The following is a 45785-nucleotide window of genomic DNA, read 5'->3' on the forward strand; positions in this document are numbered from 1 at the left end:
CGGGTGCATCGTCTCATTCCGGAAGCACTGAGGACCTCTAGCGGTTTACACTATATCAAGGGCCGATCATATCGGCGTGTCGAACTGGCGAGGGCAATGGTGTCGCGCCTAGCGCGTGCCCTGATGGGCGCTCGGTCCGGCCGCCGCTTGCTGGGGCCCCAAAACTGCACGACATCGGCTTTGAGCTCGAAGCTGACGTAGGGTCAGAAAGTCAATGACTCGAGTGCACTGCTCCAATAGTCTGGTCATTGATGGTCAGCGGGGAGCTAGCCACGCAACCCTTAGGGTCCACCCAGCGCGGTGCGAAGCCAGAATGATACTCAGGGAGGGCATCAGTGAGCTCATACGATTCCGAAAAAGTTGCCAAATTTCATCGGGAATTGCACAGCCATCTTCCGCCTGAACCGGCTCTTCGCCTGAAAGCACTGGAGACGGTTCTGGTCGAGAAAGGCTTTCTTGCGGCCGACGCCGTGGACAAGTGGCTCGACGACTACTCGGAAAACGTAGGTCCGATGAATGGAGCCAAGGTTATCGCGCGGGCGTGGACTGATCCCGAGTTCGCCGAACGGCTCGCGAAACATGCGGCCGAGGCGTTTTCGGAAATTGTCCCAAGCGTCGACAAGGATTACCCCCTTGTCGCAGTGTTCAACACGCCTGATATCCACAACGTTGTCGTTTGTACCTTGTGTTCGTGCTATCCACTTGGAATCTTGGGAATGTCTCCATCTTGGTACAAGTCGACCGAGTACCGGGCGCGAGCGGTCCGCGATCCGCGTGGCGTCCTCGCCGAATTCGGAACCGACCTGCCGGAAAAGGTTGAGGTCAAGGTGTGGGACTCGACTTCAGACCGGCGGTACATGGTGGTTCCGCAGCGTCCAGAGGGGACTGACGGCTGGACCGAAGAGGACCTCGCCAGCCTCGTGACGCGCAATGCAATGATCGGGACGACGAGGGACCTGTCGCCAAAACAGGAGGCGGGGTGATGGATACGGTACACGACCTCGGCGGCAGGCAAGGGTTCAGACCGATCCCGAACGTCGCAGAAGATGACTCGGCTCTGTTTTCCGATGAATGGAAGGCGCGCACATGGGCGATCGCCATGATGTCGATGAAAAAGCTGTCGACGGATCGCACGGGCTGGACGCTCGATTGGTATCGCCACGTCCTGGAAAGGCTTCCCCCGGACGCCTACCTCGGCCTCGACTATTTCGAGAAATGGATTCTGGCCATGATGGTCACGTCTGTGGATGAAGGCGTCGCGGGCGTTCAGGAGTTCTTCGATGGCAGGGCCTCAAGTCGAACCTTCGAATACGAGTCGCCCAGGCCTACGGTGGAGGGCCCGGCCACAGAGGCAAGGTTCAAAGCTGGCGACAAGGTTGTGGCACGGCGCGACATCGCCACAATGCACACGCGGCTGACGGGGTATGTCCGCGGCCGGCCCGGGGTTGTCGACAGCGTGATCAGACCACAGCCTTTGCCCGACGAGAAAGCTGTCGGCACGATACGGCGCGAGCAGACATACGTTGTGCGGTTTCGCATGTCGGATCTTTGGCCTGAAGCCGGCGACAGCGCAGACAGCCTGCAGATTGACATGTGGGACAGCTATCTTGAGCCGGCCTGAGATTGCCCGTCGCGCGCGGCGCCATCGCGATGGCGAACCGGTTTTCTCCGTGCAATGGCACGCTCAGGTTATTGCGTTGGTCGATCTGCTCATCGCCGACGGAAAGATCGAAGCCGAGGATTGGTCGCAGACCCTGGGCGCCGAGCTTGATCGACGGGTGACCGATACTGCCATGGACCCCGACGCGATCTATTACGGCGCCTTTCTCAGCGCTTTGGAACAGATACTGGACAGGAGCCAGTTCGCCCCACGGGCCGAGGTGGACAGGCGCGAACAGGATTGGCGAGCCGCCTTCCTGAATACACCGCATGGCAAGCCAGTGGCCCTTGCAGATTAGTCAGCGGACCTACAGCCGGCGTCACGCTGGATAGTCGCTTTGTCCGCATTGCCGTCAGACGTGCCGCGCCCGGGCGAGGGCCACAGGTACGGGTTCGAGCGCCGGTGACAGACCACTAGGAGCGACAGCCAGACGCCCAACCCGATTTCTTTTCTTGGTGGGCAGACGCGGCATACAGTTGTTCGGGTCTAAAGGCGTAGTTGAACGCTTCCTCCCTTTACCAAGCAATTTTTCAAAAAAGGTTCCTGTATCCGTGGATGTCTTGGAGGCGATTGGCGATCATCTTGCCGACCGCTTCCGGACTGTGCATTGCAATCATGTACGCGCGAGCACGCTCGCCGATCGTTGCGATGAGGTCGCGTCGGCAAGAAAGTCGACGGCACGCCGAAACTATGCCGAGATTGATAGCGGACTTGAGCTGATTGCGCTCGCAAAGAAGCTACACTGTTATCCCGTCAAAGGCCGGCAGCGGACATTGGCTGATGTTGCGCAGGCACTGGGCGAGTCAGGACATCTGTCGAGTGCTGGAACGCTCTACACGCCCACTGCCGTTTCGCGAATGCTTGCATCAAGGGAAGTGAGCGCACGAGGCCACAAAGGTCGAGGCCAAATCGTCATCGTCGACGCTCGAACCAATCGCCGCTGAGGTGAAGGATGATATGACCGAGGTTGCGAATTCCGTGCGGCGGACACCACTCGGGTCGCGCTGGTAGCCCCGGCACCTACCCTCGGGTTTGTCCGCGGCAGGGGTGGGGGGTGGCTTGTGGGGTCCCATCACGCCGCACGTTGGAAGTGACCCAATCCCAAGAGATTGAGGGTTGAGCGCGCTACAAATTTGTCAGCAGACAATGTGGTCGTGATCCAGAGCCCCTCTCCGAACCGTTGCGCTGGTGTTATGATGTGCGTGATCAGACAGATGGGATATAAAGCATGCCCGGAGTCACCCGCCGTGCACTTCTTGCGTTTACCGCCGTGGCGTCTGTCGTTGAACCGACGTTTGCTGAAGGTGAAGGTACCTCACGCGAATTGCAGATGCTGATAGCCACCCATGAGACCGCCTATGCGGCGCTCCATAGGGTTGTTCATCGAGCGGGAAGCAGCTGGCATGACCGCAAGATTGCAGACCGTATTGAAGAGGAAGCATTGCTGGCCATCTGTTCCTATCCTGCGATCAGCCGCGGCGACCGCCGATTCAAGGCCGAGTACCTGTTGACTGTTGAGGCGCGGGGCGAGCTCGACCTGGAAGAGCACGTGCAGGCCATCTTGCACTCCATGATGCGGGGCTGATTGGTGCTGGTTGACGTGCGCCTGGCTTCTTGACGTTCGTTGACCAAAAATGGCGCAGAAGGTGGGTTTCTGGTGTCAGAAATTGGCGGAGAGAGCGTCTTTCGATTTCTCGGCCATGCCATTGAAACCATTGAGCTTTTCCGCTACTTTGTTACGCAGTTTGTTACGCACCATGTAATGGTAGCCTGCCAGGCAAATCGATCCCACATTTTAGGAATATCGCCGACGTGCTCCAGTCTGACATCGGACGGTCGGCCCGCAGGCATAATCCGGCCCTCGACCTCTTATGCACCCGAACGGTATCAGACGGCGTTAGAATGTTCTCGCTAAGAGTGCCTGAACCCGTTCGGGATCAATATGAGCTATGATACCGTTCGGGAGCGAATCTTCTTGAAAATCCGAAGAAGCAAGACTATGTTCCCGATCGGGAGCAAAACATGGCCAAAAGAATGCAATCCACGGGCGCTAGCAGAGCGACAGACATCGCAAAGTTGCTTGCGCAGGCAGGTCCTGCCCAGGATCTGACGAAGCTTCTCACGGATCTCAAAGCGTCTGACGATACCTTTAGAAACGCCACTCGGGCCCTGTCGCGCCACAATGCCCCGATCAAGAACTCTTTGCAGGCGGGAGAGATCGCTAAGGCGCTTTCCCAGATTACCTCTTCTCAAGACCTGGCGAAACACATTGCACACATCAATGCTTCCAGCGAAGCGCTCAAAGCGGCCAGCAAGGACTTGTTGCATCGTAATGAGGCGATCAGGAAATCAGTGAATGCGGCGGGGACCGCCGAGGCACTTTCCCGCGTCAACGCTCTGGGGGACCTGACCAAACAACTGACCGGCGCAATACCGCAGGTCAACCTGAAGCTTCCTGGTGTTTCACAACTCATCACGGCTGCCCTGCCCAGAACGCTTCCCGACGCTTATCTGCTGCGCGGCAGCGAGACTAACGATGAGGACGAGGGCGCCGGCGCGGCCTCACCGCGCCATAGCGGGACGGATACCTTAAGACTGGAGATCGTCTCTGCCTCAGATATTGGGCGGCTAATCCGGCGCGCCCGCGAGGCCCGACATCTCTCGCAGCAAAGTTTCGCTGACCTTGCTGGAGTGGGGCGCAGGTTTCTATCCGAACTGGAAAACGGCAAACCCACACTTGAACTGGGTAAGGTCCTGAAGGTCGCGCACGCAGCCGGCATATCGCTGCTTGCTCAGGTGCGCTGATACAATGGAGGTGCTTGCCCTTGATGTGCGGTTGGACGGTTTCGTCGATCCGATCGGCGCCATCGTGCGTGACGAAAACGGCTCAGTCGCCTTCGTCTACAAGGCAGACTACCTTCGAAGATCAGATGCGACCGCCTTATCGCTATCCCTTCCGCTTGCCGAAGAACCTTACAGTGACGTTATAGCGCGAGCATTCTTCGACAACCTTCTGCAGGAGCGCGACGGGGTGCTCACCGACGTGCTGGCACGAGAAGGCCTGGCCCGCGATGACATAGCTGGCCTGCTATATCACCTTGGAAAAGACTGTGCCGGAGCACTTTCCGTTCTTCCGTCAGGATCGCCGCCGACAAAGGTCCCGGGCGACTACGAAAGCGACTATGTACCCATTCCGCAGGATCGCATGATCGCGATCGTCGAAGCACTCCATCAACGCAAACGCCTGCCGGACGGAACTGAAGATCCGTCCCCTTTGGCAGGCGTGCAAAGCAAGATAGCCCTGACTGTTCTGCCGGACGGTAGGTTTGCCGAGCCGAAGCGGGGATCGGGGGCCCCGACGACACACATCCTGAAAGTGCCCGATCGCGATCATCAGCAGGATGCCCGGTATGAGGCCGAGGCGATGAGGCTTTCCGGGGCGCTGGGGTTCGACACGGCCGAAGTCTCTGTAGTGCCGATTGGCGGGATCGAGACCCTACTCGTGACCCGCTTCGACCGAGGCAGAGACCGACAGAACAGGATCGTGCGTCTTCATCAGGAGGATTTCGCGCAGGCCCTCGGTTTGCCGGCCTCGATGAAGTACGAAAGGCGTGGCAAGGCAGGCCGGCGCTTCGACGTTTCGGGCATCCGCAGGATACTTGAGGCGACGGTCGATCCCGCCCAGGCGAAGGAAACCTTCATCAGGGCCACGATATTTGATCTCCTGATAGGCAATAACGATGGACATGCAAAAAACTTCGCCCTGCTCTATGAACCTGAAGGCAGAATCCACTTTGCGCCGCGTTACGATATCTTGCCGACCAGGCTCGACGACACTCTGACCGACGAGCTCGCTTACAGGATCGGTGAGGCGGAAACGCTCGATGAAGTTACCCCAGAACAGCTTAATGCGTTTCTCCTGGCGCTGGGAATAGAAAGTGCTGCGGCACGCAAACGCATGCACCAGCGTTATCCGTCCGAGATTGCATTAGGCCTCGCGGACTGTCTCGGTGCTCTTGAAAAGCGTCAGGTGAAGCGTTTGGCGGACTTGATCGCTACCAACATGCGCATGCTTCTCGGTGCGATGCGGTTGGAAATACCCCAAGCGGCCAGGGACCGAGACGCGTTCATTGGCCGAGCTGGCGGATGGCTGATGAGTTGAATCTATCGATGGAGACATGCCTCCATGTCTGGCGGAACGCGAGGATTGTACCAACAACGACGGGTTGCGTCTTGGGCGCATGGAGCTGACGACGTACGGACCGCAGTTGGATTCGTCGCGGCCAGGTTGCCTTACGGCTGGCTCAGTGAGAATCTGCCCACAGCTTACCCAATCTTACTCAATTGGCTCTCCGAAACCTGCTCAATCCATCGACGCGAGCGGTAGCTTTGTCCTGCTGCGGGCCTGGGTTTGAGGTCACGGGGTAAAGCTGGGCCATTGAGCCCTTTGGGAGGAGATCATGCTTGCAAAGCTCGCCGCTCTTCGCGGCCATTCACTCAATATTGCCAGGAGCACGCTCATGTGTTCCCTGCTTATGGCAGCTACGATCGCGGCGGAACAGCCCGCGCATGCGGAAGGCATAAACTGGTCGCCGCTTCAGCGATCGGACCTTCAGTCTTCGCTTCCGCGATATCGTTCGCGATGGCGGCGAGGTCGATGCCGGCCCAGATCGACTCTGGCCGCTTCACAAGCCCGCGCTTCTGTTTGAGATCGACGACAAAGGGCGCTGCTGCTGCCTCATAATGCTCTCGGCGGACTTGGGGGAATTGCGAACGTCGTCTAAGCTAAGTGTCTGCTCCAAAAAGAAGTGAGTGATTTCAGCGGGTTGTGATTCAGTCGGATTGCTGAGGTTCGACGGAGATCACGATGCCCTGGACCGAAACCACTCGCCCTCAGTATGAACGGCGCTGCCCGCGCTACGCAAGCGACCTGACGGACGCGGAGTGGGCGCTGATCGAGCCGCTGATGCCGGCGCCGAACCGGATCGGCCGGCCCCGCAAGACGGACCTACGCGAGGTCGTGAACGCGCTGCTTTACATGGCTTCATCGGGCGGAGCATGGCGGCTTCTGCCGAAGGACTTCCCACCGTTCTCGACGGTGCAGAAATACTTCTGGCACTGGCGCGACGAAGGATTGCTGAGCGCCATCAACAACGAACCAGTCATGGCGGCGCGCGAACGGGAAGGCCGGGAGGCGAGCCCGTCCGCCTGCGTCATCGACAGACAGCGAGCGACGGTCTGTGCGGCGCTTTCCGGCCCGGTCATTTTGACGGCGTTGCGACGGTGGTGACTAAGCTCTTTCTCCAGACCGGCGCCGACCTGGCCTTTTTCGGCGAGAAAGACTTCCAACAGCTCCACGTGGTGCGCCAACTTGTCCGCGATCTCGATATCCAAATCGAAATTATCGGCAACCCGACGGTGCGCGAGAGCGGCGGCCTGGCCATGTCTTCACGCAAAATCCGACTGTCTTCGGCCGAGCGCCGGACGGCACCGAAGCTGCCCGAAATCCTGTTTCAGGCTGCCCGACGACTGACTTCAGGAGAACTCGTCGAGCGGACGTTGCGCCTTTCGATTTCACGGTCATCACATTGAAAACACTTAGTTTTTCGCTCCAATTGTTACACAGTTTGTTACGCAACGATGATGCAGAGTTGCGTGATGCGGAACTCGTCTTCTCGGAGGCGCCGAACAACTTAACGCTGGCAATCGTCGGCTCAGACGTTCCAGAGCACCCTTAAGAATAGAGCGGCTGCAAAACTCCCACGGCCGCCCATCGGTGTGATGGGTTTCGCCGAGCCGAGGCGCACCAGCAGAGTAAACTCAGGCAATAAAGATGGCCCCGTCACCAGATCGGACTTCGTGGTGCTCGTTTCAACGCTCCGTTTCGCGTTTCGCCTTTTTTGCGGGAGCGTTGCGCGACTTCTTGGCCGGCGACCTTGCGATCGGCGTCCCAGCGGCCGCCAACGACGCACGTGGCGCCCGTTTCGGTTTCGACTCCACGCCTGGCTCCGGTGGCTTCCGTCCCAACCCAGCTGCTTTCGCCAAAGCAGAGCGTGTAGCAGCGTAGTTTGGTGCTACCATTGGGTAATCGGCAGGCAGCTTCCACTTCTGTCGATACTCATCCGGGCTGAGGTTGTAGTGGACATTGAGATGCCGCTTCAAGGATTTGAATTTCTTCCCGTCCTCCAGGCAGATGATGTATTCCGGTGTCACCGACTTTCTTATCGAAACCGCCGGCTCTTGTTTGGTCACAGGTTCGGTCTCGGGCCTGCCGGTCCGTTGGAGGGCAGCGTGAATATCGCCGATCAGCTTTGGCAATTCCGGGACTGGTACCGGATTGTTCGACACGTATGCTATGTCGGCGGCGAGTGATACCAGGTCAGCGTTGTTGCTTTCCTTTCCATTATCGGCCCGTCTGTGCAGTTTGTGCGGCTATACTGTCGAGAGGGTTTTTGCAATGACCGTGGTTTCGACGGACCCATTGTCCGCTGAGCGCCGCATGTCGGCCATTCGCACAGTTGCTTGTCCTATTGCCTCGCGGAATGCGTTTCTCGTGGAGATGCTGACTCATGAACGCGACCACAAATGTTTCATCGAGGCGGCGCAGGTCGAAACGCCCATAAATTCGTCTACGCGTCGCCATTCAAGCTCCGAAGCGGCCGCATCAATTGGCATGCTGAATAATTATGATTCGTTCTTGACTTGTTCTATCGCCGCCCATCACATGGGCGTTCAAAATTTGTGGGAGCGATTGATGAGCAATCTGGAACTACGCGAGTTTCACTCTTTCCTTGAACGGTTGATCGAGAATTCGTCTCGGGAACAACGCTTTTCCGTCGATAAGATCGTTAACGCGATCCTCACCGAACATCCTCAGCGGCTCGAAAAGATTCAAAACCAAGTCATAGGTTTGGGGCTGCGAGCACTTATCAGAAACAACTGTCGCGCCAAGACCAGCGCCACCGACAACGGCTCGGATATATTCGGTCATTATCATATCGGAAAACGGGTCTCGGTGCCCTACAGGGATAGCAACGGCAAGCTACGCTGGGACAAGAAGCGACGCAGCGAACTGTCTTTCGGCGATTTCGATGAGATTGTCGCACGTTGGGATGATCGCCCCGCCCGGCAGTCTCAGGATAGGAGAGATTTCGAGGACATCGCCAAAAGGATTCGACCGTATCGTGACCAGGGACGAACTGTTGGCGAAGCCCTCGAGATGGCTGCGCGCGACGGTCCATAGGCGCAAGCGAGGCTCCTGACGGGTACCCAAGTTTAGTCGCAGTTGCTACCTAATTACGAACTTCCCTGGACACTTCATTCGGAGATCCTTCTGGGTTGTCAGTTCCGATTAGGCCAGTCGGACGGTATGAGCTTCACGCCCGAGGCTTTTGTCCATCGACCCTTGACCGCCGCGACATATTCCGGATCCTCTTCGATGTAGGCGTGCTCGATCAGGATAACCTGAAGTCCGGCCCTGCGCGCGGTTTCTTCGAACAGGAACCGGACTATTTTCTGCATCGCAACCTGGTCGTCGTCCTTTTCCATTTCCTTCAGCCGCTTCTCGTCCCCGCCCTTGGGGTAGTAGGGGCGGCTGATCTGGTCAATCACGAGAAGGCCGGGAACGGGCGCGCGCATAGTTTCGAAGAGCTTCTGGAGAGAGAACGACAGCGCGAGGTGCATCGCGAGATAGTTCTGATCCGAACCGACCTCCGCCATCGCCAGTACAGCTCGTTGCGTCGGCTCGATCAGCGAAAGGCTGGGCGCGGACGAGAAAACGACGCGCGCGCCAGTGGCCGGCACTTCTGTGGGAAGGTCTGCCAGCATGTCCGTCGCAAAGTTGCTCACCATGTTTTCGGCGTCGCGCAGACGCTCTCGCCGCGCCTGGGGATCCACTTGGTCCCTGAGATTTTCGATCTCGGATTCAAGCGAGGCCGTATTCGTCGAAGACGTCTCGTAGTCTCTTGCCGTGGTCTCTAGAAATTGATCGATGCGTCCCACCACCCTCGCACGTTCCTGCAGGAGCGATCCGGCGCCCGCGGATTCCTCCTCGACCCGGAGGAGCCCGCTGAGCTGGGCCTCGACTTCCCTGAGGCGGCCGGATCTTGAACCGATCTGGTTTTCGACCTGGCCGAAATGGTCGTCAAGGCGAGGGCGCATGACGTCGACCGCAAGGACTTCGTCCGCCACGATTGTCAAGGAGTTTCGGATCTGCTCCGCCATCGCCAGACCCGCGGCATTTTCCGCATCGCACACGGGGCAGCGCCCGTCGCCTAGCTTGAGGTGCTCGACCAGCTTGAGTTTGTGAGACTGTCCCGACACTGCCGTACCGTAGCCAGCCGCTTCACGAATGGTTCGCTTCAGCATCTGCCGCTTTTCGCGCAATGTCTGCAGTTCGGACACGAGCTGCCGTCGCTCGTCCTCCAATGCGGCGCGGGTTTCGCTGTCCCTGGAAGCGGGCGTCGACACGCCGTTCTCGGCGACGCTCCTAAGCTGATTGAGCAGAATCTGGTCGGATGCGTCGGCCGAGGGCAGCTCGGCGATGAGACCGATACCTTCGGCCTGGGTGAGAAGGGCTATGGAACGCTGCGTCAGAAGGCCTTGGCTTCGCTCCTGGGCTTTGGCTTCCCGTTCGATCCTGCCGAGGGCAGCCTCCAGTTGGCGGAGCCTCCTTGCGGCAAGAACGCTCGCCTGATTCACCGCGCCCAAAAAGTACGGCATTGTCGCTTTGATGTCCCGCGCCTTCTCGGGGCGGTGCAAATCGTGCAATAAGGTCTCTCGGTTGATGATGATGCCGCCCGACAGGAACAGGTAGGGTGTCACGTCACGAATGCTCGCGCGTCCTTTCTCGGACTTGGCTGCGACGGCCGGATCGTCCGTATCCTGGATCCCGAACGACTTCTCGATCGTCGCGCGCGCCGTATCGCGGTTCGTCGGACCTTCGAGTCCTTCGGACGTATTCGGAAGCCTTAGATGCTTCCCGGTCCTCACGAACATCTGGTTGGTGCCGCTCCCGGACTCCGGAATCTTTCTGCCGACGATGAGATCGCTGTCCCCCTGCACCCAGTGGACGGCGACGGCCACGGTATGCCCGCGCACGAAGAACGGGAGCCGGCAGTCTTTTGACCCGAGGCAGTAGTCGATAGCGTCGATGATCGCGGACTTGCCCGTCCCGGACGCGCCCGTGATGACGTTCACCTTGTCGATATCGAACTCGATCGTCCGGCGTCTGGCACCAGCGCCGTAGAATGCGATTTCACGAACGTTCCAACGCGTCACGGCGTCACTCCGAATGCTGAAAAAACAGATCCTGCCGAACCGGCCCTACCCATCCAGGTGCCAAGCCGCTCGGCTCGTTTGACCGCCCGTTTCGGGTTCTCGGGTAAGTTGTCCACCGGCGTCGTCGAGGGCGCCCGGGGACCAGGCTCGATCGTTCCTGCATTTCCAAACGCGAGAGCCCTCGAAACAAGACCGAACTGGACTGCAGCGGAGACGATCTCCTTCGAAGCGTCGAGGCGGGCGCTCAGATCGAGACATACGTCCGGATAGCGGTTCAGCCATGAGAGAAGGCCAGTGGCGGCGGCGGTCTCCAGGAAAGACGTCTCTAGGTCGTCGGACAGTGCGATAGGCAGGGCCAGGTATGCCAGTGCGAGATTTGGCGGCTTCCCTCTCGAAGCCGCCATGTATTTCCGGCAGAAGCCGAGGAGACCAAATGTGCCGAATGCAGGGTTGGTCTCTGCGAAGAGATCATACGCTATGTTCATTTCTTGAATCCCAGAAGCGTGACATAGTCGGGATGCCAGCCTACCCGGCCATCGATCGAAAGGACCTGATAAGTGCCTCTGATGTAGCTCGGCGTGGTAACGCTCGGGGCGATAGACTCGATCTTGTCCGGCGCCTCGTAGTGGCTCCACTTTAGTAGCGCGCGTCCCTTCGACTGCTTTGTCTCTTCAGAGAGTCCATTGCACTCGTCGGAAATGTCAACGTGGCGGTCGGACCATTCCTCGGCCAGACGGTCGTCGTATCTGGCGATTAGCTCCCGTCGCGAAGGATTTTCGGTCGACCAACGCGAACGGGTCTCGCGAGCCCGCCATTCGTTCGTGACGGCCCTTCGAAATTCCGCTTCGGTGCCGCCCACCAAACTTATCTGGTTCGCGACCATGGGGTGCGACTTATGGGATTCGGGAGGGAGTTCGACCGCAAAGTAGTCGACGAGGGTGTCGTGCTCGATGTCGGCGACGATCTCCATGTGCCGCTTCACGAGCTCGAAACGAGGGATAGCCTTGTCCCGCTTTCCGCAATGCGCATGGATGATTTGACGGTTCCACCATTCCACCATCACCGCGGCTACGTGCGACTGATCTTTAGAGAGCACCGATGTCAGTGTTTTCGCAAGTTCGTCCTCGATGTGCCTGATGTTCTGCTGTCCGGGCATTATGCGCGCCCTCGACAGGATCTCGGCCTGGACGTCCTCGGAAAGTCTTAAGAATGCTTCGCAAGCCGGAGCTCGTCTGGCGTGCGGCAGGGGCTTGGTCCCGTTAGCAGCGGCGTCTGCCCTTTCCTGAATGACGCGTCGAGCTTCCTCTTGAAGTGCAGCGCCGAGCTCGTCCCTGCTTTCGGTCTCGCTTAGAAGAATTTTGAGGGGGGAGTGCGGCGAAATTTCCGCGACGGTGACGAGGTGGAGCCATGTCCGAGGAAGGTCCAGGTTCGGAAGCACGTCGATCCAAGCCTTCAACGTCTTCCATACATTGAGACTGGCCACCGTGATTGCGTCCGGCTTTTCGGAAAGCGAATGCTTGAGTTGCTCGAGGATCGTCTCTCCGTTCGCCTTCAGAACGACATCGTCGAGCGTTTCAAGAAAGACCACCGCCTCGTCGCTCTGTTCCTTCCACAGTCTCAGGAGGGCGTATTGCGCCTGATAAAGAAACCCCAGGGCTGATGCGTCGGCGCTGTGCGGGTTCGTAATGTCCAATTTCGGCCTCGCGGATAGGAAAACTGTGGTCGCCAGCCCAGTCGCGCATTACTTGTGATTCTGATGATCAGAGCAGGCCCTTGCCTGTATATTTAACGCAATCACAGCGCTCAAGGTGCAATTCACGCGTTTCCTGAACTTAAGTTGGACTTTGCTATCGAGGCTCATCCGTCCTTGGTTTTCGACGATCTCGTTCAGAGTAGCGTTGCCTATTCTTCCCAATCTCGGGCGCCCCGATCGTCCTTGCCAAAATATGTCAAGCTCGGTCGTGGCGATGCCGAGCCCATCAACACCCACTCCTCTATTTGCCTCAGCCGGCGCGCCGCAATCATTGCTTCAAATTCCGCCCATACAGAGATACTTCATTTCGAGGTAGTCCTCGAGCCCATGGCGGGACCCCTCCCGCCCAATGCCGGATTGCTTCATTCCTCCGAAAGGAGCTGCTTCCGAGGACATTCGTCCTGTGTTGATGCCCACCATGCCATATTCCAAAGCTTCGGCCACGCGCCACACGCGTTTCAGGTTGGAGGCATAGAAGTAGGCTGCGAGCCCGTAGATTGTGTCATTGGCCTCGCGGACAACCTGATCCGCATCTTCGAGGCGAATGATAGGTGCCAGGGGTCCGAAGGTCTCCTCCTGCGCCACTGTCATCGCGCGAGAAACCTCGGTGAGGACAGTCGGTTCAAAAAGTGTGCCTTCCATACCGACGCGATCGCTCCCGCATCGAACGATTCCGCCTTTCGCAACGGCATCGGCGATATGGGATTCGATCTTTGCCAGAGCGCGTTTGTCGATGAGCGGCCCGATGGATACCCAACGGATCGAAGCCGTCACCGACTGAAAGCTGACGAACCTTTTCGGCGAGCTTTTCAACGAACTCATCGTGGACACCGGATTGGACGTAAAGGCGATTTGCAGAAACGCAAGTCTGACCGGCATTGCGGAATTTCGCCTGGATCGCACCGTCAACGGCAGCATCGATAACTGCATCGTCGAAGACGATGAAAGGCGCATTTCCGCCGAGCTCAAGGCTGACTTTCTTGATCTGGTCCGAGCATTGACGCATGAGGAGCTGGCCGACCTCGGTCGAGCCCGTGAAGCTGATCTTGCGGACCTTGGCGTTGGAGCAGAGTTCGCGGCCGACAGCGTCGCCTTCGGAAGCGTAGATAAGGTTGACCACGCCTTCGGGAAAACCGGCCAGCTGCGCGAGGGCGAACATAGCGCCTGCCACGAGTGGCGTCTGTTCAGCAGGTTTCAGCACGATTGTGCAGCCGGCGGCGAGAGCCGGCGAAATCTTGCGCGCAACCATGGAGGCGGGAAAATTCCACGGTGTGATCGTACCAACGACGCCGATAGGTTGTTTGATTACCAGCATGCGACGGTCTGTCGATGGCGCCGAGATCGTTTCCCCATAGATGCGGTTGGCTTCTTCGGCGTACCATTGCAGGTACGCAGCCGCATGCGTGACCTCCGATTTCGCTTCGGGAAGTGGCTTGCCCATCTCCGCGGTGAGAATGGCAGCGAGGTCGTCGGCGTGATCCACGATCAGCTGGTGCCAGCGCCAGAGTATATCGCTGCGCTCCCGGGCCGTCAGGGCTGCCCACCCAGGCTGTGCGTCATGGGCCTATCGATGGCAGCGCGCGTCTCTTCGATACCCATGTCGGGGAGTTCGGCCAGCAATTCGCCGGTCGATGGATTGGAGACTTCGAACGTCCGCGCGCAGACCGGCATGCTCAATGCCGGCATACGGTCGATGCCAGCGAACAACTCGCGAGACTTCAGGTGGCGGATCATCGGCTGGCAGATGGGCAAAAGGAATCTCCTCAACGCGATGGATGTGTCTATTTGCGGCGTGGATACGTATCTTCGCCTTCGGCCGTCGTATAGGACCTCGTACGGATGGCGGTTAGACCTCCTCGACGGAAGGAAGTGCCGGAAGTTTGCCATCAGATCGTGGCCCCCGAGCATCTTGATCGGACATCGATGTCGAGCACCTAATCGTTGGCGCCCGGTCCTCCTTCAGCAATGCACGGGGAGAACAACCACCAGGCGCGAACCTAGTCGGCGAACTTTTGTGCGATGCAAGTTTCTTCTTCGCATCTGCACAGAGGAAACAGGGCATTGACCCCGCCCGACATTGCGCACGCAAGGGGAAGTCGCCGCTTGTATGCCTGACGGCCTATACGACACCAATCGCCAAGCTGATCGATGATCATTGCGATGTGGCGCTGGTTGGCGACAGTGTTGGCATGGTGTTGCACGGCCTGCCTTCGACGCTTGGCGTGACACTTGAATGATCCTCCACGGCAAGGCTGTGCGGCGTGGGCTCGAGCGGGCATTGATGGCCGTGGACATGCCTTTTGGCTCCTACGAGGAAAGCCGCGAGCAGGCTTTTCGTAATGCGGCCCGTGTGATGACTGAAACCGGTTGTGCGGCGGTCAAGCTCGAGGGTGGCGAAAGCATCGCGGAGACAATCCGATTTGTGACCGCACGCGGTGTGCCAGTGATTGGCCATGTCGGCCTGACGCCGCAGGCGGTCAATGCCTTCGGCGGCTATCTCGTGCAGGGCCGTGGCGAAGATGCCGAGCGCATTCTGCGCGACGCTATCTCGGTGGCCGAGGCGGGCGCCTTCGCGGTTGTGCTCGAAAAAATACCGGAAGCGCTTGCTCGGCGGATTACCCAGGAAGTCTCAATCCCCACAATCGGGATCGGCGCATCGGCAGCCTGTGACGGGCAGATCCTGGTCGTCGATGACATGCTGGGCTTGTTTGGCACCTTCCAGCCGAAATTCGTCAAACGTTATGCAGAGCTTGGCGAGGCAGCTGAGGCAGCGATCGCGACATACGCACATGAGGTGCGCGAGCGCCGCTTTCCGGCGAGCGAGCATATCTTCGGCGATGAGCCGCGCAATGTCAGTGGGGGTGAGGCCGCATGAGCGTGGCAATAGTCCGGATCGTCGCCGAATTGCGCAGCATCGGCGCCGGGAAGGCCTGAGGATCGCCGTTGTGCCGACCATGGGCGCCCTGCCGCATTGACCGCTGACGCGCTGGCGTCTGCGCATGGCGAGGAGCGGCTGATGGCCTTGCTCCAGGAGAGCCTTGCGGCAGCGACGCGGCTGGGGGGCGGCCAAACCGGCCGACTTCCGTGCGGTGATCGTCGAACCACCGTGCAGGAGAAGGCCATCACCTTTCCGACCGACGCCAAGCTGATGCATCGGGCCCGCGAGCGGCTGGTGAAGTTGGCCAAAAAAACGGCATCGGCCTGCGCCAGTCCTATGCGCGGGTCGGGAAGTTCGCGCTGATCAAGCATCAGCGTTATGCCCATGCCAAGCAGTTCAAGCGCGCCAACCGGGCGCTCAAGCGGCTGCGCACCATGCTCGGCGCGGTGATCCGCGACATTACCCGCAAGCTCGCCGGGCAGCCCGAATTGCCCAGGTCTTCGCCCTGCCGCTGTCGCTTGCCCGGCGCGTCAGGGACCAGCGGCAGCGCGAGCGCGGCCGCAAGGTCTATTCCCTGCACGCTCCCGAGGTGGAATGCATCGGCAAGGGTAGGCCCACAAGCCCTATGAGTTCGGCGTCAAGGTCTCGGTCGCCACCAAGCTGCAGCGCAACCGCGGCGGCCAGTTCGTCGGCCCATGTCAAGGCGCTGCCCGGCAATCCCTATGACGGCCACACGCTGGCCACCGTCATTTCCGCCATCGAAACCGCGATCGGCGCCAATCTCGGCAAGATCGTCGCCGATGCCGGCTATCGCGGCCATAACGCGCCGAAGGACAAGATGTTCAAGGTCCATGTCGCCCGCTATAGGCGCGGCCTCAATCAAGCGGGCACTGCGACGCCGGGCCGCTGTCGAACCGGTCATCGGCCATCTCAAGCAGGACCACCGCATGGGCCGCAACTTCCTGGCCTTCACCGAAGGCGACACCAACAACGCCATGCTCGCCGGCGTGGCTACAACTTCAGCCTCTTGCTCAACTGGCTGAGGCTTTTGTTTGCCTACTTCCTGGTGCTGCTTGCAACCGCTCCGGCGTCACTGGTCCAGCCACGATCAGCCTGACCTCCGCAGCTCAACCGGAATAGCCTCTGAAACGGGGCTCGCCTTCAACGCCGGTGCCGAAATGGCCTTCTTCACGGGCGACTGAGGAGCTTCGAAAGGAAGACACCACCGGGCGATATCGTCGCCCTATGCCAAAGGCCCTCGCATCTAGTCCGTTCTCAAAACCCTATTGATGCGACGGTCACCGATGGAGGGTCACAAACGTAGGGCAATCGGTTCGCGATCGACTGAAAACGATGACCGTTCGTCTGCGGTGCTCAGACTGCCACCGAGTGCCTGGCTGTACTACTTTCGAAATATTTGTCGAACTTGGCCGCGATGCTTCGCACGAAAGGGCGACTTGCGGCCGGCACAACGAATTTGTCGCCATCAAGTTCAAGCAATCGAACCGGATCGTGGAGGGCCATGGAACTCGACTGCAGAAGGAGCCTCTGGCCGGCTTCGCCGAAGCGTTCCACCAGATCGATCGCCGAGAAGGCGAAGTCGCACATCAGCCGCTCGATGATCCAGCCACGGACGCGATCGTCGTCGGAAAGCGCGATGCCGCGGACGGCGGCCAGCCCGCCATCCGCGACCACGCGTCCGTACTCGGCGGTCGAGGCCATGTTCTGGACGTAGCCCTGGCGAAAACGGCCGATGGACGAAGGACCGAGACCGATCAATGTCTCGCAGCGATCCTCTGTATAGCCTTGGAAGTTACGATGCAGGGCCCCTGTGCGGGCAGCCACCGCCAGCGCATCGCCCGGTTTGGCGAAATGGTCGAGCCCGATTGCTTCGTATCCCTTGTCCACAATCGCTCGTGCGGCAAGTTTCGATTGTGCGAACCGCTCCGTGGGACCGGGGAGCCATGCCTCTTCGATCATCGTTTGATGCTTCTTGAACCAGGGCACGTGAGCGTAGCCGAAAAGCGCCATCCTGTCCGGTTCCAGGGTCAGCGCCTGCGCTACGGTGGAACAGACGCTCCCCCTGGTCTGGTGCGGCAAGCCGTAGAGCATATCGAGATTGACCGATTCGACGCCACGTGAACGAACTCCGTCGACGACTGCCTTAGTCTGCAAAAAGCTTTGCTCGCGGTTGATCGCCTTTTGCACTTTCGAATCGAAATCCTGCACGCCGAGGCTCGCCCGCGTCATGCCAATTTCGGCGAGTGCATCCAGGCATGCCTCATCCATGTCATTGGGTTCGATTTCGATGCTGATTTTCGCGTCCGGGAGAAAATCGAAGCTGTCCCGCAAGAGGACCCCCAATGCGACTAGATCTTCGGGCTTCAGCATCGTCGGCGAACCGCCACCGAAATGGACCGCTCGGACACGACCCTTGCCGCTGACAAGACCGGCAACCGTGGTGATCTCCCCATGCAGCGATCGCAGATAAGCGGCCACCGGCTCGTAATGACGCGTCTGCTTGGTATGGCACGCACAGAACCAGCACAGCTTGTCGCAATAGGGGATATGAAGATAGAGCGATATCTCGTCACCGCTTCCGAGCGCCTGCAACCAGCCGTGGTAAACGGCAGCATCGACGCCCGGATGGAAATGCGGCGCGGTCGGATAACTGGTATAGCGCGGGACGTTCTCGCCAAGTCTGGCAGCTAATTCCGGTCGCATATCGCGGTCCACCGTGTTTGCATCGCGGGACCCTAGGTGCATCGCTGAGCCAAAGCATTGATTTCGGTCAACCCTCGGCATGGACAAACTGCCGCAGGATTTCTCTAGCATCGATTGCTATCCTGCCGGCATTTGGGATCAAAAAAGCGAGCGTAATGACGGTACAGCAGGACATTCACAGTTCCGGTATTCCCGTCCTTTGCCTGTCTTGCGAGGCACGGCATCGCGGCGCCTGCGGTGCGCTCGACCCAGACCATTTGGTCGGGATGGCCAAGACCTCGTGGCGTCACAAAATCGAGCCCGGGGTCAAACTGATCGGCGACGCCGAGGCCGTCGACAGCTATTCGAACGTGCTTTCAGGCGTGGTCAAGCTGACGAAAAGCCTTTCGGACGGCCGGCAGCAGATCGTCGGCCTCCAGTACGCACCGGATTTTCTGGGACGGCCCTTCAAGGTGGAAAGCCGGATCAACGCGGAAGCGGCTACATCTGTCTCCCTATGCTCGTTTCCGAAGGCGGCGGTCGAGCGGATGATGAAGGAATCACCGGAGCTCGAGCATCGCCTATTCAAGCAGACGTTGATCGAACTCGACGCAGCCCGCGAATGGATGGTGACTCTGGGGCGCAAGACGGCACCAGAAAAGGTGGCGAGCTTTCTCCTCACGATCGCCCGGAATATCGATCGCACTGTTGATCCGGCGGCCACGTCGGCGCGCTTCGATCTGCCGCTGACGCGTGTCGACATCGCTGACTTCCTGGCACTTAGGTTCGAGACCGTGAGCCGACAGCTGACGCGATTGCGGGCTGACGGCATAATCCGGATCGAGAACAATCGCCATGTGACGGTGGACAACATGAGCCGGCTGGAACAGCGCTGCGGCGGCTGAGGCGCGCGACAACAGCTCTTTCAATAAGACCTAAGTGACGGAGCCTACGTCCCTTACTCCGAGCCGCGGCGGGACATGCTCTTCTTCGATCGCGATGTGCCGCCGCAAGCCTTTGAAGAAGCCGCGTAGCATGAACCCGACAGCTTCCGCTTTGTCTATTGGGCCACCATGGCCGATCGCCAGGAGTGTTTCGGCCACTTCGTCGGCGAAGCATTGATCCTCGACATGCTCGACGAGCAACCGGCTGGTGGAGGCAAGATTGGCCTCGGCCGAGGTCAAGCACGCCTCATACGCCGGGAAAATGACCGTCTCTTCGAACCTATGAACGTCACGGAGAAGTGAACGACCCGCGTTGCCTATGCCAAGACATTTGAGGCGATCGACGTTCGGCAAGCCATTGTTGATACTTTCCAGCGCCCGTCGCAGAGCCTCAGTTTTCCCGATACGCCGCCTATCATCACATCGTCCGGAATCGCCTCCAAGCCGGGCCGGGCCGGGGACGTCGGACTCTCTCACGAACAGGCGGCTCGTGCTGCGTTTTCTCAGTCAATCGCCACCTTCTGATTGCACCGAGCTCAATGCTGCCCAGTAAAAATCGTGCGGCTTTGACCTGGATCATGGCGGGCACGCGGCGGCTCGGCAAGTAATGCACCGCGGATTTGGCGTCCACGGGAATTCGAGATCGGGACTTGCGATGAAATTCGGCACAGAGATCGTCCTTTTGAGCCTGTTTGCTTTTGCCGCCCTTGTGGCCGCCGGCTTCGGCGTGGATGAAACTTTTCGCCAGCACATGTGGGTTTTGTTCTTCACCGTGGCTGGCTTCACCGTGATCCTGATGCGCAACACGGAGTTCAAGCCCGCCGCTCCGATCGACCCCACGGCCTACATGGACGGTCCGGTCCGCTATGGCGCCATCGCCACCATGTTTTGGGGTGTCGTCGGCATGCTGGTCGGCGTGGTCATCGCGCTGCAGCTCGCCTATCCGGACCTCAACATCCCACCATGGTTCAACTTCGGCCGCTTGCGGCCACTGCACACATCCGGCGTCGTTTTCGCCTTCGGCGGCAACGCGCTCCTGTGCACATCGCTCTATGTCGTGCAACGCACCTGCCGCGCGCGCCTGTTTGGCGGCAGTCTCGCCTGGTTCGTGTTCTGGGGCTATCAGCTGTTCATCGTCATGGCCGCGACCGGCTACCTGCTCGGTATCACCGAGAGCCGCGAATACGCCGAACCCGAATGGTATGTGGACCTTTGGCTCACCATCGTCTGGGTCGCCTACCTCCTGCTCTTCCTCGGCACCATCCTGAAGCGCAAGGAACCGCACATCTACGTCGCCAACTGGTTCTACCTGTCCTTCATCGTGACCATCGCGATGCTGCATGTGGTCAACAATCTTTCGATGCCTGCATCGTTCCTGGGATCGAAAAGCTATTCCGCGTTTTCCGGTGTCCAGGACGCGCTGACGCAATGGTGGTACGGCCATAACGCCGTCGGCTTCTTCCTCACGGCCGGCTTTCTTGGCATGATGTATTACTTCGTGCCCAAGCAGGCGAACCGTCCGGTCTTTTCCTACCGGCTGTCGATTATCCATTTCTGGGCGATCATCTTTCTCTACATCTGGGCCGGCCCGCATCACCTGCACTACACCGCCTTGCCCGACTGGGCGCAGACGCTCGGCATGGCGTTTTCGATCATGCTGTGGATGCCGTCGTGGGGCGGGATGATCAACGGCGTGATGACGCTGTCGGGCGCCTGGGACAAGCTCCGCACCGATCCGATCATCCGCATGATGGTGATGGCCGTCGCCTTCTACGGCATGTCGACCTTCGAAGGCCCGATGATGTCGATCAAGGCCGTCAACTCGCTATCACACTATACGGACTGGACGATCGGCCATGTCCATTCCGGAGCGCTCGGTTGGGTGGGCATGATCTCGTTCGGTGCGATCTATTACATGGTGCCGAAGCTGTGGAACCGCGATCGACTGTATTCGCTGCGGCTCGTTACCTGGCACTTCTGGCTGGCGACGCTCGGGATCGTGGTCTACGCCGCCGTCATGTGGGTCTCCGGCATCATGCAGGGCCTGATGTGGCGCGAATACGACGAGCAGGGCTTCCTGGTCTACTCTTTCGCCGAAACCGTCGCCGCCATGCATCCCTACTATGTCATGCGTGCCATCGGCGGTGCGATGTATCTGTCCGGTGCCCTGATCATGGCATGGAATGTCGCCATGACCATTCGCGGTTACCAGCGCAAAGAACAGCCATTGCCGGGTTCCGTGCCCGCCCTCCAGCCCGCCGAATAAGGAGCCACAAATGGGCTTGATGGATAAACACGCGATCATCGAGAAGAACGCCACGCTTCTTCTCGTTGGCTCTCTGCTTGTGGTAACGGTCGGCGGCATCGTTGAGATCGCTCCGCTCTTCTATCTCGACAACACGATCGAGAAGGTCGAAGGCATGCGGCCTTACTCGCCGCTCGAGCTCGCCGGACGCAACATCTATGTGCGCGAGGGCTGCTACCTCTGTCACAGCCAGATGATCAGGCCGTTCCGCGACGAAGTCGAGCGCTACGGCCACTACAGCTTGGCGGCCGAGTCGATGTACGATCATCCGTTCCAGTGGGGATCGAAGCGCACCGGCCCGGATCTCGCGCGCGTCGGCGACCGCTACTCCAACGAATGGCACGTCCAGCATCTCAGCGCGCCACGCTCGGTGGTGCCGGAATCGATCATGCCGAGCTACGCGTTCTTGAAGGACGCGCAGATCGACGTGAAGGACTTCTCGACGCATCTGGTTGCGAATGCGCGCGTTGGCGTCCCCTACTCCGATGACATGATCACCAGCGCCAACGCCGATGTGATGGCACAGGCCGACCCGAGTGCCGACACGTCCGGCCTGGAGAAACGTTATCCGAAGGCCAAGCTTGGCGACTTCGACGGCAACCCCCAACAGGTCACCGAAATGGATGCCCTCGTCGCTTACCTGCAGATGCTCGGCACGCTGGTTGATTTCAAGACCTATGACGAAGCCGCCGGCTACCGCTGAGGAGAATGTCGATGGATTACAATTTGATGCGGGAGTTTGCCGACAGTTGGGGCCTGCTCGCCATGGCGCTGTTCTTCATTGGCTGCATTGCCTTTGCGCTCCGACCCGGCAGCCGCAGGCAGGCCGATGAAGCCGCCCGGGTTCCTCTCGAGGAGGATTGATGATGAGCAACGAGCACGTCGACGAAATCTCAGGGATCGCGACGACCGGCCATGAGTGGGACGGCATCAAGGAACTCAACAACCCACTTCCGCGCTGGTGGGTGATCACCTTCTACGTCACCATCGCCTGGGCAGCCGCCTATACGATTGCCTACCCCGCCTGGCCGATGCTCAGCTCCGCCACCAAGGGCGTTCTGGGCTTTTCCAGCCGAAACGACGTCAAGAAAGAACTTGCTGCTGCCGAAGCAGCCAAAGGCAATTACGTCGCAGCCATCGAGCAGAACACCGTATCCGAAATTGTTGCCAACGATGCACTGCGCGAATTCGCCGTCGCAGCCGGTGGCGCCGCCTTCAAGGTCAATTGTGTGCAGTGCCACGGCTCCGGCGCGCAAGGTTCCGCGGGCTTTCCCAACCTCAACGACGACGACTGGCTGTGGGGCGGCAAGGCGGAGCAGATTCAGGAAACGATCATGCATGGCATTCGCTTTGCGTCCGACCTGGATACACGCGTTTCGGAAATGCCCGCTTTCGGCGACATCATAACGCCCGAGCAGATCACTCAGGTCAGCGCCTATGTCGCCAGCCTATCGGGGGCTGTCAAAGACGCGAGCCTGGTCGAGCCCGGCGCCAGGGTCTTCGCCGAGAACTGCGTTGCCTGTCATGGCGACAAGGCACAAGGCAACAGGGAGCTCGGCGCGCCCAATCTGACCGATGCAATCTGGCTCTACGGATCCGGCGAGACCGCCATCGCCGCCCAGGTTCGCGCACCGAAGCATGGCGTCATGCCGGCATGGGCCGGGCGCCTCGGCCAGACCGCAGTCAAGGAACTCACAGTCTATGTCCATTCGCTTGGCGGCGGAGAATAGGATCGGAAGCCTATTCTCGGCCCTCCCCGCCAAGCGACGAGGCCCGGCGCGCCGGGCCTCGACACATTCGGGCGTGCGGCGATTGTTCTGATTAATGGGGCGCTCCGTGTCGATGCGGCAAAACATGCTTAGCTCAGCATCTTGGACGTTACCCAAAGCAGACGAGTGCGGTTGCACGCCAATACCATCGGCGGCGCGCGAGGAGATGCCCGTGCTAGAGAAAACGCAGGTAGCACCCCACGCAGCCGAACAGGTCAACTCCGCCAAGACGCGGCAGCCGCTTTATGCCGCGCGCAAGAAGATCTTCCCGAAGCGGGCCTCCGGCCGCTTTCGCCAGTTCAAATGGCTTGTGATGGCGATTACGCTGGGCATCTATTACCTCACGCCCTGGCTGCGGTGGGACCGCGGGCCATTCGCCCCCGATCAGGCCGTGCTGCTCGATCTCGCCAATCGCCGATTCTACTTCTTCTTCGTCGAGATCTGGCCTCAGGAATTCTACTATGTCGCCGGCCTTCTGATGATGGCCGGAATCGGTCTCTTCCTGATCACGTCGACTGTTGGCCGGGCCTGGTGCGGCTATACCTGCCCACAGACCGTCTGGGTCGACCTCTTCCTGGTGGTGGAGCGCGCGATCGAAGGCGATCGCAACGCCCGTATGAAGCTTGACGCCGGGCCATGGACGATGCGCAAGCTGGTGCTGCGTCCAACGAAGCACGCCATCTGGCTGGTCATTGCGGCAGCCACCGGCGGCTCCTGGATCTTCTATTTCGCCGATGCGCCGACACTGGCCGGTGAGGTTTTCCGGGGCATCGCCGCGCCGGTCGCCTATGTCACCATCGCGGTGCTGACAGCGACCACCTACACGATCGGCGGACTGATGCGCGAGCAGGTTTGCACCTATATGTGCCCGTGGCCCCGCATCCAGGCAGCCATGCTCGACGAGAACTCGCTTACCGTTACCTACAATGACTGGCGCGGCGAGCCTCGCTCGCGCCATACCAAGAAGGCGCTGGCGGCCGGTCAGCCGGTCGGCGACTGTGTCGACTGCAATGCCTGTGTCGCCGTCTGCCCGATGGGGATCGACATTCGCGACGGCCAGCAGCTCGAATGCATCACCTGTGCGCTTTGCATCGACGCTTGCGACGGCGTCATGGAAAAACTTGGCAGGGAGCGCGGGCTGATCTCCTACGCCACGCTTTCCGACTACAACGCCAACATGGCGCTTGCGACTGCTGGCAGCACCACTCCCGTGAACCCGGCGCTCATCAGGACCGCCAACGGCACTTTCTCGGATGGCCTGGCACACTTCCACCTTCGCAAGATCTTTCGGCTGCGCACCTTCATCTACCTTGGTGCATGGTCGGCGGTCGGACTGGCGCTGCTCATTTCGCTGCTCACGCGCGAGCGGCTCGAGCTGAACGTCCTGCATGATCGCAACCCGCAATTCGTCACGCTCTCCGACGGCTCTATCCGCAACGGCTACACCGTCAAGCTGCTGAACATGATCCCCGAGCCGAGGACTATCGTCGTCACCTTGCAAGGCTTTCCGGGCGCCGAGATGAGCGCGGTCGGCATCGAGCTTCCTCCCGCACGGTCGTTCGACACGCTGGTCGAGCCCGATCGGTTGAAGGTGCTCAAGGTTTTCGTGCGCCAGCCGGCGGGCCAGATCGAGGGAATCGCACAAAGTTTCAAGTTCCGGATCGAGGACAAGGCAGGCCTCGAGTCCGCCGAGTACACGGCCACGTTCAACGCACCGGAGATCGCCAGATGAGTGCCCGTTCGCAGAAATCCCGCGAGTTCACCGGCAGGCACATGCTGCTCACCATCCTCGGCTTCTTCGGGGTGGTGATCGGCGTCAACGTGACCATGGCAACGCTTGCCAGCACAAGCTGGACAGGCCTCGTCGTCGAAAACACCTATGTGGCCAGCCAGCAGTTCAATCGAAAGGCGGAGGAAGGTCGCATCCAAGCGGCGCTTGGCTGGATCGGCAAGCTGACGATCGCATGGGGCGAGGTCCGCTACGGCCTAAGCGATGCCGCCGGCAAGCCTCTTCCCCTGCACGCTGTGAAGGTTCTGTTTCGTCACCCGGCCTACGAGGCAGAGGACAAGGCCGTCATTCTGGCCTCTGCCGCGGGCCAGGAATTTGCCGCGCAGCACACGCCGAAAGATGGCGTCTGGATCGTCGAAATCGATGCCGATGCCGGCCTCGCCGAACCCTATCGCGACGTTCGTCGCATCATGATTTCCAAAGGGGCTATCCAATGAGCTGCTGTGCACCGGGTGCCGAAATGGCATTGGACCTGGGCAGTGTGACATCCATCCTGCCCTCGAGTCAGGAAATCAAATTGGCAAGCCGCTCCCTCGGCGGAGGGCTTCGCCAGACCGATCTGTCGGTGCCAATGGTACATTGCGGCGCCTGCATACAGTCGATCGAGACGGCGATCGCCAAGCTCGACCATGTCGATGCTGCTCGCGTCAACCTGTCGACGAAACGGGTTTCGATCCGCTGGCATGGAGAAGAGGTCCCGCCATTCGTAGCCACGCTTGGCCGGCTTGGCTACCAGGCGCATTTGTTCGATCCCGAGGTCGAAGAGAAGGACAAGACGCTCTCTGAACTGATCCGCGCCGTCGCGGTCGGTGGCTTTGCGGCGGGCAACATCATGCTGCTTTCCGTTTCGGTCTGGTCCGGTGCCGAAGGTGCCACGCGCGACCTGTTCCATTGGGTCTCGGCGCTGATTGCCATCCCTGCCTTGGCCTTTGCCGGGGGCATCTACTTCCGCTCGGCCTGGAACGCGCTTCGCCATGGCCGGATGAACATGGACGTCCCGATCGCGGTCGGTGTGTCGCTCGCCTATGCCATGAGCCTCTACGAGACAATCAACCATGGCGACCATGCCTATTTCGACGCTTCTGTCTCACTGCTGTTCTTCCTCCTGATCGGCCGCACGCTGGAGCACGTGATGCGCGAGCGGGCCCGGACCGCGGTCAAAGGCCTGTCGCGGCTGGCCTCGCGCGGGGCCATGGTGCTGGGCGACGACGGCACGCGCGACTACCTGCCGGTCTGCGAGATCGAACCCGGCATGAAAATGCTGATCGCGGCCGGCGAAAGGATTCCGGTTGACGGCGCCATCATCCACGGGACATCGGATCTCGACTGCTCGCTGGTTTCCGGCGAGAGCACGCCAAGCACTGTGGCTCCGGGCGGCGTGGTGCAGGCCGGAACGCTCAATCTTACCGGTCCACTGATGATCGAGGCGACCGCTGCCGCGAAGGATTCCTTCCTGGCGGAAATGGTTCGCCTGATGGAAGCCGCCGAAGGTGGTCGCGCGCATTACCGCCGCATCGCCGACCGTGTCTCCGCGCTGTACGCCCCGGTGGTCCATCTGACGGCGTTCGTGACCTTCATCGGCTGGATGCTGGCCTCCGGCGACTGGCACCGGGCGATCACGATTGCCATCGCCGTTCTCATCATCACTTGCCCATGCGCCCTCGGGCTCGCAGTGCCGATCGTGCAGGTCGTTGCGGCGCGGCGTCTGTTCGAGAACGGCGTGATGGTCAAGGACGGATCGGCGATGGAACGCCTGGCGACGATCGACGCGGCCGTGTTCGACAAGACCGGCACGTTGACACTCGGCCAGCCGCGGCTCGTCAATGCATCGTCCATCGATCCAACGATGCTGGCGATCGCAGCCGACATGGCCGCGCATTCCCGCCATCCGTTTTCAAGGGCGATGGCCGGCTTTGCGGGGTTTTCCGGCCAGCCCAAGCTCGAATCCGTCAGCGAATATCCGGGCTTCGGGATCGAAGCCAGCGCCACTGGAAACACTTGGCGTCTTGGCCTGCGCGGATGGGCTGGATGGAAAGCCCGAACCGGCGGCGAAGGCAAATTAGGCGGGTTCGGCGCGACGGTCCTCTCGAAGAATGGGATCATCACCGCATCCTTTGCTTTCGAGGATGCGCTGCGCCCCGATGCCAGCGCAGCCGTTAAGCAACTGAAAGATACCGGCCTGTCGGTGGAAATGCTGTCGGGCGATACGGCAAGGGCCTGCGGCGAGGTGGCCGAAATATTGGGTGTCGATCGTTTCGTTCCCGCGATGCTTCCCTCCGGCAAGGTCGAACGGATCGAGACGCTGGCGAAAGGCGGACATAAGGTTCTGATGGTCGGCGACGGGCTTAACGATACGCCTGCGCTGGGCGCGGCGCATGTCTCGATTGCTCCGGCGACCGCCGCCGACATTGGCCGCAACGCGGCGGATTTTGTCTTCTTGCGCGATAGCCTTCTGGCAGTACCCCTCGCGCTGGATATCTCCAGGAAGGCAGGTCGGCTGATCCGCCAGAACATCGCCATAGCGATCGTCTACAACACCGTCGCGGTGCCGATCGCCATTCTCGGCCATGTCACGCCGCTGATCGCGGCGGTCGCGATGTCCGCCTCGTCGCTCCTGGTCATCGGAAATGCGTTGCGCTTGCGAGGATTTGCGTCGAACGCTCCGGCCAGAATTGCTCCGCACAACAGACGCTCCCGCATCGGCGAATGGGCACGAATGTCATGACGACGCTCGTCTACCTCATACCCGTGGCTCTGTTCCTCGGCGCGCTTGGGCTCTCTGGCTTTCTCTGGGCTCTGAGGAGTGGCCAATACGAGGATCTTGATGGAGCTGCCGAGCGGATTCTCATCGAACGGGACGACAAGCCGGAACGCTGATCGATGGCCACAGCTATCGGCATCATCGCCCGCTCGGATGTCGTGACGCATCGCGCTTGATCATCTTGGGCCGCCAGTCGAACAGCCGAGGCCGCCAGACCAGCCTCTCGCGCGCTCACCAACACGTCCGCACCCGGCTACTTCAAACCGTGCCTTGGCTTCTGCCGACCAGCGTCGCCGCGGACGCTGCGGGCCTGCCGCCGGACGGTTCGGAACCGTCGCGGGCCGCCTTAGCTGAGGCCCAGGATAAAGCGCCGATTGGGTGAATGGATCGGCCGCGCATTCGACGGGTAGAGTGACGTAAATCGCTTGATATCTGCAGCACCGACCTGGACCGGTTCCATCGTCACCATCCAGTCGCCGTTTTCGGTGCAGGGCGGCGTCGTCAATGATCCCTCATAGGTCCAGTAGCCAAACGAGGCCGGCAGAAGCCCGTTGGGATCGACCTCGTCGACCGCGATCTCCTCGCCTAGCCGCATGGGAAAAGCTTCGGCAAGGCCGGCAAAGCCGGCATTTGTCGCGCCTGGTGTCAGAAAGACGCCCAGCACACCCAGAGTATCGCGGTCTGTGTCTTTATGGACGAAATGCACTTCCATCGGGAAACTTTTGCCCGCCACGTGGTGTTCGCTCGGTGTATGGAAATGGAACTGTATCAGTTCGTAGACCCGATCCCCGCGGATCAGCGTGCTGCCTTCCGGCATGTTGATTTGAATGGCGTTGACCGTTGTTCACCATCTTGCCGCCGCCCTTGTGCCAACCAATGGCGATGTGCGGAATATCCGCCTTGACCGCGCTGTCGATATCGATCGGTGATTGCTGCGTGCCCGCCGAGCAGACGAAATTTTTTTTATCCAGATCGGCCCAGTACTCGGGTCCGACCGGGCCAGCATATCCCCAATGGGTGCTCGCCGCATCCGCGGCCTGAGCGCAAATCGGGCATGCGCCGAGTGCAACCACCCCTTTGATCAGACTACGACGATCCATATTGCTTTCGCACCTTGGTGCGAACTGGTGTTTTCTAATTGAGGCTGCGAGGTTTGCGAGTTTGACACATGCTTCAGCGACCCAGAACTGGGCTATCGTGATTGTCGTGAGCGCTGGCGACGATAAGTTTGTCCCGGACCTTTTTACAATGATCCATTAAGGCGTTCACCTCGGCGATCACGCGATCCGGCGTGATATCGAACTTGCAACGGACTTTAACTGGACAGTGGCACACTTTGTCCAGACCACATCCGCGACATTCGATGGCACTCATAAGCATGCTGACCAGGGGACCTTGGAAACCCCAAATTTCCGGTAGGTGTGACGCAGTGAAAATGCCGACAGTAGGGCGGCCAAGCTGGGCAGCGACATGCCCAGTGCCTGAATTGTTTGACACGACGAGCGCGGCCGAATTCATGAGATGATTGAATTCCAATTCTGACAAGTCGACAGCCATCCGAATGTCGGCGACTCCAAGATCGCGAGCTATTTTCGCGACCTTATTAAGCGCTTCCAGGCTTTCGCCGCGGCCAACGAGGACCACCTCACTACGGGTTGAAAGAACAGCGACAAGTTTGCCAAAATTTTCGATCGGCCAATCTCGCAGGCTGGAATTCGAGAACGGAGCCACGACGATCGGAGACTTGCCTGTTGCAGAACTCTGTCGGTGACCCGCCTCGCTTTCGCCGTTGAAATAGGCCTCCGCCTTTGCGACCAGAAAGAAGAGGATCTCTGTCACATGCTGGAGACGCGCCTGCTTACGGTCAGTGAACCAATCAAGCCATCTGCGAGGGATTTTATTGGCAATCCCTGTGCTTTGGGCGAGTTTGTAGAAGATGGTTCTGCGCAATTTCAGATTGAATGGAGCGATCGCAATGTCGACCTGATGCATGCGGTGCGGATCAACTATCGCCGCACGATGCCTAGCGGGGACCTCAAGCAAGATCGGCCTCGTTTCATCCGGAACACGCATATCGATGGCAAGATCAAACTCGCCGGTCAGCAGTGGCCTTATGTCGGCCGCTTGTTTGCGCGTCTTGCTCAGGGTTGGGCTGCGAGGAAAAAAGTCAAAAGCAATGTAATCGTCGGCGAGGTCGAAGTGTTTCGCTGTATCGATATTCCAACTTCCGACGACGAGCGTAATGTCGGCATTCGCAAAACGCCGACGCAGGTCCTTCAGGGGCCCTAGCGACATCCAAAAGTCGCCGACATAATCAAGCTTTAGGATCAATATTCTCATCTTTGCGCTTGAGCGTTCCGGTTCTTCCCAGCTGCGGTATATGATTTGATCGCTGTCGCGCTTTGTAAAATATCCCATAGACGCCTCTAAGATAACATAGATAGTTCTGATTGCCGCCGCTTATGCGGCGCGGTTCTTGATCAGGGCGATTATTTCGTTGGTGAGTTGATCTCCCATCGTGTTCCTTTCCAGCTTGCGTTTTGACGTGGACGAGGCTCAATCCCCGAGCCGCGCCGCGTCAAAATTGCCCCTCATCAAGCTTGTGCGACTGACCACGCCCAATGCTTATGGAAACCGGATGAGTTCCGCTCTAGGCGTAAGTCGCTGGCACTCGATTTTGCGCCAACACATCGAGGATCTGCTGTGTGAAAAATGTGTTGGGACGGTCGTCAAACGTCAGATAAATCTGCATGCAACACTCCGGAAGAGTGGTAAAATTGATTGTTCGCATGGGAAGCATCCGCGTTATGGATAGGTAGAGCTATGCATTTCAAGGACTTGATCTGAATCGGGGCGCCGCCATGTGATCGGGTGCAGGGCGGGGCGATGCCTGGCGCATGGCTCGGCCTCCGTCGATGACGCGCGGCCGCCGTTGTCGGCTGCCTAGGCTTGTGCCGCGCCGCAACCGCGCTTTGGTTCACGAGACCGGAATGAGGGGATAGTCAATCGACCTTTCTTTCATTTGTGAAAGGAAGCTCAGATGATAGAATTCCATCAGGTCATATATTTTCCGGCAGATAGATGTCGAACGGCAGAAATGTCTGCCCCGGCGTCTCCGCGGTGCCGGTCTCGATGGCCCGGACCACCAACGTCATCAGCTCCTGGCAAAGCCGGCTAAGTGGCGTGGCGACCGCCATCGTGATGATGTTATCTGCGAGCGCCGCCCGTGACTCCGGCGTGATTTCATTCACGATCGCCACGAGATCCTGACCTTTGCCCTCCTCCCGGAGTGCGGAGATGGCGCCCTCCATGCCCCCGCCGGCCAGATAGAAGCCGGCGAGTTCAGGTTCCCTCTGCATGAGATCCAGCGTTGCCTCGTAGGTGATCTGCCGTTTCTCGAGGTTCATGAACGGATCGAGCACCTCGAATGTCGGCGCGTTCTCACGGAAATAGGAGCGAAAGCCAATATCGCGGATCTCGTGCCCCTGGAAACGATGGCTGCCGACAAACACCGCCACCTTACCGGGCCGTTTTGCGACCTTGGAAAACATCCAAGCGGCCGTCCGCCCGACCTTGCGGTTGTTGAGGCCGATATAGCCCTGGCGCACGCCGGCGGCGAAATCGGAAAGCAGTGAGAAAACCGGAATGCCTTTTGCCTTGAGCTCCTCGACCGCAGCCGTAATCTTCGGGTGGTCCGGCGCCACCATGGCGATGGCGTGGCAGCGTGCGCCCAAATCCTTGAGGAGCGCGACCAGATCGCCCGGCACATGTGACGGCGCGAATTCGATGAGCGGAATACCATGGAAGGACTGGGCCGTGCTGACCGAGGCTTCGAGCTCGCGCGCGAGGTCTTGGTAGAATTGCTGGGCGGGTTTTCTCAAGATGAAGCCCAGCCGATAGTGCGGCAAGTCCCGCTGCAGGCGCTGCTTGATGAGACCGGCAGCATGATAGCCGATGGCGCGGGCGGCCTCGTGGACCCGCCGCGCGGTTTCCTCTCGCACGGGATGGCGGGCGTTCAGAACCCGATCGACTGTTGCGACGCTGACCCCGGCTTCGCGGGCAAGATCGGCAATTGTGGGACGCTTGGCCATGGTCCAATTCTGATTGGTTTTCAGCCGTTGGCTCTCTATCGTTCAGCGCGCCTCGGCGACGATCACGGGCGGCAAAATGAAGGCGTGCGCATGCTCCGTGATCGACAACAGGACTGCAAGCGTAGCCGGGCGCGTATCAACATACGATTCGTTTGCTTGTGGCACTCATAATTTTGCGCTCACCGCATTAGCGCTCTGATTCCATGAGCTCGCGAAGCGCTGTTGGGAGCCTGCGGTTCGATGTTTATTTCTTGTGACGAGTGCGACGACCTAACAGGTCGATGGGCGTTTGATCGGTTGGCCGGTTTAATGTCTCGACAATCTGGTGACCGCAGAAGGCGGCTTGCAACTGCACTTGGTCCAATTCGCCTTCCCAGCGGGCCACGACGAGCGATGCCACTGCGTTACCGACCAAATTCGTGAGCGCCCGGCATTCGGACATGAAGCGGTCGACGCCAAGGATCAGAGCCATGCCGGCAACGGGAACGCTCGGCACTACGGAGAGCGTAGCGGCCAGCGTGATGAAGCCCGCGCCGGTAACACCTGCAGCACCCTTCGAGGAGAGCATCGCGACGAGCAGTAGGAGGACCTGATCGCCGATCGAGAGATCCGTGTTCGTCGCCTGCGCGATGAAAAGGGCCGCAAGCGTCATGTAGATGTTGGTGCCGTCCAGATTGAAGGAATATCCGGCCGGGATGACCAGACCAACCACCGAGCGCTTGGCGCCAGCCTTTTCCATCTTTTCAATGAGTGAGGGCAGCGCGGCCTCCGAGGAGGATGTTCCCAGGACAAGCAGCAGCTCTTCCTTGATGTAGCGGATGAGAGAAAAGATCGAAAAGCCGTTGTAACGGCAGACCGCGCCGAGAACCCCGAACACGAAGAGGAAGGCGGTGAAATAGAACGTCCCGACCAGCATCGCCAGGTTCACGACTGAACCAACGCCATATTTGCCGACCGTGAAGGCCATGGCGCCGAAAGCGCCGATCGGCGCAGCCTTCATCAGAATGCCGACCAGCTTGAAGACGGGCGCGATGAGCGCCTGGAAAAAGCAAGTGACCGGCGTGCCCGTCTCTCCGGCCATCGCCAGAGCAATGCCGAACAGAACCGAGAAGAACAGGACCTGCAGGATGTCGCCGTCCGTGAAGGCACCGACGATCGTTGACGGGATGATGTTCATCAGGAAGTCGGTCACGGACTGCTCGTGGGCCTTTGCGGTATAGGTATTCACGGCCTGGACATCGAGCGAGGCCGGATCGATGTTGAGGCCGGCGCCAGGCTGAACGACATTGGCGACGATAAGGCCGACGATCAATGCGAGCGTCGAAAAGGTGAGGAAATAGACCATCGCCTTGCCGGCAACGCGGCCGACCTGCTGGAGATCGTTCATGCCGGCGATGCCGGTCGCAATTGTCAGGAAGATGACAGGGGCGATGATCATCTTGACGAGCTTGATGAAGGCATCGCCGAGCGGCTTCAGGCTCTCGCCGAGTTCTGGATAGAAATGGCCAATTGCGACGCCGAGGATGATGGCAGCAAGCACCTGCGCGTAAAGCCGGGCATAGAAGGGTTTGCGGGGCGCGGGACTCGCGCTGCGGACTTGTGGGGCTGACATTGTTTCTCTCCCTGACCGCTTGGGGCGGGCTGTTCATGCCCTTCTCAGGCTTCTCCCATCGCGGCGCCGGTCGAACGCTGCTGCCATCTCGCCGCAAGTGCCGTGCCAAATGGAAGACCTGTGTCCCGACGTCTTCTCCCGAGCTTTGGTCACGTCGCGCAAGCGGCCTTGTGCGGATATTCCGGACTGGCTGCCTTTACCCCTAGCGGTATCTCGCACGAAGATTCGCCAACGCGGTTTTGTCGTCTTTGCGACGAGCCGCATCGTTGGTACCAGAAAAAGGCGTATTCCTTACGCGACCGTGTCCTTGCCGCGCTCGCGCTGCAATCGACAGTTTGAAATAGGCCGTCGAGAAGCAGATACCGCTGGTCCCGACCCGCGACGGTGCGGTTCAGACGAGGCTTCGCAGCCGTCGCGCTGCCAAGGACGCCGCGCTCGACGACTTCGCGCCGTCGCACGCGAAACCGCCTGCTCTATCATCTGCGTCAACAATGACGGAGGGGATGGCGGTTGCCGCAAGCAACGCCAGCGAGCCCACCAGTCTCGTCGGCAGCGATAACCTGTTCCGCCATTACTTCAATAGGCGTATGCGCTCGGCCGTCAGCGCGGGCCGGGGACCCGCGGAGGCGCTGGGCAGACATTGCCGTTCCCCTTCCATCTGCTGAGAAATTCCTGCTGGAATTCTATCATAGACGGCGGGTTTCCTTTCACAAATGAAAGAGAGTTCGATTGACTCTCTCCCTCATTCCGGTCTCGTGAAACAATGGGCGGTTGTGGTGCGGCAGAAGCCAGACAGCCGAGAACGGCGGGCGCGCGTCATGGAAGGAAGGTCAAGCCGTGCGCCCGACGTGACGTCAGGCCGTTTCTCGCGCTTGACCGTGACCAGAGCCTGATCGGCCGCGACGTACAATCCATCCGATCGATGACAGCCCGACCGACCTCACGGCGGTCGGCGCCCTGACCAAGGTGTTAAGGTGATGCAAAACTGCAAAGTGTTCTTGCGTCCCTTTTGCAAGTGACGAGACTATTAGAAGCTCTGCCGTCCAACGGACCAGCACCGGATTTAGGTTGCGTCAAACTAAACACAAATGAGAACCCTTCCATTGCCGGCACGCATAATGAAAAGTGCGGTTGCAGCCCTCGAACGCCAATATCTGTATCCAGAAGACGGAAACATCAGCTTGAGGGAGGCAGCCTCCAATGCCTACGGCGTCTCCAAGGATCAGGTGATCGCCGGTAAGGGATCGTCTGAACTGCTCGGGCTCGCGCAAATATCGCGTGCGTGGGACCTTCCTCTCCTGTTGGCAGAATTACCGATGCCTCACGCGCCGGTCGAGAGCACAACCCTGGTGCGGACGATAAAAGCGCCATTTCTTGGATACTCCGCATGGTCGTCATTGGGCGTTCTGAAGCAGATGCGTATTCGCTCGCCGCACCTGCTTACGAACGATGGCTCAGGAGTTTTAAATTCCTTCACGACCTTAATGCCATCGCGACTCCACCAAACTTTCGGCTGACCTTCGATGCAGCAATCGGGAGTGAATTGTGCGTAGTAGGATCCGGCAGCGTCTGTGCGAAAGACTCTGCTTGATCAGTTGGAAGAGGCAGGTGCCAGCTACCTTCTTTGTCAACTGGCATTTGGGAATCTGCCGCTAGATGCTTCCCTATACACCGCAATGACGGTTCAATCCGAAATTATGGCTCGAGTTGGCTGACCATGAATTCGCTGTCCGATTGGTCGCTCCCGGTATTAGCTTCTAACTGGGTTGCGCGAGCTTGCAGGTTGACGAAACGCCGGTTTCGCGGCGAAAGCGGAACGGATTTGACATAGCGCAAAGACACAGGAGAGCCGCAGCCGTAAGAATGACAGTTATCGGTATAGGACGGTAAACTGTTGCGGACCTCGATCCTGACAAAATATCACAAGGACCGCCTGCCTTGGTACACCATCTATCCGACTGTGCCGGAGTTCTCCGAGGCGGTCGGTGCCGAGTCATATAAGGAATGGCTGAGGGACCTGCCGGCCGAGGAATCGGTGTCACTCTATCTCCACATTCCGTTCTGCCGATCGTTGTGCTGGTATTGCGGCTTCCCTACCACCATCACCCGGCAGGATGCCCCGATCCTCAAGTATCTCGCGGTGCTGCGTGACGAGATCCGGTTGGTCTCGGAGCAAGTGCCGCAACCGCTGCCCGTGAGCGACGTGCATTTCGGCGGTGGAACGCCGACCCTCATTGGGCCAGCGGAGTTCTTGGCCATGATGGAACTCCTGGGCCGCGGTTTCGCGTTGAGGAAAACGGCTACGGTCGCCGTCGAGATCGACCCACGAACGTTCACGGCCGAGATGGCCGAAGCCTTAGGAGCAGCCGGCGTGAACCGCGCGAGCCTCGGCGTACAGACCTTCGATCCCATTGTTCAAAAAGAGATCAACCGGGTCCAGAGTGAGGCGCAAACGGCCGCTGCCGTCGAAATGCTGCGTCGACATGGAGTAAGCCGCATCAATTTCGACCTCATCTTGGGCCTCCCGCATCAGACGGTGCGGTCCTGCGTCGAGACCGCGACGGCGGCGATCGCCATGCGCCCCAGCCGGCTTGCGGTGTTCGGCTACGCGCACATTCCGTCCCTTATAAAGAATCAGCGCCTGATCGACGAGGCAGCGCTGCCGGACAGCGCTGCTCGCGCCGAACATGCTGCGGCCGTAGCCGAGACGCTGGTTGCCGCAGGCTACCGAGAGATCGGGCTCGATCATTTCGCCTTGCCGGACGACGAACTCGCGCTGGCACAAAAAACCGGTCGCCTGCGGCGTAACTCGCTGGGCTATTCGGCCGACACCTGCAAAACCCTGATCGGTTTCGGCGCGTCGGCTATCGGCCGTGTCGGCGAGGGGTACGTCCAGAACGAGGTTACACGGGATTCCTACACCCGGCACATCGCAGCTGGGCATCTGGCGACGTCAAAGGGCTACCGCCTCACCGACGAAGACCGCGTGCGAGCCGCAATCATCGAGCGGCTGATGAGCGATCTCGAGGCCGACGTGCCGGCAATCTGCGCCGCCCATAGATCTGATCCGAGCCGCTTTCTCGATTCAGCTGAACGCTTGGCGATGCTGGCCGAGGACGGGATAGTGGACATCGAAAAGGGTTTCATCCGCGTGCGGCAGGAGCATCGCTTTGTGATTCGCGCTGTTGCTGCCGCATTCGATGTCTTTCTCGACCGGGTTGCCCCGTAAGCCCAGCCAGGCAGCGTGAGGAAGGCCAAAGGGATGACCGCTCGCCGCTAAACGGCAATGCTCCGGTAAATCACAACAAAGCCTGGCAACATGGCGACGCCGGTCCTGGTGGAAGTGGCCGAATTCGGCGTCAAGATCAGGACGAATGCCTTGCTTCGCAACAAAACCATCGCGCTCGGCATCCATCTGGATGCGACGACATCGGGAAGGCCCACGCCTTTACCCGTCACATCGATGCCGGCGTCGTCTTGGTTAACTGCTTCGACCGCGCTGACAGACCTCGATCAGAGGTGGCTACAAGCAGACTGGGAACGGGCCGACAAATGCCTTGAAGCGCTGACACAATAGAGCGGAGCGCCTCTTCCCGCAAAGGGAATGCTACGTCAACAAGCATGGAATGTACGCTGGGAGTAAGCGCGCCAGTGGCTGCGAGGGGCCAGTCAGGCGGCACCGAGCTCAAAGAATTTCGCATAAGGACCATGTGCGAAGTGTGCCCGCAACTCATCAAAATTCCATACCGTTTCGTGCAACGGGCGCGTTTCTTGGCGCTCAAGGACGCCGCTACCAGGGAGCTGAAGCGCTGGAACGCCAAGGAAATCCAAGACAGTTGCCACGCAAGCGCCGGGATCGCGAAGAAGCCACTCATACTCGATTCCGAGCATGTTAGTTAACCCGAAGGCGTTCACGACCCGATCGTGGAAATCATCGGCAGCTTTGAAGTAGGCCTCACAGGCGGCGAGTGACAATGTCACGGGTGGCGGTGGAGCGGTATCCTTGTCCGAACTGAACTTAAGCCACTGGCGAGTTTGTCTTGCCTGCACTAGCGATCTCAGCGATTCCAATGTGTTTCTGCGAATTAAAAGGATGACCTTAAGGCCCTCCCAACGGGCCAGTTGAGCAAAAAAACCCGGACGCTCGTAAAACTGAGGTTCGTTGATCTTGCAGCCAACATGCGTCACCTTCTTGTCGCTTCGCGTCTGGTAGTGCAAGAAGGCCTGCTCCAGGAGTTCGCGATCGCTGCGTAGCAGGCGATCCTTATCGGGCCAATTCGTATCATACGTATTGAGCAGCTCACCGCTGCTTAACACATTCGGATGCTCGTTTAGCAATTCTTCCAGGTAGTGCGTGCCACTCCTTGGCATCGCCAGGATTGCAAATGGCTCTGGAGAAGTGCGGAAATGGGTCATTGAGTGCGTTTCCGATTAACATTTGTGACGGATCCAGCAAAGAATCCTGGCGCCGCCGGCTCTTCAAACTGGGGGGTGGCTTTGCTCCGTAGCGCTCAGCACCTGCTCCGATTCCATCTGGACCTTCTATGACAGGTGGCATCCTCGCTGGTGGTGTTGTGCGTCAGTTGCGCCGGCGCCTCGGCCTTCTATATCCGCTCGCGCCACTTCTTCCAATCCGAGCACGCTTACCTTCAGGCTGTAGCGATGCTGCATCCGTGTCTCCTTCTTTAAGTCGCAAGCAGCATCAACGCAGCAGACGTCGGCGAAGCAATGCAGACGACAAGAAGAATGCTACTACTGCGTAAATGCAAAGAGCGCCGATATGCACACCGACATCAACAACCGGGCGACCGAGCATTGCCGGACGAATGAGGTCGATCGAATGTGCCAGCGGCAAGAAGGGTGTTACCTGCTGAAAGGCGCCAGGCAGTTGGTTGATTGGGAAGACAGCGCCGGACAGGAACAGCATGGGCGTGAGGACGAGCGTCTGGTAAAACACGAAATAGTCGTAGCTCGGCGCAAGGGCGGTGACGACCATCGCCAAACTCGCAAAGGTTAGGCCAGTGAGGGCGATGACCGGCAGCGCATAGAGCACGGACGGCCAAGCCGCATAGCCCAGCATGGCGGCAACAATTGTAATTGCCGTACCGGCCAGGAAGGCCCTGGTGGCTGCCCACGCCAACTCACCGAGAACGATGTCGCCGAGGGTGAGCTGGGTGTACAAGATCGCTTCCCAAATGCGCCGGTCGCGCATGCGAGCGAAAGCCGCGTAAATTGTTTCGAAGGTCGAAGCGGTCATCGCGCTTGCCGCGATCATCCCGGCTGCCAGGAAAGCACTGTACGAGGTACCTTCAACGCGACCGACCATTATTCCGAGGCCAGAGCCGAGTCCGAAGAAGTAGATCATCGGATCGGCTAGGTTGCCGAGAATTGACGCAAGTGCCACCTTCTTCCATGCCAGATAATTGCGGCGCCACACGGCAAGCCAATTCCACGCGTTGGCGGGTAGAGCCGCCGCAAAACCTTCGTCCATCATTCACTTCTCCATCTCGCGCCCGGTCAGCCGCAAGAAAACGTCCTCCAGATTAGGGGGGCGCTGCAGAAGCCGCAGACCAGCGCGCTCGCGTAGCTGCACCCGCACCTGTTCCGGATCGGGCGCATAGCAATAGAGTGTTTCGCCGCTCATCTCGATGTGCTGAACGTATGGCCTGATCAGCGAACTCAACTCCCGCGGATTGCCACCGAAGATCTCGATCACATGGCACCCGATATGCTTATCGATCAGGGCGTGAGGGCTGCCCTCGGCGATATTGCGTCCATGCTCGAGTACGCACAACCGATCGCAAAGCCGCTCAGCCTCTTCCATGAAGTGGGTCGTTAAAATGATCGTCTTGCCGCGCGCCAGCAGGATACGCAGGCGCTCCCAGATCAGGTGGCGCGCGTGCGGGTCCAAGCCGGTGGTCGGCTCATCCATTACGAGCAGCTGCGGGTCGTTGATCAACGCACGTGCCAGCGTTAGGCGCCGCTTCATACCGCCGGATAGCTCGGCCACACGTGCATTCGCCTTGCTCTCAAGGCGGGCAAACTCGAGGAGCGATGGGATCACCGCTTCAAGCTCGCGAGCGCTCTTGCCAAAATAGCGTCCGAAGACCAGCAGGTTCTCACGCGCTGTAAACTCGAGATCAAGGTTGTCGAATTGAGGGACCACGCCGACGCGCATGCGGGCCAAGCGAGCGCGTGACGGCACAGGTTCACCAAGAACCGTGATCTTGCCCGCGTCTGGCGATATCATGCCGAGGACCATACGCGCGATCGTGCTTTTGCCCGCGCCATTCGGTCCCAGAAGGCCGAAGCACTCTCCCGGTGCAACGGTGAACGACAGCCCGTCGACAACGATTTTGTCGCCGTACGACTTCTTTACCCCGGTGAGTTCCATTGCAACTTTAGACATGCGCTTACGTCAGCCTTCGAAAAGCTATTCCGCCTGTGAGCTCCGCATGCTCGATGAGAAGCTCGGTTCGTCTGGGCTCAGAGCTTCTAGTCTTACTTGTCGCAGCAAATGCCGCCACACGTCGCCATCCCTGCAGAGCATTGCGAAGGATCGTCCCTGTAAGTTGACCCAGTAATTGCGAGACGTGCTGTAGTCTTTGATACAGCAATCGTGATTTGCACGATGAATTGCCTGTTTTTCCTGTTTTGCACAGTGACAATGTTGCGTGACAACCAATCACTATTGCTTAACGTACACAGCGCATAGATTTTCACCGGAATTATCAGAAAGATTTGGATGAATGTGTGAAGAGCAAAGCCGAAAAATCGCAATTCACGAGCACGTAACGCTGCCACGCTGCAGCGAATCAATGTCATCGATGCGATCACCAGGACCGTCCACCACGGCATTTGGCCCGTGAGTGCGAGCTGCGCGATCCCTGTTAGTACTGAAACGGCGAGCAATAGCGGGCATAGATTCTGTCCGACCACGTCTAACGTGAGGTAGCCATTGAGGCTGGGCAGGAGGGGCAGCCCTAGCAGCGTGTCTCGAAAAGTGCTCCGCGCCCAGCGGAGTTGTTGGCGCAAATACGGCACTAGCCTGTCCGGAACGACTGTTGCGGCGATGGCGTCCGAAACGTATTCGGTTTGAAAGCCTGCTTTCAACATGAGGATCGTTAGATGACGATCCTCACCGAAGTCGCTCGGCTTCCCTCGAAACAGTTGCGTCTCGTACTGATCCAACAGGGAAACGAGCGCGGAGCGGCGGTACATAGCACATGGGCCGCAGCAACACATAACCGCACCGAAGCGAGCCTGTGCGGCGCGTTCCGCGTTGCAAGCCAGCCAGTACTCCATATCGATCAATCGGGTCAACCAAGTGTCCATCCGGTTGCTGGCCGTCAACTGGCCCATGGCCGCCCCGATCACTGGATTTCGCATCTTTCGTGCAAGCTTGGTGATGACGTCGGATGCGATTGTCGTGTCCGAGTCGATGTTGAGCACCAAGTCTCCTGATGAGCTGCGTATCGCGGCAATCTGGGCCTTACGCTTTCCGACATTTTTGGGAAGAAGAATGAAGTTGAATCTCGGGTCGTGCGCATAGGTATCGTGTACAGGTACGACGGCGTCGCAATTTGCAGAACCATCATCAATCACATAAACTTGCAGTTTTCCGGCGTATTGTTGGCTTGCGATGGAAGCTAGGCATGCCGAGAGCGTGCGCGGGTCCTCGTTGTAGCAGGGGACGATGACATCTACGCTCGGCCAAGGGTCGGAGCCGACCAGTTCGTCCGATGCTGACGAACCGTTTTTCTGCAGGGCATAAACTGCCTGCAAGCCTTCATATGCGGCCGAGAACAGCGCATAAAAAGACACGACGAAGGTACTGGCTGGGGCTAGCAGTTCCATGGGATCTCATTGTTCAGTGAGGTTGTGGAAGGGAGCGAATTTTATATCCGCGGTCGTGTAACGCCGGAATCAAACGGGACAGCGCCGTTGTGGTCTGGTCACGCAGATGGGCGTAAGTGCCAAGTGTCAGCTCGTCGGGAGGGCACCCGTCGTGCAAGAGCACGATTGCGCCAGGCCGGACTGAAGTGAGCACTGTATCGACGATTGCATCGACGCCGGGGCGAGACCAGTCTCGTGGGTCAACCGACCAATGAAGGGGGGTCAGCTCAGCGATCTCCAAGGCAGTGATCACCTCTTCGCTCCAAGCCCCGTATGGCGCGCGAATGTAGCGCACCGAGGCCTGCGGGCACGCCATCATGATGGCCCGGTTCGCGTCAAATATCTCACGTTGTACTTCCTCGAATCCGCATCGGGACAGATCCGTATGGGTCATCGTGTGATTGCCTACCTCGTGCCCCTCTGCGATCATTCGTTGGATCAGTTCCGGCTGCTCTGCGGCGTAGGCACCGATGACGAAGAAAGTTGCCGGCACCCGATGTTGCGCCAGCACGTCGAGGATTTGCGGTGTGAAAAGTAGGTTGGCACCGTCATCAAACGTCAAATAAACGCTGCGATCGCTAACGCGGTCGGCGAACTCAAGCGGCACTTCGGACAGATAATTGGGGTTCATAGCTCTGGCCCGTTTCGGTCAATTATTGCACCCGTCGGCCAATCGCTCATCGGCCGCGTAACCGGTAAGACCACAACGAGCACGTCCTCGAGGCGCGTCGGCGGCAGGTCGGGATATACCTCTGCTTGGGTCGACCGTACGCGAACGCCCGACACAATGGTCGCCAGGTCGTCTCTGAAGAACCTCTCAATATGGTTTCGCAGCGCGTGCCGAACCGTGCCGAAAGCGAATGGAACGCCAAGCTCCTGCAGCACTGGATAGACGACTCGGAACGAAAGGCTGATTCCGAGTCCCTCAAGATCCGGACGCACCCCGTACAATCCGAGTTCGCCCACCAGTTGATCGACTTCGCCAACCTTAATGAAGCGGCGCAGTAAGCCCATATGAGCCGCTACACCGCGCGAGTCATAGCCGATTGCACGCAACTCGGGTCTTGCTCCGGCCCAACTTCGATTGCCTGCAAATGGCTTCCCATTGAAGGCCCCAGTCGGTCCATAAGTCTTTCGGAAGAAGTCGGCGAGTTCGATGTGGTCGGCCAGTTGCAACTCATTTTCCCAGCACAACCTCCATCGTAGCTGTGAGCGCATGGAAAGCCTCATCTTGGTTACGGTTTCTCGAGCTAAGCGCCTACGCAATTAGCTTGTCGCGCCGAGCCGCCGCGATGTAGCTTGCGTAGATCACCGACAAATCTGGTCGCAATGGACATGCGACGCGCTTGATGTTCCGCCCACATCAGAAGGTTTAGGGCTTCCATCCTTGGATTCCCTATGCAAGCTTCTGCAAAATCAGTAAAATCGTTTGTTTAGATAAAGCGCATACACGCTTTGGATGGCTGAAGACATGCGTTTCAAGGGTCTTGATCTGAATCTGCTCGTGGTGCTTGACGCGCTGCTGACCGAACGCAAGCTCACGGAGGCAGCACGCCGCATCAACCTAAGTCAGCCGGCGATGAGTGCGGCCGTCGCCCGGCTGCGCGATTATTTCCATGATGACCTATTTATCCTGAGCGGCCGCGTACGTATTTTGACACCGCGTGCGCAAGCGCTCGCCCCCGCAGTCCGTGACGCACTCCTGCAAATCCAGCGCTCGATTATTTCCCAGGACCCGTTTATCCCAGCTCAATCCGATCGGCGCTTCAGGATCATTCTTTCCGATTTCGTCACACTGGTATTTTTTGGGAAGGTCGTGGAGCGTGTTGCCCGGGAAGCACCCTCCGTCAGCTTCGAATTGCTGCATGTCGACGACGAGCCGGATGAGCTTCTCCGGCGCAGTGACATCGATTTTCTAATTCTTCCGGATTTGTACACGTCGAGCGCGCATTCAAGAGTGGCGTTGTTCGACGAGAGGCTCGTGTGCGTGGGCTGCCCTACGAACAAACAGCTACCACGGCAGCTTACACTCGAGAGATATTTGTCGATGAGGCACGTTGCGGTCAGGTTCGGGCGCGCGCTGCGGCCCTCTATCGACGAATGGTTTTTCCTTGAGCATGGTCTTAAGAGACGTGTCGAGGTCGCCGTGCAGGGCTTCAGCATGATCCCGCCCATGGTGTCAGGCACAGATCGTGTAGCGACCATGCCGTTACGGCTGGTCAAGCATTTCGAAAAAACCTTCCCCCTGCAGATCATTGAACTCCCGCTGCCGCTTCCCACATTCACCGAGACCGTCCAATGGCCCGCCTTTCACAACAGTGATCCGGCAAGCATCTGGATGCGGGAGACGATGGTGCAGGAGGCGTCCCGGATGGCTACTCCAACGTTCACGGGAGGTCGCAGAGTTCCTGGGTCTACTGAGCGTCTCACACCGACTCCCGGGTCATAGCCCATGTCGGATGAAACCGATGCTGGCGGCAAGTGCGCCCGCGAGGTCGTCCAGCGTCGAGTTTCCCCAGGAAGCCAATCATCTCCACCACGGTCGTCTCTGCCGTGGCCTGTCAGAGCGCCAGGCCAAGGCCTTCCTTTAACCAGAGCCACTTCAGCGAGATCCGGGCCTTCGTTCCGCGTGCGTACGCCCTTTTTCGCGTCCTGAATTATTCCAAGCATGTTCTGGCATTCCAGTTCAGTGCGGATGCCCGTTATGGCGCAAAATAGGCAAATGCCAAGAATATCGTATTTTATCGGGAGGAGAGAGTTCCGCTGGACGCGGGAAACCATGGCGTCAGCCATCTGATCCAAAAGGCCGGGAAGGAGAGAGGCAGAGAGTTCCGCTCGCTGGCGGACGGACGTCCTTCGCAGGACGATGGATGAGGCGAGTTCGCTGAGACACTCGTACCGATTGCAACATGCGATCAAGACGCTTGGTAGATTGTGCCGCCTCATTCTCCTAACCCATACTGGGAGAGCGAAACGCCGATCCCGGAGAGAAGCAAGGCCCTGCGAAAGACGTCAAAACGCCGGAGACACGGAAAAGCTCGATAGCGCTTGACCTCAACACGCCGAATAGAGAAGTGTCTCAGTCGTTGAAATTTGAAATCAGAGAATGGCGTTGGCCGGCGGCTTGATGTTATCCCAGCGCTCTGAGATCGCGACACAGGCCGCTTGCATGTTCTTATATCGGCTGACGCTGCCCGTAGGCGCTGGGTAAGCCTGGCCTGAGTACATATCGAGCGTGAGGCACAGTTTCGCTTCAGGCTCGGCGCCCACCTCAAGGGCCGTCTCTCTGAGATATGCCAGCAAGAAAGCAGACTGCCATGCGCCGATTTCGGGCTTTAACGCCTTGCCCTTCGAATAGCGGAAGACCGCCGCTCCGATTTTGATCTTATTGGTCTTGGTGATCCGGCGCAGCCGAAACTGAAGGTCGGTTCCAACCTTGACGCCGCCGATCTCGATTTTAGGGGACTGGCCCGGAGCCAGAATATCTGCGTCGGTCGGCAACTCGACCAGATGAACGACTTTGGCAAAGCGGTCGAGGTAGTCGGCATTGTGATCGAAGAGGTCCCGGTCGAAGTCCAAGTCAGCCATCCTGTCGCGGAGCTTCTTGGCTGCGACAGTAAGGTGTTCGATGGTGGGATTCTCAGACCGAAAAAATTTCGATATCGTCTGTGTCGCTTCGTCGTGCTGCACGACACGTGCAATGGCTTGGTACTTGCTGGCCGTGAGAATGTTGCGTTTCCCAAACTCGGTCGCTGCCATGTAGTCGGCCAAATACCGGGATGAGAATTGCGGAGTTTTAATCAGTCGGTGGGTCTTCTTTAGATCGGGCATCGATTCCAACCTCCGGGGTGAAAACATGGACGAGTTTTATTTCAGTGTAAATATTGATGCCAACAGAACGCTATGTCTTGCACCATTAACTGACCGCCGCCTTGCAATGGCTGGCCAAGAACTCGCGGATACCAGCGGGTATTTTCTATTTGAGCAACACGGCGAAGGCGATTTCGCGAAAGTTGAAATCCTGGCGCATGTCGTTTCTGAAGATGCTGTTTCTCGCCTGCGCAGCCAGTTCAACATGTCCTAGGCAGCGACGTAATTACTCACGCCCTTGTCAGGGGCAAGAATCCCTGAATCTATGGGGATATGGATCGCACTGATTTGCAGCGTCTGACGAAGGAAGAGTTGATCGATCTGGTGCTGCGGATACAGCGGCCAGAGAAGACATCGCGCACGTCGTCCAAGCCACCTTCGAGCGATCGCAAGGCGTGTCGGGACAGGGCAAAGCCTGGCGGCGCTAAGGCGGGTCATAAAGGTCACAGCCGCGCCATGAGTGAGGATGCCGATC

37 protein-coding genes and 11 pseudogenes are annotated in these 45785 nt (G+C 59.0%); 28 read left to right on the forward strand and 20 right to left on the reverse strand.

What is annotated here, in order from left to right; genetic code table 11:
- Nucleotides 1–335: 335 nt before the first annotated feature.
- The 9 genes and pseudogenes from nthA to D3227_RS41540 form a co-directional block, all read left to right on the forward strand.
- Nucleotides 336–983: a nitrile hydratase subunit alpha gene (gene nthA, locus D3227_RS10475; protein ID WP_120014034.1), complete on the forward strand. Its 648-nt coding sequence runs from the start codon at nt 336–338 to the stop codon at nt 981–983.
- A complete protein-coding gene (locus D3227_RS10480) occupies nt 983–1621 on the forward strand; it encodes an SH3-like domain-containing protein (RefSeq protein ID WP_120014035.1) in 639 nt (212 codons plus the stop codon). Before nthA ends, D3227_RS10480 begins: the two co-directional genes overlap by 1 nt.
- Nucleotides 1608–1958: a hypothetical protein gene (locus D3227_RS10485; RefSeq protein ID WP_120014036.1), complete on the forward strand. Its 351-nt coding sequence runs from the start codon at nt 1608–1610 to the stop codon at nt 1956–1958. The genes D3227_RS10480 and D3227_RS10485 overlap by 14 nt, the downstream gene beginning before the upstream one ends.
- A 178-nt stretch (nt 1959–2136) precedes the next feature.
- Nucleotides 2137–2604 carry a hypothetical protein gene (locus tag D3227_RS41080; protein WP_208646357.1) on the forward strand — a complete coding sequence of 156 codons (468 nt, stop codon included), beginning with the start codon at nt 2137–2139 and terminating at the stop codon, nt 2602–2604.
- A gap of 284 nt (nt 2605–2888) precedes the next feature.
- Complete coding sequence (locus tag D3227_RS10490) at nt 2889–3245, forward strand: hypothetical protein (protein WP_120014037.1); 357 nt, start codon at nt 2889–2891, stop codon at nt 3243–3245.
- A 437-nt stretch (nt 3246–3682) separates the two neighbouring features.
- The gene (locus tag D3227_RS10495; protein ID WP_208646358.1) at nt 3683–4465 is read left to right on the forward strand and encodes a helix-turn-helix transcriptional regulator; all 783 of its coding nucleotides are present in this window, start codon (nt 3683–3685) and stop codon (nt 4463–4465) included.
- A gap of 4 nt (nt 4466–4469) precedes the next feature.
- Nucleotides 4470–5822, forward strand: a complete 1353-nt coding sequence (locus D3227_RS10500) for a HipA domain-containing protein (protein ID WP_120014038.1) — start codon at nt 4470–4472, stop codon at nt 5820–5822.
- A 705-nt stretch (nt 5823–6527) separates the two neighbouring features.
- Nucleotides 6528–6887, forward strand: a pseudogene (locus D3227_RS10505) (transposase); the annotation flags it as partial.
- Nucleotides 6888–6889: 2 nt separating this feature from the next.
- A pseudogene (locus D3227_RS41540) lies at nt 6890–7222 on the forward strand (pantoate--beta-alanine ligase); the annotation flags it as partial.
- Nucleotides 7223–7334: 112 nt separating this feature from the next.
- Here D3227_RS41540 and D3227_RS44285 read toward each other — a convergent pair.
- Nucleotides 7335–7468: pseudogene (locus D3227_RS44285) on the reverse strand (glutamine synthetase); the annotation flags it as partial.
- Between the two features lie 63 nt (nt 7469–7531).
- On the reverse strand, nt 7532–8083 hold the full coding sequence (locus D3227_RS10515) for a Ros/MucR family transcriptional regulator (RefSeq protein ID WP_120014039.1): 552 nt from the start codon (nt 8081–8083) through the stop codon (nt 7532–7534).
- Nucleotides 8084–8117: 34 nt separating this feature from the next.
- Between D3227_RS10515 and D3227_RS10520 the strand changes: the two genes are divergently transcribed.
- Nucleotides 8118–8903: a hypothetical protein gene (locus tag D3227_RS10520; RefSeq protein WP_120014040.1), complete on the forward strand. Its 786-nt coding sequence runs from the start codon at nt 8118–8120 to the stop codon at nt 8901–8903.
- Between the two features lie 98 nt (nt 8904–9001).
- On the opposite strand, the gene D3227_RS10525 is transcribed toward D3227_RS10520, so the two are convergent.
- The 4 genes and pseudogenes from D3227_RS10525 to D3227_RS10545 form a co-directional block, all read right to left on the reverse strand.
- Complete coding sequence (locus tag D3227_RS10525; protein WP_120014041.1) at nt 9002–10939, reverse strand: DUF3732 domain-containing protein; 1938 nt, start codon at nt 10937–10939, stop codon at nt 9002–9004.
- Entirely contained in the window at nt 10936–11424 is a 489-nt protein-coding gene (locus D3227_RS10530) for a three component ABC system middle component (RefSeq protein WP_120014042.1), read from the reverse strand. The genes D3227_RS10525 and D3227_RS10530 overlap by 4 nt, the downstream gene beginning before the upstream one ends.
- On the reverse strand, nt 11421–12632 hold the full coding sequence (locus tag D3227_RS10535; protein ID WP_120014043.1) for an ABC-three component system protein: 1212 nt from the start codon (nt 12630–12632) through the stop codon (nt 11421–11423). Before D3227_RS10535 ends, D3227_RS10530 begins: the two co-directional genes overlap by 4 nt.
- A 336-nt stretch (nt 12633–12968) precedes the next feature.
- A pseudogene (locus D3227_RS10545) lies at nt 12969–14378 on the reverse strand (NAD-dependent succinate-semialdehyde dehydrogenase).
- Between the two features lie 333 nt (nt 14379–14711).
- On the opposite strand from D3227_RS10545, the pseudogene panB reads away from it, so the two are divergent.
- Both panB and D3227_RS42620 read left to right on the forward strand, forming a co-directional pair.
- Nucleotides 14712–15567: pseudogene (gene panB / locus D3227_RS10550) on the forward strand (3-methyl-2-oxobutanoate hydroxymethyltransferase).
- A 103-nt stretch (nt 15568–15670) separates the two neighbouring features.
- Nucleotides 15671–16687 (forward strand): annotated as a pseudogene (locus D3227_RS42620) (IS5 family transposase); the annotation flags it as partial.
- A gap of 257 nt (nt 16688–16944) precedes the next feature.
- Here the strand turns inward: D3227_RS42620 and hemN (D3227_RS10570) are convergent.
- Nucleotides 16945–18294: an oxygen-independent coproporphyrinogen III oxidase gene (gene hemN, locus D3227_RS10570; RefSeq protein ID WP_120014092.1), complete on the reverse strand. Its 1350-nt coding sequence runs from the start codon at nt 18292–18294 to the stop codon at nt 16945–16947.
- A 155-nt stretch (nt 18295–18449) separates the two neighbouring features.
- Between hemN (D3227_RS10570) and D3227_RS10575 the strand changes: the two genes are divergently transcribed.
- Complete coding sequence (locus tag D3227_RS10575) at nt 18450–19178, forward strand: Crp/Fnr family transcriptional regulator (protein ID WP_120014048.1); 729 nt, start codon at nt 18450–18452, stop codon at nt 19176–19178.
- A gap of 30 nt (nt 19179–19208) precedes the next feature.
- Here D3227_RS10575 and D3227_RS10580 read toward each other — a convergent pair whose 3' ends face one another.
- Nucleotides 19209–19694: a hemerythrin domain-containing protein gene (locus tag D3227_RS10580; protein ID WP_342633998.1), complete on the reverse strand. Its 486-nt coding sequence runs from the start codon at nt 19692–19694 to the stop codon at nt 19209–19211.
- Between the two features lie 178 nt (nt 19695–19872).
- On the opposite strand from D3227_RS10580, the gene ccoN reads away from it, so the two are divergent.
- From ccoN to ccoS, 8 genes are all read left to right on the forward strand, one after another.
- Nucleotides 19873–21483: a cytochrome-c oxidase, cbb3-type subunit I gene (gene ccoN, locus D3227_RS10585; RefSeq protein ID WP_120014050.1), complete on the forward strand. Its 1611-nt coding sequence runs from the start codon at nt 19873–19875 to the stop codon at nt 21481–21483.
- Nucleotides 21484–21493: 10 nt separating this feature from the next.
- Nucleotides 21494–22225: a cytochrome-c oxidase, cbb3-type subunit II gene (ccoO, locus tag D3227_RS10590; protein ID WP_120014051.1), complete on the forward strand. Its 732-nt coding sequence runs from the start codon at nt 21494–21496 to the stop codon at nt 22223–22225.
- Nucleotides 22226–22236: 11 nt separating this feature from the next.
- Nucleotides 22237–22386: a cbb3-type cytochrome c oxidase subunit 3 gene (locus tag D3227_RS10595; RefSeq protein WP_120014052.1), complete on the forward strand. Its 150-nt coding sequence runs from the start codon at nt 22237–22239 to the stop codon at nt 22384–22386.
- Nucleotides 22387–22388: 2 nt separating this feature from the next.
- On the forward strand, nt 22389–23252 hold the full coding sequence (ccoP, locus tag D3227_RS10600; protein WP_120014053.1) for a cytochrome-c oxidase, cbb3-type subunit III: 864 nt from the start codon (nt 22389–22391) through the stop codon (nt 23250–23252).
- A gap of 205 nt (nt 23253–23457) precedes the next feature.
- The gene (ccoG, locus tag D3227_RS10605; protein WP_120014054.1) at nt 23458–25023 is read left to right on the forward strand and encodes a cytochrome c oxidase accessory protein CcoG; all 1566 of its coding nucleotides are present in this window, start codon (nt 23458–23460) and stop codon (nt 25021–25023) included.
- Nucleotides 25020–25517, forward strand: a complete 498-nt coding sequence (locus D3227_RS10610) for a FixH family protein (protein WP_120014055.1) — start codon at nt 25020–25022, stop codon at nt 25515–25517. Before ccoG ends, D3227_RS10610 begins: the two co-directional genes overlap by 4 nt.
- Nucleotides 25514–27805 carry a cation-translocating P-type ATPase gene (locus D3227_RS10615; RefSeq protein ID WP_120014056.1) on the forward strand — a complete coding sequence of 764 codons (2292 nt, stop codon included), beginning with the start codon at nt 25514–25516 and terminating at the stop codon, nt 27803–27805. Before D3227_RS10610 ends, D3227_RS10615 begins: the two co-directional genes overlap by 4 nt.
- Nucleotides 27802–27957, forward strand: a complete 156-nt coding sequence (gene ccoS / locus D3227_RS10620) for a cbb3-type cytochrome oxidase assembly protein CcoS (protein ID WP_095082106.1) — start codon at nt 27802–27804, stop codon at nt 27955–27957. The genes D3227_RS10615 and ccoS overlap by 4 nt, the downstream gene beginning before the upstream one ends.
- A gap of 230 nt (nt 27958–28187) precedes the next feature.
- Here the strand turns inward: ccoS and D3227_RS10625 are convergent.
- From D3227_RS10625 to D3227_RS10645, 5 genes and pseudogenes are all read right to left on the reverse strand, one after another.
- Nucleotides 28188–28941: pseudogene (locus D3227_RS10625) on the reverse strand (carbonic anhydrase).
- Nucleotides 28942–29014: 73 nt separating this feature from the next.
- The gene (locus D3227_RS10630) at nt 29015–30259 is read right to left on the reverse strand and encodes a glycosyltransferase family 9 protein (RefSeq protein ID WP_120014057.1); all 1245 of its coding nucleotides are present in this window, start codon (nt 30257–30259) and stop codon (nt 29015–29017) included.
- Nucleotides 30260–30497: 238 nt separating this feature from the next.
- Nucleotides 30498–30641: pseudogene (locus tag D3227_RS10635) on the reverse strand (polysaccharide deacetylase family protein); the annotation flags it as partial.
- A 259-nt stretch (nt 30642–30900) separates the two neighbouring features.
- On the reverse strand, nt 30901–31932 hold the full coding sequence (locus D3227_RS10640) for a LacI family DNA-binding transcriptional regulator (RefSeq protein ID WP_120014058.1): 1032 nt from the start codon (nt 31930–31932) through the stop codon (nt 30901–30903).
- A gap of 244 nt (nt 31933–32176) precedes the next feature.
- Nucleotides 32177–33544 (reverse strand): dicarboxylate/amino acid:cation symporter, encoded by a 1368-nt coding sequence (locus D3227_RS10645; RefSeq protein ID WP_120014059.1) that lies wholly within the window; start codon nt 33542–33544, stop codon nt 32177–32179.
- A gap of 985 nt (nt 33545–34529) precedes the next feature.
- Between D3227_RS10645 and D3227_RS10650 the strand changes: the two are divergent.
- The 4 genes and pseudogenes from D3227_RS10650 to D3227_RS10665 all read left to right on the forward strand — a co-directional run.
- A pseudogene (locus tag D3227_RS10650) lies at nt 34530–34809 on the forward strand (histidinol-phosphate aminotransferase); the annotation flags it as partial.
- Nucleotides 34810–34811: 2 nt separating this feature from the next.
- A pseudogene (locus D3227_RS42625) lies at nt 34812–35259 on the forward strand (LLM class flavin-dependent oxidoreductase); the annotation flags it as partial.
- A 179-nt stretch (nt 35260–35438) separates the two neighbouring features.
- On the forward strand, nt 35439–36773 hold the full coding sequence (gene hemN / locus D3227_RS10660; protein ID WP_120014060.1) for an oxygen-independent coproporphyrinogen III oxidase: 1335 nt from the start codon (nt 35439–35441) through the stop codon (nt 36771–36773).
- A 90-nt stretch (nt 36774–36863) separates the two neighbouring features.
- Entirely contained in the window at nt 36864–37121 is a 258-nt protein-coding gene (locus D3227_RS10665; protein WP_120014061.1) for a hypothetical protein, read from the forward strand.
- Between the two features lie 92 nt (nt 37122–37213).
- Here D3227_RS10665 and D3227_RS10670 read toward each other — a convergent pair whose 3' ends face one another.
- From D3227_RS10670 to D3227_RS10695, 6 genes are all read right to left on the reverse strand, one after another.
- A complete protein-coding gene (locus tag D3227_RS10670; protein WP_120014062.1) occupies nt 37214–37960 on the reverse strand; it encodes a sulfotransferase in 747 nt (248 codons plus the stop codon).
- Nucleotides 37961–38246: 286 nt separating this feature from the next.
- Nucleotides 38247–39035, reverse strand: coding sequence for an ABC transporter permease (locus D3227_RS10675; protein WP_120014093.1), 789 nt, complete (start codon nt 39033–39035; stop codon nt 38247–38249).
- Between the two features lie 3 nt (nt 39036–39038).
- Complete coding sequence (nodI, locus tag D3227_RS10680; RefSeq protein ID WP_120014063.1) at nt 39039–39953, reverse strand: nodulation factor ABC transporter ATP-binding protein NodI; 915 nt, start codon at nt 39951–39953, stop codon at nt 39039–39041.
- Between the two features lie 92 nt (nt 39954–40045).
- The gene (gene nodC / locus D3227_RS10685; RefSeq protein ID WP_120014064.1) at nt 40046–41401 is read right to left on the reverse strand and encodes a chitooligosaccharide synthase NodC; all 1356 of its coding nucleotides are present in this window, start codon (nt 41399–41401) and stop codon (nt 40046–40048) included.
- 13 nt (nt 41402–41414) lie between these two features.
- Nucleotides 41415–42071 carry a chitooligosaccharide deacetylase NodB gene (gene nodB / locus D3227_RS10690; RefSeq protein ID WP_120014065.1) on the reverse strand — a complete coding sequence of 219 codons (657 nt, stop codon included), beginning with the start codon at nt 42069–42071 and terminating at the stop codon, nt 41415–41417.
- Nucleotides 42068–42658, reverse strand: a complete 591-nt coding sequence (locus D3227_RS10695) for a NodA family N-acyltransferase (protein WP_120014094.1) — start codon at nt 42656–42658, stop codon at nt 42068–42070. Before D3227_RS10695 ends, nodB begins: the two co-directional genes overlap by 4 nt.
- 253 nt (nt 42659–42911) lie before the next feature.
- Here D3227_RS10695 and D3227_RS10700 point away from each other — a divergent pair, with 253 nt between their 5' ends.
- Nucleotides 42912–43889, forward strand: coding sequence for a LysR family transcriptional regulator (locus tag D3227_RS10700; RefSeq protein ID WP_120014095.1), 978 nt, complete (start codon nt 42912–42914; stop codon nt 43887–43889).
- A 650-nt stretch (nt 43890–44539) separates the two neighbouring features.
- Here the strand turns inward: D3227_RS10700 and D3227_RS10705 are convergent.
- On the reverse strand, nt 44540–45271 hold the full coding sequence (locus tag D3227_RS10705; protein ID WP_120014066.1) for a hypothetical protein: 732 nt from the start codon (nt 45269–45271) through the stop codon (nt 44540–44542).
- A gap of 25 nt (nt 45272–45296) precedes the next feature.
- On the opposite strand from D3227_RS10705, the gene D3227_RS10710 reads away from it, so the two are divergent.
- Both D3227_RS10710 and D3227_RS10715 read left to right on the forward strand, forming a co-directional pair.
- A complete protein-coding gene (locus tag D3227_RS10710; RefSeq protein WP_120014067.1) occupies nt 45297–45524 on the forward strand; it encodes a hypothetical protein in 228 nt (75 codons plus the stop codon).
- Nucleotides 45525–45583: 59 nt separating this feature from the next.
- Nucleotides 45584–45785, forward strand: a pseudogene (locus tag D3227_RS10715) (IS66 family transposase); the annotation flags it as partial.

The organism is Mesorhizobium waimense (assembly GCF_003601975.1).
Classification (GTDB): domain Bacteria; phylum Pseudomonadota; class Alphaproteobacteria; order Rhizobiales; family Rhizobiaceae; genus Mesorhizobium; species Mesorhizobium waimense.

What these genes read in the sequence shown, in the direction of transcription:
- D3227_RS10480 (WP_120014035.1), top strand. Translation starts at nt 983, where the DNA reads ATGGATACGGTACACGACCTCGGCGGCAGGCAAGGGTTCAGACCGATC.
- D3227_RS10490 (WP_120014037.1), top strand. Translation starts at nt 2,889, where the DNA reads ATGCCCGGAGTCACCCGCCGTGCACTTCTTGCGTTTACCGCCGTGGCG.
- D3227_RS10495 (WP_208646358.1), top strand. Translation starts at nt 3,683, where the DNA reads ATGGCCAAAAGAATGCAATCCACGGGCGCTAGCAGAGCGACAGACATC.
- D3227_RS10500 (WP_120014038.1), top strand. Translation starts at nt 4,470, where the DNA reads ATGGAGGTGCTTGCCCTTGATGTGCGGTTGGACGGTTTCGTCGATCCG.
- D3227_RS10520 (WP_120014040.1), top strand. Translation starts at nt 8,118, where the DNA reads ATGACCGTGGTTTCGACGGACCCATTGTCCGCTGAGCGCCGCATGTCG.
- D3227_RS10530 (WP_120014042.1), bottom strand. Translation starts at nt 11,424, where the DNA reads ATGAACATAGCGTATGATCTCTTCGCAGAGACCAACCCTGCATTCGGC.
- hemN (WP_120014092.1), bottom strand. Translation starts at nt 18,294, where the DNA reads ATGCGACCGGAATTAGCTGCCAGACTTGGCGAGAACGTCCCGCGCTAT.
- D3227_RS10575 (WP_120014048.1), top strand. Translation starts at nt 18,450, where the DNA reads ATGACGGTACAGCAGGACATTCACAGTTCCGGTATTCCCGTCCTTTGC.
- ccoN (WP_120014050.1), top strand. Translation starts at nt 19,873, where the DNA reads ATGAAATTCGGCACAGAGATCGTCCTTTTGAGCCTGTTTGCTTTTGCC.
- ccoO (WP_120014051.1), top strand. Translation starts at nt 21,494, where the DNA reads ATGGGCTTGATGGATAAACACGCGATCATCGAGAAGAACGCCACGCTT.
- D3227_RS10595 (WP_120014052.1), top strand. Translation starts at nt 22,237, where the DNA reads ATGGATTACAATTTGATGCGGGAGTTTGCCGACAGTTGGGGCCTGCTC.
- ccoP (WP_120014053.1), top strand. Translation starts at nt 22,389, where the DNA reads ATGAGCAACGAGCACGTCGACGAAATCTCAGGGATCGCGACGACCGGC.
- ccoG (WP_120014054.1), top strand. Translation starts at nt 23,458, where the DNA reads ATGCCCGTGCTAGAGAAAACGCAGGTAGCACCCCACGCAGCCGAACAG.
- D3227_RS10610 (WP_120014055.1), top strand. Translation starts at nt 25,020, where the DNA reads ATGAGTGCCCGTTCGCAGAAATCCCGCGAGTTCACCGGCAGGCACATG.
- D3227_RS10615 (WP_120014056.1), top strand. Translation starts at nt 25,514, where the DNA reads ATGAGCTGCTGTGCACCGGGTGCCGAAATGGCATTGGACCTGGGCAGT.
- ccoS (WP_095082106.1), top strand. Translation starts at nt 27,802, where the DNA reads ATGACGACGCTCGTCTACCTCATACCCGTGGCTCTGTTCCTCGGCGCG.
- D3227_RS10630 (WP_120014057.1), bottom strand. Translation starts at nt 30,259, where the DNA reads ATGGGATATTTTACAAAGCGCGACAGCGATCAAATCATATACCGCAGC.
- D3227_RS10640 (WP_120014058.1), bottom strand. Translation starts at nt 31,932, where the DNA reads ATGGCCAAGCGTCCCACAATTGCCGATCTTGCCCGCGAAGCCGGGGTC.
- D3227_RS10645 (WP_120014059.1), bottom strand. Translation starts at nt 33,544, where the DNA reads ATGTCAGCCCCACAAGTCCGCAGCGCGAGTCCCGCGCCCCGCAAACCC.
- D3227_RS10665 (WP_120014061.1), top strand. Translation starts at nt 36,864, where the DNA reads ATGGCGACGCCGGTCCTGGTGGAAGTGGCCGAATTCGGCGTCAAGATC.
- D3227_RS10670 (WP_120014062.1), bottom strand. Translation starts at nt 37,960, where the DNA reads ATGACCCATTTCCGCACTTCTCCAGAGCCATTTGCAATCCTGGCGATG.
- D3227_RS10675 (WP_120014093.1), bottom strand. Translation starts at nt 39,035, where the DNA reads ATGGACGAAGGTTTTGCGGCGGCTCTACCCGCCAACGCGTGGAATTGG.
- nodI (WP_120014063.1), bottom strand. Translation starts at nt 39,953, where the DNA reads ATGTCTAAAGTTGCAATGGAACTCACCGGGGTAAAGAAGTCGTACGGC.
- nodC (WP_120014064.1), bottom strand. Translation starts at nt 41,401, where the DNA reads ATGGAACTGCTAGCCCCAGCCAGTACCTTCGTCGTGTCTTTTTATGCG.
- nodB (WP_120014065.1), bottom strand. Translation starts at nt 42,071, where the DNA reads ATGAACCCCAATTATCTGTCCGAAGTGCCGCTTGAGTTCGCCGACCGC.
- D3227_RS10695 (WP_120014094.1), bottom strand. Translation starts at nt 42,658, where the DNA reads ATGCGCTCACAGCTACGATGGAGGTTGTGCTGGGAAAATGAGTTGCAA.
- D3227_RS10700 (WP_120014095.1), top strand. Translation starts at nt 42,912, where the DNA reads ATGCGTTTCAAGGGTCTTGATCTGAATCTGCTCGTGGTGCTTGACGCG.
- D3227_RS10705 (WP_120014066.1), bottom strand. Translation starts at nt 45,271, where the DNA reads ATGCCCGATCTAAAGAAGACCCACCGACTGATTAAAACTCCGCAATTC.
- D3227_RS10710 (WP_120014067.1), top strand. Translation starts at nt 45,297, where the DNA reads ATGGACGAGTTTTATTTCAGTGTAAATATTGATGCCAACAGAACGCTA.